The organism is Rothia sp. 27098_8_29, assembly GCF_041432785.1.
GTDB classification, from domain to species: Bacteria; Actinomycetota; Actinomycetes; order Actinomycetales; family Micrococcaceae; genus Rothia; species Rothia mucilaginosa.
In genome coordinates, this window is the sequence record NZ_JAPWAI010000001.1 from 634,387 (window position 1) to 692,057 (window position 57,671).

General features: G+C 59.2%; 41 protein-coding genes and 3 tRNA genes (2 of these 44 only partly in view). 33 read left to right on the top strand and 11 right to left on the bottom strand.

Annotated elements, in window-relative coordinates; genetic code table 11:
- Positions 1-937: the 3' portion of a pyruvate kinase gene (gene pyk / locus O3649_RS02520; protein WP_005508119.1), read on the top strand. The gene continues 527 nt to the left of window position 1, outside the view; the window shows 937 of its 1,464 coding nt (coding positions 528-1,464); its start codon lies beyond the left edge, outside the window; the stop codon is at positions 935-937.
- Between the two features lie 224 nt (positions 938-1,161).
- Here pyk and O3649_RS02525 read toward each other — a convergent pair.
- Positions 1,162-1,244: transfer RNA gene (locus O3649_RS02525), tRNA-Leu, on the bottom strand.
- 356 nt (positions 1,245-1,600) lie between these two features.
- Between O3649_RS02525 and ffh the strand changes: the two genes are divergently transcribed.
- The 8 genes from ffh to O3649_RS02565 all read left to right on the top strand — a co-directional run bounded on the left by ffh (position 1,601) and on the right by O3649_RS02565 (position 10,025).
- Positions 1,601-3,181, top strand: coding sequence for a signal recognition particle protein (ffh, locus tag O3649_RS02530; protein WP_049342095.1), 1,581 nt, complete (start codon positions 1,601-1,603; stop codon positions 3,179-3,181).
- A 113-nt stretch (positions 3,182-3,294) separates the two neighbouring features.
- On the top strand, positions 3,295-6,201 hold the full coding sequence (locus O3649_RS02535; protein WP_371572614.1) for a hypothetical protein: 2,907 nt from the start codon (positions 3,295-3,297) through the stop codon (positions 6,199-6,201).
- A gap of 12 nt (positions 6,202-6,213) precedes the next feature.
- Positions 6,214-6,699, top strand: a complete 486-nt coding sequence (locus tag O3649_RS02540; protein WP_012903358.1) for an NUDIX hydrolase — start codon at positions 6,214-6,216, stop codon at positions 6,697-6,699.
- A 288-nt stretch (positions 6,700-6,987) separates the two neighbouring features.
- Complete coding sequence (rpsP, locus tag O3649_RS02545) at positions 6,988-7,410, top strand: 30S ribosomal protein S16 (protein ID WP_005505689.1); 423 nt, start codon at positions 6,988-6,990, stop codon at positions 7,408-7,410.
- Between the two features lie 2 nt (positions 7,411-7,412).
- Positions 7,413-7,658: an RNA-binding protein gene (locus O3649_RS02550; protein WP_005505691.1), complete on the top strand. Its 246-nt coding sequence runs from the start codon at positions 7,413-7,415 to the stop codon at positions 7,656-7,658.
- A 262-nt stretch (positions 7,659-7,920) separates the two neighbouring features.
- Positions 7,921-8,583: a ribosome maturation factor RimM gene (gene rimM, locus O3649_RS02555; protein ID WP_005505693.1), complete on the top strand. Its 663-nt coding sequence runs from the start codon at positions 7,921-7,923 to the stop codon at positions 8,581-8,583.
- A 3-nt stretch (positions 8,584-8,586) separates the two neighbouring features.
- Complete coding sequence (gene trmD, locus O3649_RS02560; protein ID WP_371572616.1) at positions 8,587-9,528, top strand: tRNA (guanosine(37)-N1)-methyltransferase TrmD; 942 nt, start codon at positions 8,587-8,589, stop codon at positions 9,526-9,528.
- A gap of 209 nt (positions 9,529-9,737) precedes the next feature.
- Positions 9,738-10,025 carry an antibiotic biosynthesis monooxygenase gene (locus O3649_RS02565; RefSeq protein ID WP_005505695.1) on the top strand — a complete coding sequence of 96 codons (288 nt, stop codon included), beginning with the start codon at positions 9,738-9,740 and terminating at the stop codon, positions 10,023-10,025.
- 681 nt (positions 10,026-10,706) lie between these two features.
- Here O3649_RS02565 and O3649_RS02570 read toward each other — a convergent pair.
- A complete protein-coding gene (locus O3649_RS02570; RefSeq protein WP_371572618.1) occupies positions 10,707-11,123 on the bottom strand; it encodes an MmcQ/YjbR family DNA-binding protein in 417 nt (138 codons plus the stop codon).
- 92 nt (positions 11,124-11,215) lie between these two features.
- Here O3649_RS02570 and ettA point away from each other — a divergent pair, with 92 nt between their 5' ends.
- Positions 11,216-12,895 carry an energy-dependent translational throttle protein EttA gene (gene ettA, locus O3649_RS02575; protein ID WP_005508129.1) on the top strand — a complete coding sequence of 560 codons (1,680 nt, stop codon included), beginning with the start codon at positions 11,216-11,218 and terminating at the stop codon, positions 12,893-12,895.
- Between the two features lie 233 nt (positions 12,896-13,128).
- Positions 13,129-13,704 (top strand): HdeD family acid-resistance protein, encoded by a 576-nt coding sequence (locus tag O3649_RS02580; protein ID WP_070819529.1) that lies wholly within the window; start codon positions 13,129-13,131, stop codon positions 13,702-13,704.
- Between the two features lie 118 nt (positions 13,705-13,822).
- On the opposite strand, the gene O3649_RS02585 is transcribed toward O3649_RS02580, so the two are convergent.
- Positions 13,823-14,731: an acyl-CoA thioesterase II gene (locus tag O3649_RS02585; RefSeq protein ID WP_070819530.1), complete on the bottom strand. Its 909-nt coding sequence runs from the start codon at positions 14,729-14,731 to the stop codon at positions 13,823-13,825.
- A 205-nt stretch (positions 14,732-14,936) separates the two neighbouring features.
- Here O3649_RS02585 and O3649_RS02590 point away from each other — a divergent pair, with 205 nt between their 5' ends.
- Both O3649_RS02590 and O3649_RS02595 read left to right on the top strand, forming a co-directional pair.
- Positions 14,937-15,800: a hypothetical protein gene (locus O3649_RS02590; RefSeq protein WP_049345632.1), complete on the top strand. Its 864-nt coding sequence runs from the start codon at positions 14,937-14,939 to the stop codon at positions 15,798-15,800.
- Positions 15,801-16,076: 276 nt separating this feature from the next.
- On the top strand, positions 16,077-16,682 hold the full coding sequence (locus O3649_RS02595) for a hypothetical protein (RefSeq protein ID WP_005508133.1): 606 nt from the start codon (positions 16,077-16,079) through the stop codon (positions 16,680-16,682).
- Between the two features lie 143 nt (positions 16,683-16,825).
- Here the strand turns inward: O3649_RS02595 and O3649_RS02600 are convergent, their stop codons facing one another.
- Together O3649_RS02600 and pepN are read right to left on the bottom strand one after the other, a co-directional pair.
- On the bottom strand, positions 16,826-17,983 hold the full coding sequence (locus tag O3649_RS02600; RefSeq protein ID WP_005508134.1) for an SGNH/GDSL hydrolase family protein: 1,158 nt from the start codon (positions 17,981-17,983) through the stop codon (positions 16,826-16,828).
- Between the two features lie 300 nt (positions 17,984-18,283).
- Positions 18,284-20,833 (bottom strand): aminopeptidase N, encoded by a 2,550-nt coding sequence (pepN, locus tag O3649_RS02605; protein ID WP_371572621.1) that lies wholly within the window; start codon positions 20,831-20,833, stop codon positions 18,284-18,286.
- A gap of 379 nt (positions 20,834-21,212) precedes the next feature.
- On the opposite strand from pepN, the gene O3649_RS02610 reads away from it, so the two are divergent.
- A complete protein-coding gene (locus O3649_RS02610) occupies positions 21,213-21,704 on the top strand; it encodes a ribose-5-phosphate isomerase (protein ID WP_070605377.1) in 492 nt (163 codons plus the stop codon).
- A 103-nt stretch (positions 21,705-21,807) separates the two neighbouring features.
- Positions 21,808-22,692 (top strand): Fpg/Nei family DNA glycosylase, encoded by an 885-nt coding sequence (locus O3649_RS02615; RefSeq protein ID WP_070633974.1) that lies wholly within the window; start codon positions 21,808-21,810, stop codon positions 22,690-22,692.
- Positions 22,693-22,798: 106 nt separating this feature from the next.
- On the opposite strand, the gene O3649_RS02620 is transcribed toward O3649_RS02615, so the two are convergent.
- Complete coding sequence (locus O3649_RS02620; protein WP_304193814.1) at positions 22,799-23,044, bottom strand: hypothetical protein; 246 nt, start codon at positions 23,042-23,044, stop codon at positions 22,799-22,801.
- Between the two features lie 466 nt (positions 23,045-23,510).
- Positions 23,511-23,581, bottom strand: a tRNA-Gly gene (locus tag O3649_RS02625).
- A gap of 268 nt (positions 23,582-23,849) precedes the next feature.
- Between O3649_RS02625 and O3649_RS02630 the strand changes: the two genes are divergently transcribed.
- From O3649_RS02630 to O3649_RS02655, 6 genes are all read left to right on the top strand, one after another.
- Positions 23,850-23,924 (top strand) — tRNA-Pro (locus tag O3649_RS02630).
- A gap of 107 nt (positions 23,925-24,031) precedes the next feature.
- Positions 24,032-25,333 carry a trigger factor gene (gene tig, locus O3649_RS02635; protein ID WP_070688434.1) on the top strand — a complete coding sequence of 434 codons (1,302 nt, stop codon included), beginning with the start codon at positions 24,032-24,034 and terminating at the stop codon, positions 25,331-25,333.
- A gap of 354 nt (positions 25,334-25,687) precedes the next feature.
- On the top strand, positions 25,688-26,341 hold the full coding sequence (locus tag O3649_RS02640) for an ATP-dependent Clp protease proteolytic subunit (RefSeq protein WP_005505718.1): 654 nt from the start codon (positions 25,688-25,690) through the stop codon (positions 26,339-26,341).
- 5 nt (positions 26,342-26,346) lie between these two features.
- Positions 26,347-27,036, top strand: coding sequence for an ATP-dependent Clp protease proteolytic subunit (locus O3649_RS02645; RefSeq protein WP_012903382.1), 690 nt, complete (start codon positions 26,347-26,349; stop codon positions 27,034-27,036).
- Positions 27,037-27,542: 506 nt separating this feature from the next.
- On the top strand, positions 27,543-28,865 hold the full coding sequence (gene clpX, locus O3649_RS02650; protein WP_210401019.1) for an ATP-dependent Clp protease ATP-binding subunit ClpX: 1,323 nt from the start codon (positions 27,543-27,545) through the stop codon (positions 28,863-28,865).
- Between the two features lie 174 nt (positions 28,866-29,039).
- Positions 29,040-29,681 (top strand): DsbA family protein, encoded by a 642-nt coding sequence (locus O3649_RS02655; RefSeq protein WP_371572625.1) that lies wholly within the window; start codon positions 29,040-29,042, stop codon positions 29,679-29,681.
- A 139-nt stretch (positions 29,682-29,820) separates the two neighbouring features.
- On the opposite strand, the gene O3649_RS02660 is transcribed toward O3649_RS02655, so the two are convergent.
- From O3649_RS02660 to valS, 3 genes are all read right to left on the bottom strand, one after another.
- Positions 29,821-31,386, bottom strand: a complete 1,566-nt coding sequence (locus O3649_RS02660; RefSeq protein WP_371572627.1) for an LssY C-terminal domain-containing protein — start codon at positions 31,384-31,386, stop codon at positions 29,821-29,823.
- Between the two features lie 287 nt (positions 31,387-31,673).
- Positions 31,674-32,075 carry a hypothetical protein gene (locus O3649_RS02665; protein WP_141754952.1) on the bottom strand — a complete coding sequence of 134 codons (402 nt, stop codon included), beginning with the start codon at positions 32,073-32,075 and terminating at the stop codon, positions 31,674-31,676.
- Between the two features lie 529 nt (positions 32,076-32,604).
- The gene (valS, locus tag O3649_RS02670) at positions 32,605-35,337 is read right to left on the bottom strand and encodes a valine--tRNA ligase (RefSeq protein WP_102033710.1); all 2,733 of its coding nucleotides are present in this window, start codon (positions 35,335-35,337) and stop codon (positions 32,605-32,607) included.
- Between the two features lie 539 nt (positions 35,338-35,876).
- On the opposite strand from valS, the gene O3649_RS02675 reads away from it, so the two are divergent.
- The 10 genes from O3649_RS02675 to O3649_RS02720 all read left to right on the top strand — a co-directional run bounded on the left by O3649_RS02675 (position 35,877) and on the right by O3649_RS02720 (position 53,299).
- Positions 35,877-36,191 carry a hypothetical protein gene (locus O3649_RS02675; RefSeq protein ID WP_005508144.1) on the top strand — a complete coding sequence of 105 codons (315 nt, stop codon included), beginning with the start codon at positions 35,877-35,879 and terminating at the stop codon, positions 36,189-36,191.
- A gap of 135 nt (positions 36,192-36,326) precedes the next feature.
- Positions 36,327-37,127 carry an SDR family oxidoreductase gene (locus tag O3649_RS02680; protein ID WP_102033712.1) on the top strand — a complete coding sequence of 267 codons (801 nt, stop codon included), beginning with the start codon at positions 36,327-36,329 and terminating at the stop codon, positions 37,125-37,127.
- 536 nt (positions 37,128-37,663) lie between these two features.
- Positions 37,664-39,478: an LPXTG cell wall anchor domain-containing protein gene (locus tag O3649_RS02685; RefSeq protein WP_070687648.1), complete on the top strand. Its 1,815-nt coding sequence runs from the start codon at positions 37,664-37,666 to the stop codon at positions 39,476-39,478.
- A 242-nt stretch (positions 39,479-39,720) separates the two neighbouring features.
- Positions 39,721-40,728: an NADP-dependent oxidoreductase gene (locus O3649_RS02690; protein WP_371572630.1), complete on the top strand. Its 1,008-nt coding sequence runs from the start codon at positions 39,721-39,723 to the stop codon at positions 40,726-40,728.
- Positions 40,729-41,283: 555 nt separating this feature from the next.
- Positions 41,284-43,269, top strand: coding sequence for an adhesin (locus tag O3649_RS02695; protein WP_070687651.1), 1,986 nt, complete (start codon positions 41,284-41,286; stop codon positions 43,267-43,269).
- A gap of 297 nt (positions 43,270-43,566) precedes the next feature.
- Positions 43,567-45,381 carry a propanediol dehydratase gene (locus O3649_RS02700; RefSeq protein WP_371572632.1) on the top strand — a complete coding sequence of 605 codons (1,815 nt, stop codon included), beginning with the start codon at positions 43,567-43,569 and terminating at the stop codon, positions 45,379-45,381.
- Positions 45,382-45,956: 575 nt separating this feature from the next.
- Positions 45,957-47,660 (top strand): hypothetical protein, encoded by a 1,704-nt coding sequence (locus O3649_RS02705; protein ID WP_246828192.1) that lies wholly within the window; start codon positions 45,957-45,959, stop codon positions 47,658-47,660.
- A 458-nt stretch (positions 47,661-48,118) separates the two neighbouring features.
- Complete coding sequence (locus O3649_RS02710) at positions 48,119-49,609, top strand: enoyl-CoA hydratase (protein ID WP_246828191.1); 1,491 nt, start codon at positions 48,119-48,121, stop codon at positions 49,607-49,609.
- 196 nt (positions 49,610-49,805) lie between these two features.
- Entirely contained in the window at positions 49,806-52,475 is a 2,670-nt protein-coding gene (locus tag O3649_RS02715; protein ID WP_371572635.1) for an HtaA domain-containing protein, read from the top strand.
- A gap of 83 nt (positions 52,476-52,558) precedes the next feature.
- On the top strand, positions 52,559-53,299 hold the full coding sequence (locus tag O3649_RS02720; protein ID WP_246822811.1) for a sirohydrochlorin chelatase: 741 nt from the start codon (positions 52,559-52,561) through the stop codon (positions 53,297-53,299).
- Positions 53,300-53,428: 129 nt separating this feature from the next.
- On the opposite strand, the gene nirD is transcribed toward O3649_RS02720, so the two are convergent.
- The gene (nirD, locus tag O3649_RS02725; RefSeq protein WP_070615873.1) at positions 53,429-53,755 is read right to left on the bottom strand and encodes a nitrite reductase small subunit NirD; all 327 of its coding nucleotides are present in this window, start codon (positions 53,753-53,755) and stop codon (positions 53,429-53,431) included.
- A gap of 545 nt (positions 53,756-54,300) precedes the next feature.
- Between nirD and nirB the strand changes: the two genes are divergently transcribed.
- Entirely contained in the window at positions 54,301-56,970 is a 2,670-nt protein-coding gene (gene nirB, locus O3649_RS02730) for a nitrite reductase large subunit NirB (RefSeq protein ID WP_070629462.1), read from the top strand.
- 1 nt (position 56,971) lies between these two features.
- Positions 56,972-57,671, top strand: partial view of a uroporphyrinogen-III C-methyltransferase gene (cobA, locus tag O3649_RS02735; protein WP_070629463.1) — the 5' portion only. Its footprint extends 212 nt past the window's final position; 700 of the gene's 912 nt are visible here — the first part of the coding sequence; the start codon lies at positions 56,972-56,974; its stop codon lies off the right edge, out of view.

A 57,671-nucleotide genomic window follows, 5' to 3' on the forward strand; every position in this document is an offset into this window, starting at 1 on the left:
GCGCTTCGCACTGAAGATGGGTGCAGACATCATTGCACTCTCCTTCGTCCGTACCGGTGCAGACGTTGACCCCGTCCACAAGATCATGGAAGAAGAGGGTATCCGCGTACCCGTTATCGCCAAGATCGAGAAGCCCCAGGCAGTTGAGAACCTGCAGGACATCATCGACAAGTTCGACGGCATCATGGTCGCTCGTGGTGACCTCGGTGTTGAGCTGCCCTTCTCCGAGGTTCCCCTCGTCCAGAAGAAGGCTATCGACATGGCACGCCGCTGGGCAAAGCCCGTCATCGTGGCAACCCAGGTGCTCGAGTCCATGACCGACAACCCCGTCCCCACCCGTGCAGAGGTTTCTGACTGCGCTAACGCAATCCTCGACGGCGCAGACGCAGTGATGCTCTCCGGTGAGACCTCGGTCGGTAAGTACCCGATCCTGACCCTGCAGGCTATGGCTGCAATCGTTCAGGATACCGAAAAGGGCGGCCTGTACCGCGTGCCCGAGCTGGACCGCAAGCCCCGCACCCGCGGTGGCGCAATTACCCGCGCAGCAGTGAACATCGCTGACCAGCTGGATGCAAAGCTCATCGTTACTTTCACCCAGTCCGGTGACTCGGCACGTCGTCTGGCACGTCTGCGTCCCGAGACCCCGATTGTTGCGTTCACCACCAGCTCGAAGGTTCGCTCCTTCCTGTCCATGCTGTGGGGCGTTGACGCTGAGCAGGTTGAGATGATCACCGATCAGGAAGGTCTGTTCCAGTTCGTGGACGAGTACCTGCTGAAGAACGGTCTGGCAGAAGCTGGCGACCTGGTCGTCGTTGCTGCCGGTGCTCCCGCAGGCCGCGCAGGTACCACCAACATGGTTCAGGTACACCGCGTCCACGGTGCTGAGGGCGAGCGCGAGGCTCTGCGTCCTTACGAGGAGGACGAGGTCAAGCGCTAAACCGCTCACCAATCTTTTTCGATGCGTAGCTGAGGGTAATCCTCAGCCTGCACGCTAGGTATATAGAACCGCCTCCCGGTCGTGAACTCTCACGGCCGGGCGGCGGTTTCTTGTGCCTTTATTGTTGCCGCATCCGATGCGCGGGTGGGCCGGGTGGGCGTAAAAGTAGAAGTAGATACGCAAAAGCGGCGGGAAAGCTTCAAGCTTTCCCGCCGCTTTTGCGTTGGTGCCCGAGGTGGGACTCGAACCCACACTCCGAAGAACCTGATTTTGAGTCAGGCGCGTCTGCCAATTCCGCCACTCGGGCGTATCACGCATTTGTGCGTAACACCTTTAGAATTCTAACCCAGGCTGTCTAGAAAATCTAATCTATCTGACGTGTTGAGCAGGCTGAGGCGGGGTGCGGAACATCTGCTGAGGGTTTCTGTTGCGCCTCTACACGGGGGTGTCTGGTACCTGCCGCGCATTTGCCGAGGGATGTAGGAAGGGTGCGGGAGGGGACGTTGAGTGTAAATCCTGAGCTCAGGGTGAACCGGTGCCACTTATCCACAGGTGGAGGCGGGGGAGAAAGCGCGCATCCTGTATCCTTAAAGACTGACTAACCATCCCCGTTCGCCTTCGCGGCTGGGGGCCACCTCAACGTTAAGAAAGTGATCACGGCTCGTGTTCAATTCTCTCTCCGACCGCTTGACGGCAACTTTTAAGAACCTGCGCGGCAAGGGCCGCCTCTCCGAGGCAGACATTGATGCAACCGTCCGCGAAATCCGCCGCGCCCTGCTCGACGCTGACGTCGCCGTCCCCGTGGTCCGCGAATTTACCGCCCACGTGAAGGAACGCGCTCTCGGTGCGGAAGTTTCCGAGGCGCTGAACCCCTCCCAGCAGATCGTCAAGATTGTGAACGAGGAGCTGGTGAGCATCCTCGGCGGTTCGACCCGCCGCATCAACATGGCGAAGAGCGGCCCGACCATCATCATGCTGGCGGGTCTGCAGGGTGCCGGTAAGACCACCCTGGCGGGCAAGCTGGCTCACTGGCTGAAGGGCCAGGGTCACACCCCGATGCTGATTGCATCCGACCTGCAGCGCCCCAACGCGGTGACCCAGTTGAAGGTTGTCGGTGAGCGTGCGGGCGTGCCCGTGTACGCGCCGCACCCCGGTGTGACCAGCGAGTTTGACGTACCCACCGGCGATCCCGTGCAGGTGGCACGTGACGGTGTGGCTGAGGCTCGCGCTAAGCTGCACGACGTGGTGATTGTCGATACCGCGGGTCGTCTGGGTGTTGACGCCGAGCTCATGCAACAGGCACGTAACATTCGTGACGCTATTGAGCCGCACGAAGTTCTGTTCGTCATCGATGCGATGATCGGTCAGGACGCCGTGAACACCGCTAACGCCTTCAACGAGGGTGTGGACTTCACCGGTGTGGTCCTGTCTAAGCTTGATGGTGACGCCCGCGGTGGTGCGGCGCTGTCGGTGGCTTCGGTGACCGGCAAGCCGATTATGTTCGCGTCCACCGGTGAGAACGTCACTGACTTTGAGCAGTTCCACCCGGACCGTATGGCAAGCCGCATCCTGGATATGGGTGACATCCTGACTCTGATTGAGCAGGCTGAAGCTCAGTGGGATAAGGCTGAAGCCGACCGCATGGCGAAGAAGTTCATCGATCAGGAAGACTTCACTTTTGAGGACTTCCTGGCTCAGATGCAGCAGATTCGTAAGCTTGGTTCCATGAAGAAGCTGCTCATGATGATGCCCGGTGCGGCTCAGATGCGTCAGCAGCTTGAGGCTTTTGACGAGCGCGAGATTGACCGCGTGGAGGCGATTGTTCGCTCCATGACCCCGCATGAGCGTGTGGCTCCGCGCATCATTAACGGTTCTCGCCGTGCCCGTATCGCTAAGGGTGCGGGTGTGACTGTGTCTGAGGTGAACCAGCTGATGGAGCGTTTCGCTCAGGCTCAGAAGATGATGAAGAAGCTCGCTTCGGGCAAGATGCCCGGCATGCCCGGTGGTATGCAGATGCCCGGTATGGCGGCTGCGGCCGGTGGCGCTCGTAAGAACGCGAAGAACAACAACAAGAAGAAGAAGGCTCGCTCCGGCAACCCGCAGAAGCGTGCGGCGCAGGAGGCGGCAGCAGCTAAGGCGCAGCAGGCTCGCGCCGGTGCTGCATTCGGTCAGCAGGCTCAGAACCAGGAGATGGATCTGTCCAGCATGAACCTGCCGAAGGGCTTCGAGAAGTTCCTGCAGTAAGAGCAAATATGAGCCCGGTAAGGGGTGGTACGGGTGCGCACGTGGTGACGGGCGCACCCGTACCGGTATGGTGCCCGGTTTGGGTGCATGAATGGTGTGAAGGGAAGGTATCAATGGCTCAGAACGAGCAGAATTGGGATCGAGAGAACGCGGATAATCAGCTGAATGAGCAGGTCATGCCGTGGTCTCAGCGCGCCTTCGCTGATGATGCTGTAGAGGACCCTGCCGGCGCATCTGCCGCTGAGTCTGTAGAGGAGTCTGCAGGCGAGTCTGCAGTTGAGGAGGGCTCGCTGGGCTTCTCTGATGCTCTCGCAGAGGTTCTTGAAGAGGACCTTTCGGGCGATCTTGAAGACGGCATCGCAGGCGACTTTGCGGACGGCTTCGACGATGATTCGAGCATCCTTCCCGGGTACATCCCCGTCTGGGCGCGTATCGCCCTCGAGTACGGGGAGCACTCCGCCGAACTGGCGGGCGACCTCGTCTACTCCAGCGAGAGTGACGACCCCGCCGTTGACGACGTTGCCGCAACCATTCTGAACCTCATTCGTGAGGCCCGCAGCATGCATGATGAGGTGAAGGCGGAAGACCCCGATAAGCAGCGTGCCTGGAACGACCGTACGAAGGTTGACCGCCTCGCCGCCGCCCTGGAGAGCGAAGAGTGGACCGTCGATAAGCTCACCGGCATGTGGGAGGATGCCCCCGCACCTGCCGGAACCGGTGAGTCGGATAGCCCCGAGTACCTGCGCGCCCAGGATGAGGAGCGCACCGCTGAGAAGCAGCGCAATGAGCGCATCGAGCAGACCATGGAGCTGGAGGAGAAGATTCAGCGCCGCCGCATCATGGCTCGTTCCACTACCGATGAGGAGCTGATTGCCGCCCTCATTGAGGCGACCGCCGCCTCCCCGGAGCTGATTGCTTACGAGATGGGTGAGCACCAGGTGCAGCTCTACGTGCTGTGCGCGGTGGACGATGAGGGCTACATGAACGTGCTGGAGGTCGCTGACGGCCACCTGCACGTGGGTACTCCGGTTGAGGATTATGTGGCTCAGCTGGTGGATCAGCTGCCGGTTACCGGTGCCGCCCTCGAGGGTGAGGCGACCGTGTGGGAGGAGCTTCCCGGTGGTCAGGGTGAGCTGGAGTTCCTGGTGGACGGTGACGCCGCCATGCTCGTTGACCTGCCCATTGACATGATTACCGGGCTTCTTTTGGCGTACCTTCCTGCCGGTACCCGGCAGGTTGTTGCCGCGCCGGCGGGGGAGTGGACCCTCATTTCTGCCGACCCGGTGGATTTGATGGCTCTGCTGGGCCTGCTGAACTGCAACGCCCTGATTGCTGAGGGCAACGCGAACCAGCAGCACCTGGTGGTCTATGAGGAGCCCGCCCGTGAGCCCTACTCGGATGAGGAGTGGTACCTGGAGGCGTTCGGTGAACCCTACGAGAATATCGTGGAGGAGTTCACCTGGCAGCGTGTGCCTAAGCGCCTGAACCGTGCCCTCAGCCGCGAGGAAGTCGCACGTTTTGGCGGCGTGCTGGAGGACCTGCTCTCGGAGCTTCCCGGTAGCGCCCCGGAGCTGGCGGGTTCGAAGATTTTCGGTTCTGATGAGGATGAAATCGAGCAGGGTATCGCTAATGTCATGGCGATGTTTGGTGTGGAGGCTGACTCCATTGCCGGTCGCCGCCTGAATGCGTACCTGCGCGATACGAGCAATACCCTGGCATTGGAGTCGGTGCTGCAGCTACTGGATGTTCCCACGGAGCTGGCGCTGGTGCCGACCACCGGTTTTGATGTGGCGTCGATTAGTACGGCGCGCATCTTCGGCAATGAGGATGAGGGCTTCGCGCAGCCTGCGGCTGACTCTGCTGAGACTAACTCTGCCGACGCAGCTGATTCGGCTGATGAGGCGCAGACTTCTGAAGCCCTGGACGTTACCTTCCCGCTGGATGACTCCGTTGTCGAGGCTACCTTCTCCGAGAGCACCCCCGTAGAGGATGATTCCTTCGAGGATGACGAGGAGATTGAACCCTACCCGGGTAACTTCCCCTCGCCCATGGAGCGTAGCTACCGACTGGTTGCGACCGGTCGCCGCGTGACCCTCGCCGAGTGGATGGACGCCATCAGCGAAGGCCATATTCCCTTCGAGTACACGCACATGTCTTTCCCGAAAGACGCTCTTGATGAGGAAGAAGACTTCCTGGACTCTGAGCCGTTTGATGACTTCGAGGGTCCCTACGAGCAGGACCGTGATTTCGATAGGGACGACGCGCAGCCTACGGGTGGCAGGAAGTTCACCCCGGAGGAAGAAGAAGCCATTCTTGCGCATTTGCGGGCTGCCCTGGCACCGCACTCCGCCAAGTCCGCAACAGAACACTCTGCCGCAGAACAGTCAGCCGCATCGCAGTCCGAGGCGAACCCTGCTGAGGACGCGCCTTCTGATGCCGCGGGATCTGATGATGCACCGTCTGAGAACGCATCTGCTGAAGATGTTCCGTCTCAGGCAACGCAGGCATCCCCCTCCGCGTGGTCTGTCTCGAAGAAGCCTGCCTCGAAAAAGCGCCTGACTCCGGAGCAGATTCGTGCGAAGACCCGCCGCGTGGGTCTGGTCCTGGGTGCGGATGTGACCGCTCAGAGCGCTATCGCTCTGACCTTGGCGAATGTGGCGCGCCGCCGCCGTGCGCAGGGTAAGGCGAGCCGTAAGTTCTCGGTGGCTGCCGCACTCTTTGCGCTGAATGCCACGGTTGAGACGGCTCTGATTCCGACGATTCTGCATTCTTTCGACGAGATGCAGCGGAAGAAGCATGCCCGCCCGGTGGCGGATGCTGAGCTGGTGCATCCGGGTGACACCGCAGGGGAGCAACCCTCGACCAAGCGTACTCTGATTGATGACCTACGTGAGGGCCACTACCGCACGGTGGAGGATGCCGCCCCGTCCATGGAGCAGGCACCCTCTGGACTGCGTGAGCGTGCCCTGGGTATAGTGCGTAGCATCAGGCAGCGCGCTGCGAAGAAAACCGACCGCTAAAGGAAAGAAGCCATGAAGGATTCCTATCTGAGCGATGAAGAGCTGAAGGCTTTTATCGCCACCTTGCCCACGCGCCGTTTGGCGGCGGGCGCGCTGATTCGTAATGAGCGCGGCGAGATGCTGCTGGTGAAGCCGAACTATAAGGACGGCTGGATTCTTCCCGGCGGCACCGTGGAGGCGGGCGAGGCCCCCAAGCCTGGTTGTGAGCGTGAGATTGTGGAGGAGCTGGGCCTGGATGTGAAGCTGGGTCGCGTGCTGCTGATTTTCCACGGCTTGTCGCTGGGTGTGTGGGGTGATTCGACCTACTACATGTATGACGGCGGCGTGATTGCGGCGGATACGAAGATTACCCTGCAGGATGCTGAGCTGGTGACCTATGAGTGGGTTGCTCCGGAGAACCTGGAGGGCTACGTGCGTCCGTCGATGGTGGAGCGTCTGCGTGAGTGCTACCGCGCCCTGGAGACGGGGGAGACTCTGGAGATGAGCAACCTCGACTAGAGCTCGTCGATGAGGGGCTCGCCGAGTGTGTCCCATCAGAGCCTAGTAGCCGGGCGTATCATCGGGCACAGAACACTGTTTAAAAGTGATGTTCGGTGCCTGCGGCAATTATTTTTCCGTGTCGCTAGCTTAAAATCTTGGGCTCTGATACCCTAGCTGAGTACCCGGCGACGCGCGACCCCTCTCTTCGCGCGCCGTTGTGTCCATAGAGGCGCCGTGAATGGCCCGCCCCACGGGTGCTGAACCGTGTGCCTCGCACCAAATTATGAAACAGGAGTAACCACTAAAGTGGCTGTTAAGATTCGTCTCAAGCGTATGGGTAAGATCCGCGATCCTCGTTACCGCGTCGTGATCGCTGATTCGCGCGTCAAGCGCGACGGTAAGACCATCGAAGAGATCGGTATTTACCACCCGACCGAGCACCCCTCGCGTATCGAGATCAACTCTGAGCGTGCTCAGTACTGGCTCTCCGTCGGCGCACAGCCGACCGAGCAGGTTCTGGCTCTGCTGAAGCTCTCGGGCGACTGGGCTGCATTCAAGGGCGAGAAGGCAGAGTCCAAGGTTCTGCCCGTCGAGGCTAAGGCTGAGTTCGTTGTTCCCGAAAAGGGTTCCGTGATTCTGCCCGAGGCTATCACCCCCAAGGCTGAGAAGGCTGAAGAGGCTGCTGAGGAAGCAGCACCCGAGGCTGAGGCTGAGGAAGCAGCTGAGTAATTATGTTGGCTGACGCACTCGAACACCTGGTTCGAGGGATTGTCGATCGTCCGGAGGACGTGAAGGTGCGCCTGCGCACTCAGCGTCACCGTGAAACCCTTGAGGTTCGCGTGCATCCGGATGACCTGGGCCGAGTTATCGGCAGGTCTGGTCGTACCGCCAAGAGCATCCGTCTGGTGATGGACGCTATTTCTGATGGCGAGCCGATGCGTATCGACATTATCGACACCGACAAAAAGCGACGCTAGCTCGTAAACGCTTGAAGCCCCCGCTCCCGGAGTTTTTCCGGAAGGCGGGGGCTTTCGCGTACCCGCTTTCTCTTCTGAGTTGTCGGCGTGAGTTATCAGCATGAGTTATCTGTGCGAGCGCTCGCTCCGGCCGCCGTGGAGGCGGGGAAAGACAGCGGGGGAGAGGCGGCAGAATGCGCCTGTCCTAAGTGCCCGGTAGAATAGTGGGAGCCGTGCACGTGCACGGCGTAGGTTTTTAGCTTGTATCCAGCGGAGGAAAATTATGCAGGTTGTGGTGGCTCGTATCGGTAAGCCTCACGGTATTCGTGGTGAGGTGACGGTTCAGCTCTTTACTGATGCCCCGCAGGAGCGTTTTGCCCGCGGTGAGGTGCTCGGTATCGAGAATTTCAAGCCCGGCTCTGCTGCCGCTTCTGTGGCGCCTACCGGTGAGCTGACGGTTGCCGGTGCCCGCTGGAACAAGAAGATTCTGGTGGTCCGTTTTGATGAGGTGACTACCCGCAACCAGGCTGAGGAGCTGCGCGGCAGCCGCCTGGTTTACGAGGTTCCCGAGGATGAGGGCGATGAAGAGGGCTTCTACGAGCAGGAGCTGGTGAACCTGCCCGTGTACCTGCTGGCGGATGTTCCCGAGGGGGAGAGCCCCGTGGATAACCCGGCTGTGGGTAAGCCGCTGGGTAAGGTGACCGGTCTGCAGACCATGCCGGTTCAGGATTTGCTGCTGATTAAGCTGGCTCGTTCGCCGCGCCTTGCATCCGGTGCGGGTGAAGAGATCATGATTCCTTTTGTTGAGGAGATTGTGCCCGAGGTGGTTCCCTCGACCGAGGATGAGCCCGGCTTTGTGCTGTTGACTCCTCCGGCGGGTCTGATTGACCTGGTCGAAGATGCTGAGCAGGATTCTGCGCAGGCGACCGAGCAGGCGGGGGAGTAGTCCGTGCGCTACGACGTGGTCACGATTTTCCCCGAGTACCTGGAGCCGCTGAAGCTGTCCCTGCTGGGTAAGGCGCGTGAGAAGGGCCTGGTGGACCTGCACCTGCACGACCTGCGCGATTACACGTTTGACCGTCACCGCACGGTGGATGACACCCCGTACGGCGGTGGAGCGGGCATGGTGATGAAGGCGGAGCCGTGGGGCTTGGCGCTGGATGAGGTGCTTGCCGCCTCCCCTCTGAATGCTTCCGAAGACTCTACTGAAGGTGCTGAGCCCGCCGCTGATACCCGTCCGCTGCTGATTGTCCCGTCCCCTGCGGGTGCCGTTTTTGATCAGGCGATGGCGTACGAGCTGGCGGAGGAGAAGCATATTGTCTTCGCTCCGGCGCGCTACGAGGGCATTGACGAGCGCGTGCTGGACTGGGCGCAGGAGAGCTTCCGCGTGATGCCCGTGTCCCTGGGCGATTACGTGCTCTACGGCGGTGAGGTCGCGGTCATGGCAATGATTGAGGCTATCACCCGCCTGATTCCGGGCGCGATGGGTAACCCCGCCTCCCTGGAGGAGGAGTCGCATACGGGTGGCCTGCTGGAGTATCCGGTGTACACGAAGCCCGCCGTGTGGCGTGAGCGTGAGGTGCCGGAGGTGCTGCTGTCGGGTAATCACGGTGCGATTGCGCGTTGGCGTCGTGATCGTCAGATTGAGCGCACCCTGGAACGCCGCCCGGACCTGCTGGAGGCGTACCCGGTGGAGCAGTGGGATAAGAAGGACCGCCGTTTCTTGGCTGAGCGCGGGGTGCATTTTGCGAACCCGGCGAAGGCGGCTCAGAAGAAGGCGAAGAAGAACCCCGCAACGCAGGCTGATAGTGCGGCTCAGGCGGCACAGTCTGATACTGCACAGTCTAATACCGTGCAGCCTAATACCGTGCAGACCCAGCCGGATTCCTAAGCTTCGAACGGGTGCTTGTGGGTGCCTCGTGATTCTCTGAATGGGGGTTAGCGTCATATATCTGTTAGTTGGCGCTAACCTCTATTTTTTGTGCCCGTGAACCGTTATTCTGAGGTTAACCTCGCTAAGAACATAGCTCATCTATAGCTGATGCGAGGTTGTAGCACGCTTTCATCGTTGAAAGCACGTACTCAACAGAAGGAGGACACATGTCCGTTGTTAAGGTTCACCGTCTTGCTGTCGTTGGCGACAATCGTGCTGAGCTGGAGAAGCGCTTTGCCGCTGCCCGCCACATCGCTGACTCTTTCCCCGGCTTTGAGGGTTTTGAGCTGTGGCGCCCCCTGGATGAGGGTGGCGACTATTTTGTGGTGACCCGCTGGGTTGATGAGGCAAGCCATGATGCGTACGCGGCGGCTCGTCGTGAGCGTGACCCGAATACCGTTGTTTCTCACGCTGATGGCACCATGAGCTTCGAGAAGGTGGAGTTCAGCGAGTAACCGGTCACTCTGGGGAATTAATAGATAAACCCCGCCGGTAATCGCTCTGAGTAGGGGTTTATCTCATTTTTATCTCAAATAGTGAGGGGCCGCACTAACTTTTCTGAATATTGCTTTAAGTGGGTATTAGCCCATGTGGAGGCGATATAAGGAGGGTTTAGAGCGGTCCCTCCTTGATTTTTCGGGGCTTAAAATCCGCAGGTATTTCGCTGTGATGGGATATGTGGGTTCGGCGCTATAAAACACCTGAAATACGCTCAATAGGAACCGGTGGAATACATCAACCCGAAAGTGACACCGTGATGCAAAAAGGCTATTATTATTCCCGAGAGCACACATTCGTCCGTGCCGGTAGTTCGGGCGAAGACAGCGATCCCCTCTCAGCTACATCGCATGACGTAGCTGAGTCACTCAAGGGAAATATTCAGTGCACCCATGTGAGCGCCTCCTCTGCATAGGAAGGTCTGGCAAGGGCGCCGACTCAACTATCACGTATTCACACAAGTGGTGCATGGTACGGAACCCCGCAATATATGGGATGGAGCTTGGTGGTTCGAGCGTTCATCGTGGTTGATGACCCTCCCAATCGCGGATAGGAATGTGCTTTGCAAAGCGGGTGAGCAAGCCGGTGGTCCGGACCGGTGCTCGCCCGCTCCGCTGTTTAAAAGATTCCTTCAGGCCCTAATGCTTTTCGGGCACTGGGCGCTCGCGGAACTCGATGGGTCGCTTCGCCTTGGGTAGCGAGTACATGACGCGCAGGTACGCATCCTCCACCAGCTCCTCCAGAACCCGCTCGGTTATGCCTTCGCCGGCGCCTACGGAAATCCAGTGTCGCTTATTCATGTGCCATGCCGGAATGATACTCGGGTAGATGCGCCGCAGCACCTCGGATTCTTCCGGGTCGGTTTTGAGGTTCACGATGGGGTGGCCGATGCCCTCCGTGTACATGGCGAAGATTTTGCCGCCCACCCGGTACACCGTGTGTTCGGGGCCGAACGGCTGATCACGCGTCGCCAGCGGCATGGCGAGCGCGAGGCGGTCAACGGCATGCTCGAGGTCTTCGGGTGCCAGAAGTTTGGGGGAGGAGTTTGTGCTCATAGCTTCGAGTCTAGTACCCGCGTGGTACTTCGCATAGCATGCAACCTAAAACTCTCGTACCCTCAGCCGAATCCACGCTAAAATAGGTAACTATGGCTGAATTTATTTATCAGATGATCAAGGCCCGCAAGACTGTGGGCGACAAGGTCATCCTTAACGACGTGACGATGTCGTTCTTCCCCGGCGCCAAGATCGGTATGGTTGGCCCGAACGGTGCGGGTAAGTCGACCATCCTGAAGATCATGGCTGGCCTCGACCAGCCCTCCAACGGTGAGGCACGCCTGACCGCAGGCTACACCGTGGGTATCCTCATGCAGGAGCCGCCGCTGAACGAAGAAAAGACCGTTCTGGGCAATGTTGAAGAAGGCGTGGGCGAAATCAAGTCCAAGCTGGACCGCTTCAACGAAATCTCCGCCCTCATGGCTGAGCCCGATGCTGACTTCGACGCCCTCATGGAAGAAATGGGTCAGCTGCAGGAGGCTATCGACGCCGCTAACGCATGGGACCTGGACTCCCAGCTGGAGCAGGCAATGGAGGCGCTGCGCTGCCCGCCCGCTGACATGCCCGTCACCCACCTCTCCGGTGGTGAGCGCCGCCGCGTGGCACTGTGCAAGCTGTTGCTGCAGAAGCCCGACCTGCTGTTGCTCGACGAGCCCACCAACCACCTGGACGCAGAGTCCGTGCTCTGGCTGGAGCAGCACCTGCAGTCCTACGAGGGTGCCGTCATCGCGATTACCCACGACCGTTACTTCCTCGACCACGTGGCAGAATGGATCGCCGAGGTTGACCGCGGTAACCTGTACCCCTACGAGGGTAACTACTCCACCTACCTGGAGAAGAAGCGTTCCCGCCTCGAAGTTCAGGGCAAGAAGGACGCTAAGCTCGCTAAGCGCCTGAGCGAGGAACTGGACTGGGTCCGCTCCAACGCTAAGGGTCGCCAGGCTAAGTCGAAGGCTCGTCTGGCACGCTACGAGGAGATGGCTGCGGAGGCTGAGAAGACCCGCAAGCTTGACTTCGAAGAGATTCAGATTCCTCCGGGACCCCGCCTGGGTAACGTCGTTATTGAGGCTGAGAACCTGCAGAAGGGCTTCGACGGCCGTTCCCTGATTAACGGTCTGTCCTTCTCCCTGCCCCGTAACGGCATTGTGGGTGTGATTGGTCCTAACGGTGTGGGTAAGTCCACCCTGTTCAAGACCATCGTTGGCCTGGAGCCCCTGGACGGCGGTGAGCTGAAGGTCGGCGAGACCGTGAAGATCTCGTACGTCGACCAGAACCGCGCGAACATCGACCCGGAGAAGAGCCTCTGGGAGGTCGTCTCTGACGGTCTGGACTACATCCAGGTCGGCAACGTTGAAATGCCTTCGCGTGCGTACGTTTCCGCGTTCGGCTTCAAGGGCCCGGATCAGCAGAAGAAGGCGGGTGTGCTCTCCGGTGGTGAGCGTAACCGTCTGAACCTGGCGCTGACCCTCAAGCAGGGCGGTAACCTGCTGCTGCTCGATGAGCCCACTAACGACCTGGACGTTGAGACCCTCGCATCCCTGGAAAATGCGCTGCTGGAATTCCCCGGCTGTGCAGTAGTCGTCTCTCACGACCGTTGGTTCCTGGACCGCGTGGCAACCCACATCTTGGCGTGGGAGGGCACCGATGAGAACCCGGATCAGTGGTACTGGTTCGAGGGTAACTTCGAGTCCTACGAGAAGAACAAGATTGAGCGCCTCGGCCCTGAGGCTGCTAAGCCGCACCGCGTGGTGCACCGCAAGCTGACCCGATAGGGTTTGGTGGTGAGCCCCGCCTCCTGATGCTGTTACGGCGCAGGAGGCGGGGCTTTGCTGTGCCCGCTGGACGCCGTATGTGCTGTATTCCGTATGCGCTGGCGAGGGGAGGTGCGCGTGTTCACCGGTAGAAATAGTTCGCCCAGTAGTGACCGGTACGTCGTAGCAGAGTACATATTCGCGGTTTAATGGACGTGTATAACTAACGCATTTGATACGAAGGGTAGAGTGTCATGCTTTCAAAATATAACTGGATGTCCTTAGCCACCGGTCTGCTGCTGGTCGCAACGGCAATCTACATGTTCGCCAACCCCGCCACCCCGCTGGCTGTTCTGGGTTTCGTGTTCTCCATCGCGGTGCTGCTCGGTGGCGTGTTTGAGCTGGTCCGCTACTTTGGCGCGTTGAAGCCGGCACGTACCGGCTGGGACCTGGTTAACGGCATCCTGACCGTGGTGGTTGGTCTGATTCTGCTGAGCGCTTCGGCTGGTGCGCAGGCGACGTACATTCCGACTATTGTGGGCGTGTGGCTGATTGCGTGGGCACTGATTCGTCTGATGACTGCTCAGGGCCTGAAATACCTGAGCTTCGCCGCCGGACGCCACCTGCAGTTCTCTGCTATCGGTACCCTGATCCTGGGTTTGCTCGTGCTGCTGTTCCCGATGTTCTTCGGTGCGGTGGCAGTGTGGCTGATTGCCCTGGTGCTCCTGCTGGCTGGTCTGGTGTTTGTGGGTGACTTCTTCGTTTCCCGCCGCACCAAGCGCACCGTGCACATTTCCCCGGACGGTGTGATTGACGTCGAAGCCAAATAAGAGCTTCCAAACGGCTTCTAGACCGTACACTAGAACATAAGAAAGACCGTGTGAGACAACCACCTCACACGGTCTTTCTGCATGCTCTAACGTTTTGAGCTGTCGCTGCGCCGAAACTCTATCGGTACTCGGGCAGGCGGAACATCATTTCCTGCGCCACGGTCGCCACCAGCTCACCGGAACGATTGAAAATTGAACCCTGCGCGAGCATCCTGCCACCCTGCGCGCTCGGGGAATCCAGCACGTACAGCAACCACTCGTCGGCGCGCGCCGAACGGTGGAACCATATCGCGTGATCCAGCGAGGCGCTCTTCAGACCCGGCTCCAGCCAGAACTTGCCGTGACGGCGCAGGGCAGGCTCCAGCGGCAGGTAGTCCGAAGCGTAGGCGATTGCGGCGCGGTGCTCCGCATCCGAAGCCTCGGAACCATCAGCGTGCACCAGGCGGTCAAAGGTCTTGAACCACACGCAGGCACGCGGCTCCGTCGAGGAGGAATCCGGCTGAGTGTACAGGGGCGCATCCACGTGGCGCATATCAATCGGGCGCTCCCACGCCACCGCCTGCGCAATCGGATGCGGCAACTCGCCCAGGTAGTCGCTGACCTTCGGCAGGGACTCGGGGTCCGGGACATCAGGCATGGTCACCGCGGTGTGCTCGGGGCCGCGGCTATCGGACTGGAAAGACATAATCGCCGAGAACATGGGCGCCTCATCCTGGAACACCTGCACGCGGCGGGTCGAGAAGGAACGGCTATCGTTCAGACGCTGAGTGGCGAAGAACAGTTCACGCTCAATATCGCCGGGACGCAGAAAGTAGGCGTGAATCGAGTGGATGTCCTTGCCCTCCACCGTGCGGTCGGCGGCAATAATCGACTGGGCAAGAACCTGACCACCGAAAGTACGCGGCTGTTCGCGGGTGAGCGTCACACCGGTGGACACTTCATCACTACCGAAGGAGGCGGGCGCCGCCTCCACAGGGGAGAGGTCCAGCATCCGCATGAGGTTTTGGGTCACAGTGGGCTTGGTCATGGTTTTATTCTCGCACGTTTTCAATGAACCGGTTTCTGGCGTAGAGTGGGAGAGCATACTCTGAGACAACCACGACAGGTTGATTCGGAACATTGACTAGGAACAATGACCCGGATAGTCGATCCGGAACGTCTGCCTAACACACCATCGCAGATATCACCCACCAACTTGCCACCGAGCAGGCCTACGCCGAAAAGGAGCAGAAATGACTACGCCGTCTGAAACCACCCCTGACAATACCCCCGTGCAGGAGAACGCTCCCGATCAGAACAGCGCACCGAACGCGGCGGCACCCATTGAACTCAAGTACAACCCCCACGAAGGCGTGGAGGAGCCCTACCTGATTCTGCCCGGCGGAGCGCAGGGTGCCGCAGCGGTCAAGGACCTTGCCACCTACATTTCTCGCGCCCTGGCGGTGAACCCGGACGCCGCTATCCGCCTGACTGCGCGCGGCCGCGTGGTGGCGGTGTTCGCCTGCTCCCTGGAGCCGGAGGACGCCTCCTCGGACACCCCGGTCATTATGGGTCTGCGTGCCCTGCACCTGCTGGCTGACTCCACCCTGGACATGACCGTACAGGCGCAGGCGCTGCTGGACCGTCTGGCGCGTCTGCAGAAGCAGGCAGAAGAACAGGGTAACGAAGAGAACCCGCAGCTGGTGCTGTTCATGCCGCCGGTGACCGTCAACGCCAGCTGGGCTGGCAAGTCAGCCCCGCTCAGCGGCTGGTACGAGGTTGGTACCGTCCCGGTTGAAGAGTTCCACCGCGCCACCGCAGAAGGCCTGGAGGCGGTAGAACGCGCCCTGCCCGAGAACCCCGGCGCTGCTGTGCTTTCTACGGTGCGCTCGCGTATTTGGTCCTCCGATATGGTGCTGGAGTACCTACCTGAGTTCGATACCGTGCTTGTGCCGACCGGCGCGGCATTCGCCCTGCGCGTGTTTGGTTTCATCCCGGAAGGCTTCACGGGCGATCTGCCGCTGTTCGCTGCGCATGTTGGTTCGGAGGAGTGGCTGCGCATTGTGGCGCCCGCCGGTATGGTGCTGGTGCGCCGCGGTTCCGGTTCGCTACTCTAACTTTCCTCGAGATATTTCTAGACTTTTTACGCTGGTGGTGTGGGCTCTTTGCCTGCGCCACCAGCGGTTTTTCTATGCCGTATGACATCAACGGGGTAGTTGTAATAATGACATTCGATAGGGCATTACTTTACGAAAATAGGGTATTCTAGAGAGACTACGCCCTTTCACCGGGGCGTCTTTGACACACCGATTACCAGCCACACCGCACGGGAACTCTTCCGCCGCGCCCTCACCAGGCGCATTCTTCCCGTACGGATCGAAAGTGAGACCTATATGGATCTGATTGCAGTCGACATTGACGGTACCCTTGCCAGCAACCGAGATCAGATGGACAAGTACCTGACCGGTTTCTTCGCAAGCAACCGCCGATTCTTCAAGGCCATCCGCAACGCCACGGTCAATGTTGAAATTGCCGACCGTGTTCGCGAAATCGCGGCAGACACCGGCGCAGAGGTCGTAGTAATTACCGGCCGCGATGGCACCTACATGAAGGAATTGAACCAGTTCATCGCCCGCGCAGGTCTGGAACCCAAGCACGTGTTCGCTAAGCCCGGCAACGACGGCTCCAACAGCCCCGCATGGAAGGACTCCGTCATTGAGTCCCTGATTGCTGACGGCAACCGCATTATCCACGCTTTTGAAGACACCGACCACGAGGTGTACCTGCGCCGCGGCATTCCCGTCACCTGGGTCGCCCCGATTCGCGACTACATTGGCGAATGGCACTACGAGTCGATCGACATTGACCCGGTCGCCTGGGCTGCCGAGCAGCGTGAGAAGGAAGCCGCTCGTGAGCGTCAGAAGCGTCGCCTTGCGGAGGGCGTGCTCGCACACCAGAAGGCCGAGGCGAAGGAACGCCAGGCAAACGTCGCGGCATAAAACCCGCACACCAACTTGAGAGCTGCGGTGGGTAACCCACTCAAACGAATGAGGCGCCGGAAGGATTCAATCCTCCCGGCGCCTCATTCTAATGCTATATGCGTTGATCGAAGCTGATGTACTCGGCTGATTACACAGTTAGTTTACGCGGTGCCGAGCAGTTCACGCAGACGAGTCGCAAAGGGGCCCGCCAGCTTATGGTGCGCCTTCTCCTTCAGATGCACGCCATCAGCCATGTCACCCTCAGCCAGGTAGAGGCTCTGCCAGCCCGAGGTGTCCATGAACAGCACGCCGGTCTCGCGGGCACCCTGCCTTGCCACCTCGTTTGCCACGTGACGCTTATGCGCCACCTGCTTATCCGGTGCAGACGCCTCATCCATAGACACCACACCACCGAACACAATCTTCGACGACGGGTACATACGTCGCAGCTGCTCAATGACCTGAGTCTGGTGAGCGTTCACGTGCTCGCGCGCCTTCGTCTCATCCTCGTGAATGTAAATGTCATTGCCGGAGGCGTCCAGGTAAATCACGCCGGGGTTACCGCTCGGCAGAGCCCAACGGCCACCCATCACACCCTGATAGTAGGAGGGGCACACACCCTCGCGGGCAGTCACAAAACCGATGCCGCCGCAACGGAACAGGTACGGGACGAAACCAGCCTGCTTCAGACCCAAACCAACCCAGGAGGTTGCGGTCACCTGCGAGTCACCAATCACCAGGGCATCCTTAGCGCCAAGAACATTGGTGTTACGCGGCAGACCGTTCGCCTTATCCCAGTAGAGTTCAGCCTTCTCAAACTTGGTGTACAGAACGCCCTTCTTGGATCGCCAGCTCACCGGCAGACCCTCCCAACCGGCAAAGTCGCTGTACCCACGCTGCTTCCACCAGTGCTCGTAGACGCCGGATTCCACCGCAACCGGACCGTACTTGGGGGTGTACATGACCACGCCACCCTTGAACTGCTGAACCAGCATGTCGGCGGCATCAGCGGAGGTGGGGAACGGCGCCTGAATCTCACCGGTTGCCTGCGCACCCTCCTTGCCGAAGGCGTTCTGCGCGGTGCGTTCCATCTTCTGCGCCGGGGTGGTCGGTTCCGGAGTCGGCTCGGGGGAGGGGGACTCGCTGGGGCTTTCCTGCGCCGACTGGGTAGGCTCGGCGCCCGCAGCAGCGGTAGCGGCGGTGCCACCGGGCGCGATGAAGCCTCCTGCGGAGTACACGCCAAAGGAACCGGCGGCAACCACAGCAAGGATTGTGCCGGTCAGAGAAACTTTCGCGATAGGAGACTTGATAGAAGGCATGCACAACAGTATACGATAGGCGCAACCCCAAGTAGAGAGCTTTTGAGGGATATTCAAATGAAAATAACAAAAAATATGCACCGCAGTGACAAGAATTAGACTCGGTGCGCAAACCTGTATGCAAACCGGTGTGCAACTTGGGGCACAACTCAAAATAGAACCGGCATAAACCCCATATAGAAACGTCCCCTCCCACCCCGAATCGGGGTAGAAGGGGACGAATAAAAACCCATGAGTAAAAACCTATGAGCAAAAACCCATGAGAGCAGGTGGCGAACCCGCCTCAGCTCACAAGCATTGTTAAATGTCAGCCGCCTGAACCTTCAGCGCACGAGCCACGCCGTCGCGTGCCTCCGCAATCTGACGGTACAGAGCCGCAGCATCCTCAGGCAGAGAAGCCAGGTACGCCTCGGTACGCTCCAGCAGCTCAGCGGTCGGCACGCTCGGGTACATGCCACCAATAATCTGCATGGAAATCTCGTGCGAACGCGAACGCCAAATACCCTCAATCTGCTCGAAGTACGGCTCATCGTACTGGGCAATCAGCTCGGGCTTGCCGGACTTGAAACCGGAAATAGCGTAACGCTGAATCATGTTCGACAGCTCGCCGGTCACCATGATCTTGTTCCAGTACTCAGCCTTAGCCTCCGCGGTCGGAATCGACGCGTATGCCTGAGCGGCGTACTGCTGACCGTTCGCGGTGTTGTCGTTCTCCAGCTCCGCAGCAATCTGCTCGGCGGAGAAACGGCCACCGGTAGCCAGGCGGCACACCAGGTTCCAACGCAGGTCAGCGTCAATATCCAGGCCCTCAAGGGTCAGCTCACCCTCGAAGAGACGCTGCACGTTGTCGTACTGCTCCTCGGTGCGGGTCTGGTTGATGAACGCCTGCAGCAGCTGCAGCTGAGCATCCGAATCGGGCTCTGCAACGCATGCCAGCTCCCACAGACGGTCAGCGGCACGGTGGCGGGTCTCCTCGCGAGCCTCAGGAGCCACGAAGGAGTGCAGAGTAGCGGACAGGTTGTTGATCTGGGTGCGCAGAGCGGTGGAGTTGGTCTCCTTACCGATGTTGTTCAGCACCAGGTCAACGTACTTACGTGCCGGCATCTGAGCGTCACGCACGGTATCCCAGAGCGAACCCCAGACCACGCCGCGAGCCACGGACGAATCAATGTCGCCCAGGTGCTTGATAGCGGTCTCGATGGAACGCTCGTCCAGGCGAATCTTTGCGTACGCCAGATCCTCATCGTTCAGCAGCAGCAGGTCGGGGCGCTTCTTACCGAGAGCCTCCTCAACCACGGTCAGCTCGCCGTCAATGTCCAGCTCGATGCGGTCGGTGCGGGTCAGCTTGCCGTCCACCAGGTTGTAGAAACCAATCACGGCACGGTGCGGGCGCAGGGTCTCGAAGCCCTCAGCGTAGGACTGACGGATACCCAGGTTCGAAATGTTGCCAGCCTCGTCATTCTCAATCTCAACGGCGAGAGTGTTCACACCAGCGGTCTCAAGCCACTTAGCGCTCCACGCACGCACGTCACGGCCGGAGGTGCGCTCCAGCTCAACCAGCAGGTCGTCAAGAACGGTGTTGCCCCAGCTGTGCTTATCGAAGTACACCTTCAGAGCAGCCATGAAGTTCTCCTGGCCAACCCACGCCACCATCTGACGCAGCACCGAAGCGCCCTTCGCGTACGTAATGCCGTCGAAGTTCACCTGAACATCGGCAAGGTCACGGATCTCAGCCACAATCGGGTGAGTCGAAGACAGCTGATCCTGACGGTACGCCCAGGTCTTCTCCGACGCGGCGAAGGTAGCCCACGCCTCCTTCGCGTAGCGGGTGTTCTCCGCAGCAGCCAGGGTCGACATGAACTCAGCGAAAGACTCGTTCAGCCACAGGTCGTTCCACCACTTCATGGTGACCAGGTCACCGAACCACATGTGAGCCAGCTCGTGCAGAACAGTGATAGCGCGGCGCTCACGCAGAGCCTCCGCAACCTTGGAGCGGAAGACGTAAGTCTCCAGGTAGGTCACGCAGCCAGCGTTCTCCATCGCACCGGCGTTGAACTCGGGCACGAACAGCTGATCGTACTTCTCGAACGGGTACGGGGTCTTGAACTGCTCCTCGTAGAACTCGAAGCCCTGACGGGTCAGCTCAAACATGTCCTCAGCATCCACGAACGGCATGAGGGACTTACGAGCGTACACGCCCAGCGGAATCACGCGACCCTCAGAGTTAGTCAGCTCGCTGGTGACCTTCTCGTAGGGGCCAGCCACAATCGCGGTAATGTACGAAGACATGCGCGGGGTCGGCTTGAAGAACCAAGTCTTCGCACGGCCGCAACCGCACTCCTTCTCCTCAACCTTCACCTCGGGCTGGTTAGACACAACCACCCAGTGCGAGGGAACGCGCACAATAAACTCGAATTCAGCCTTCAGGTCGGGCTGCTCAAAGACGGGGAACACACGGCGGGAATCCGGCACCTCAAACTGGGAGTACAGGTACACTTCGCCGTCGGCGGGGTCCACGAAACGGTGCAGACCCTCACCGGTGTTGGTGTAGAACATCTCTGCGTCAATGACCAGGGTGTTCTCAGCAGCAAGGTTCGGCAGCTGGATGCGCTCGCCATCCGCCAGGTCGGTGCTCAGCTCTTCGCCGTTGAGGTTAATGGACTTGACCGAGGAGGTGATGGCGTCAATGAAGGTGGAGGCACCTTCCTGAGCGTCGAAGCGAATTTCAACCTTCGAGGAGAAGACGTCTTTGTCCTTCGGAAGGTCGAGTTCAATACGGTACGAGTGCACGCGCTTAATAATGGATGCGCGTTCGATTGCCTCATTGCGGGTTAGGTTCAGGCCGGGCATACAGCTCCCTCTCCTTAGATGTGAATAGCGTGCCGTGTTGACACGCCCTGTCATGGTGCGCTGGTTCCCGAGGTGCGCGGCTCCTGCGACGCTGCATACGTAGCGCTGGAGGCCTTCAAGCTTGGGCGCGGCGAATCGGGACACCAAAAAGTGCCATATCCCACAGTCTACCGTATAGGTGGGGGTATAGAAGGCTCCGCATTACCCGAACCCGCGCGAATTCGATACAGTTAAGACAGAAAAAACCCAAACGGGGAAGCGTATCCCACCTGATGGATGCGCGGCGCACTCTAGCAACGGCGCTCAGAACTGAGAACCGGCGCCTCCCACGAACGCACAAACGCACGTCACACCAAGACAAAATCACCAGGAGAGTACCATGCGCGTACACATCGCAACCGACCACGCTGGCCTCGAACTGAGCCACTACCTAATCGAGTCCCTCACCGCTGCGGGCTACGAAATGATTGACCACGGCCCCGCCGACTACGACCCGCTGGACGACTACCCCTCGTTCTGCATTAACGCAGCCCTTGGCGTGAAGCGTGACCGCGAGGCTGGCCTGGACTCCCTGGGTATTGTGCTGGGCGGTAGCGGCAACGGCGAGCAGATGGCTGCGAACAAGGTTGAGGGTATCCGCGCGGCTCTGGCGTGGAACCACGACACCGCGGCACTGGCTCGCGAGCACAACAATGCACAGGTCGTTGCTGTGGGCGGCCGCCAGCACAGCAAGGAAGAAGCACTGGAAATCATCAAGGTCTTCCTGGCTACCCCCTGGACCAACGAGGAGCGTCACGCACGCCGTATCGGTCAGCTGGCTGAGTACGAGCAGACCGGCGACATTGCCGGCAAGCAGATTGACGCTGCCTAAGCTCTAAAATCTGAGGCGCATAGTGCAGGCTATGCGCCTCAGTCGTCTTTGCACCCCATATAATCCGCACTATTTCTAGCCGACAAGTTTTCGAGGAGAACCCGTGCCCGAAGGCCACTCCATCCACCGTATTGCCCGCCAAATCAGTGACGTCTTCACCGGCGAGCGCGTGCAGGTTTCCTCCCCGCAGGGCCGCTACGCCGAGGGTGCCGCCCTGCTGGATGGGCACACCATCACCGGGGCGTACGCGCACGGTAAGCACCTGTTCGTGACCTTCGAGAACGACCTGACCCTGAACGTGCACCTGGGTATTTACGGTAACTGGAGCTTCGGTGGGGATGAGACGTTCACGGGTGCTTCGAGCATTGGCGCGCCCCGCAAGATCGGCGAAAAAGAATACGCGGCGGGGGAGGGGGAACCCTACGCCGGTCCTCCCGAACGGAAGAGTACGGTGCGTTGCCGTATTGTTTCGGAGCACGGCTGGGCGGACCTGGTGGGCCCGACTATCTGCCGCACCCTCACTCCGGAGGAGGTGCGCACCGTCCGCTCCAAGCTCGGCCCCGACCCGCTCAACCCGGATGCCGACCCCGAACAGTTCTACCGCGCCGCACGTAAGAGCTCCCGCCCGATTGGCGTGATTCTGATGGACCAGGCGGCAATCTCCGGCGTGGGCAATATCTTCCGCGCCGAATCGCTGTACCGCCAGGAAATTGACCCGCTACGCCCCGGCAAGAGCCTCAGCGACGAGGAACTGGAGCGACTCTGGGAGGACAATAAGCACCTGCTGGTCATCGGCGTGCGCGTGGGGCGCATCATCACCACCGAGCCCGAAGACCGCCCCGGCGTGCCCGAAACCGAAGCGTGGCCCGACCACGCGAACTACGTGTACATGCACCACGGCGAGCCCTGCCGCCGCTGCGGAACGACCATCCGCATGGAGGAAATCGCCGGCCGCAAACTCTACTGGTGCCCCGGCTGCCAGAAGTAGTGGTATCCGGCTCTAACTCACGGCTGTGGATACGAGAAAAGCGAGGAGTCCTCGATAATAAATTGGGGCTCCTCGCTTAGCTCTACTGCTCTGATTTTGTGAGGGCTTATGAAGTGAAGATGAATTTCTCGCCCTTAGAGAGGCGCTGAGCCCACTCCTTCAGCTGTGCACTATCAACATTTCCACCCTGTTGCTTCACAAACTTCTGCAGTTCCGGCAGGATCAACTCCACCGGTTTGCCCTTCATAGTTGAGGCGATGCGGTCAAACTCATGCTGATACTTCTGAGTCGTTGCAGCAATCTGTTGCTGTACGAGCTTTTCCAAAGCTTTTTCATTAATCTTCAAGGTCACTGGATTTTCCTATCTGAAATAGAATACCTTCGAATAAGTGTACCATATTTTACGGTATATAATCCGCATTGATGCAAATATTCGTATTTGTCTCCGATTATTCTGCTGGAGTGAAGTTTTTTGGGGCGAGGTAAGTGTGTGGGGGCTCTATATTGTTGGGGATGACGGGCTGGAGTCTAAAAGTTTCGAAAGCTTTCGGAACTTTTAGACGTAAGCGATTCCCGGCAACCTTGAGCGGGATTTGTGGAGGGGATGACGAGCTGGAGCGTGCGGATTCCGAGCGCGCGAGGAAACAAATCCGCATGTGGAAGCGGTTCCCACGATTCGTTCAGGATAGTTCTCGAGGGGATGACGGGCTGGAGGGCGAAAATCCCGAGCGCGCGAGGGAATACATTTTCGCCCGGAAGCGATTCCCGGCATCCCCGAGCACAAAAAATCCCCCCGACAACGTCGAGGGGATTGTGCGAGGGGATGACGGGAATCGAACCCGCGTAATCAGTTTGGAAGACTGAGGCTTTACCATTAAGCTACATCCCCGGAATGGAACTTGACCATAGTAGCGAGGTTCCGTCTGTGCTGTCAAACTCTTTGGCGTTTTGGTGTGGTTTTGCGTGGTGGCCGTTGCCTGTTCTTGCGGGCGCTCGCCTCCTCTTTTTGTGCCGGTCTGTGCATCCTTATTAGGGGAGTACGCGCACAGTGGAAATAAACCGCGCACGAGCCGCTGTGTTGGGCATTTAGAGGGAAAACAGGTAAACTAGGGCACTGACTGTGTTAAACACGCAAGTGCGCAACACGGTCGGTTTCACGGGGCGTGGCGTAGCTTGGCTAACGCGCCTGCTTTGGGAGCAGGAGATCGCAGGTTCGAATCCTGTCGCCCCGACGTGAAACGGTTGCCACGACGCTACAAGGTCGTGGCGCTCTTTCCACTAAGCAACCGCGGCACACACGATTCGTGCCGCACCGAAACTATATGAGGAGATCACGGACGTGAAGACCGCCGTCGAGAAGCTCAACCCGACCCTCGCAAAGATTGAGGTCGAGGTTCCCTTCGCAGAATTCAAGCCCTACCTGGACCGCACCTACAAGAACCTCTCGGGTCAGATCAGCGTTCCCGGCTTCCGCAAGGGTAAGCTGCCCAAGCAGCTCATCGAGCAGCGTGCGGGCTTCGACTACATCGTCGAGGCATCCCTGAACGACGCTCTGAACGACTACTACGCACAGGCACTGGGCGAGAACGAACTCTCCCCCCTGGCACAGCCCGAGCTGGACGTTCAGTCCCAGCCCTCCACCGAGAACCGTGAGGCAGACGTCAAGCTGACCATCACCGTCACCGTCCGCCCCGAAATCGAGCTGCCCAACTACGAGGGCCTCGAGGTTGAGGTTGACGAGGTAGAGGTCACCGCTGAGGACGAGGTTCAGGCACTGGACGCTCTGCGTGAGCGCTTCGGCACCCTGAAGACCGTTGAGCGCCCCGCAGCTGACAAGGACTTCGTGACCATCGACATCGCAGCTGAGATCGACGGCGAGCAGGTTGACGCAGCAAACGACCTGTCCTACCAGATTGGTTCCGGCACCATGCTCGACGGCATCGACGAGGCTCTGACCGGCCTGTCCGCTGGCGAGGACGCGACCTTCGAGACCAAGCTCTCCGGCGGCGAGCACGCAGGCGAGCAGGCAACCATCAAGGTCAAGCTCTCCGCAGTCAAGGAGCGCGAGCTGCCCGAAGCTGACGACGAGTTCGCACAGCTGGCTTCCGAGTTCGACACCATCGACGAGCTGAAGGAAGACATCAAGAAGCAGGTTGCAGAAGCTAAGGTTGCCGAGCAGGGCACCCAGGCACGCGACAAGGTCCTCGCAAAGCTCGTTGAGCTCGTTGAGATCCCCGTCCCCGAGAAGGTTATCGAGGATCAGCTCGAGCAGCACTTCAACAACCCCAACGCTGAAGCAGGCCACGACACCGAGGAGCACCGCGCCGAGGTTCGCGAGAACACCGAGACCGCATTCAAGAACGAGATGGTTCTCGACGCTGTTGCGGACAAGGAAGAAGTGACCGTTGACCAGGCTGAGATGATTAACTACATCATCACCATGAGCTCCCAGTACGGCATGGACCCCAACCAGTTCGCACAGATGCTGGACGGCTCCGGCCAGGCTGGCGCACTGGTCGGCGAGGTTCGCCGCTCCAAGGCTCTGGCAGCAGTGCTGAAGACCGCAGTGGTCAAGGACACCAAGGGCAACGTTGTTGACCTGTCCAAGTACCTGGGCGAGGGCGAAGAGGCAGCTGCCTAAATCCCTGCCACGGTCTGCAAGAAGCCACCCCGCTAGAGGGCGTGCGCTGATTGCTTGAAACGTGTAGCCTCAGCGGGCATCCACCGAATTACCGGTTGGGTGCCCGCTGAGGCTCTTTTCACCCCCAGAATCACCCCCGATTTGCTCCCGAACGCGTATGCAGGCTCGTCAGTACCGCATATGCTGAGCGCTGTGCTTCACGCTGTGCTTCACCCCCTGGCGAACGAACAACCCGAAGGGAAGCGGGGGAGGGCAACTATCGGTAAGGTAGTAGCAACGAAACTTTTCGCGTGCGCTCCGGCGCGTAAATCGCGCAAAGATGCAGCGAAGACCCATTAGAGAAGAAGAGGAAGAATGTCCAGCTACATGCCTCTGCCCATCGGCGCCTCCCAGGCAGCCGGCGTGGCGCCCGCGCCGTCTATGGCAACCCCCATCGTTGGTGCCCAGGAAGATTACGTCTACAACAGCCTCCTGAAGGAGCGCATTATCTGGCTCGGCTCCGAGGTGCGCGACTCCAACGCCAACCTCATCTGCTCCCAGATGCTGTTGCTCTCGGCTGAAGACCCCGAGGCAGACATCTACCTGTACATCAACTCGCCCGGCGGCTCCGTGACCGCTGGTATGGCAATCTACGACACCATGCAGCTCATCCCGAACGACGTGGTGACCGTGGTGACCGGTATGGCAGCATCCATGGGTCAGTTCCTGCTCACCGCAGGCACCATCGGCAAGCGCTACGCAACCCCGAACGCCCGCATCCTCATGCACCAGCCCCTCGGTGGTATTGGCGGTACCGCATCTGATATCCGCACCCAGGCTGAGCTGATTCTGGACATGAAGAAGCGCCTGGCAGAGATTACCGCTGAGCGCACCGGCAAGAGCCTGGAAACCATCCTGAAGGATAACGACCGCGACAACTGGTTCAACGCGGAAGAGGGCCTGGAGTACGGCTTCTTCGACCACATTGCGACCACCGCCGGTAAGCTGCCCGAATCGAAGAACGCATAAGGGAGATGCACATGAACTACCTGCCGAACGATATCACCACCTCGGCGCCGGCTATGCCGAGCAACCGCTACGTGCTCCCCAGCTTCGAGGAGCGCACCCCCTACGGTTACAAGCGTCAGGACCCGTACGCAAAGCTGTTCGAGGACCGCATCATCTTCCTGGGCACCCAGGTGGACGATGCATCCGCTGACGACATCATGGCTCAGCTGCTGGTGCTGGAGGCACAGGACCCCGAGCGTGACATTACCCTGTACATTAACTCGCCCGGCGGCTCCTTCACCGCAATGACCGCCATCTACGACACCATGCAGTTCATCCGCCCCGAGATTCAGACCGTGTGCCTGGGTCAGGCGGCATCCGCTGCGGCGGTTCTTCTGGCTGCCGGTACCCCCGGCAAGCGTCTGGCACTGCCGAACGCTCGCGTGCTGATTCACCAGCCCGCTCTGAGCGGCCAGCAGGGCGGTCAGGCATCTGACATTGAGATTCACGCGAACGAGGTTATGCGTATGCGTGAGTGGACTGCACAGACCCTGGCGCTGCACTCGGGCAAGACCTACGAGGAAGTTGACCGCTCCATTGAGCGTGACAACATTCTGACTGCGGCTGCTGCTCTGGAGTACGGCCTGGTCGATAAGGTGCTGGAGTCTCGTAAGTTGCGTAAGCCTGCGACCAACACCGCTATTTCCCACACCTAAACTTTAGTTTTGAGGAATATCCCCGAGTATTTTTCGGGGGAGGGGCGGCATTGCCCCGTGTGCGAGCCTTCGGGCTGGTGCGCGGTGCGGTGCCGCTTCTTTTTGTGCACCGTGGGTGTATTTGGTGGGTCTCCGTGTGGTGCTTCAGTAGGTGACTCTGACCTGCACTTTACCCTTGTGAATCACCGTCATATCGGGGTGTGGAAGTTCCCGCCGCCGTCATAAAAGACGCGCTTTGTCATATGCCCGGTAAGTCCGTTCATTTGCGGTGCGTAATTCTTGGTTCCGGGGTGAACTCCGGTAGCCTTAGAGAGGGAGAAAATTCGAGTATTTCATACCGGTTTCTCACTCAAACCACGGCACCCACCACCCACCGGTGCCCCTCCTGAGAAATCACCGCAGACATCAGGTCACTGACTCTTCTGCACCGATTTCACCACGCCGATCGAAAGGGAATCTTCGTGGCCACAGACATCATTGTGCCTCCCGAACAGCCCAACGCCAGCATGCGATGCTCCTTCTGCAAGAAGACTCGTGCGCAGGTTTTCAAGATTGTGCTCGGCCCGAATGTTTCCATCTGCGACGAATGCGTGGAGCTGTGCGAGGAGATCCTCGCTGAAGAGCGTCTGAAGGTGAAATCCTCCGCGGCGGCGCCTGCATCTCAGCTGGCTACTCCGCGCGAAATTTACAGCTACCTCAACGACTACGTCATCGGTCAGGACGCGGCGAAGCGCACCCTGGCGGTGGCGGTGTACAACCACTACAAGCGCATCCACGATATTGATAACCCGGTGCTGACCTCCCGCATTCTTTCGGCGACCGCGGGGGAGCAGGTGGAGCTGGGCAAGTCGAATATTCTGATGCTCGGACCGACCGGCTGCGGTAAAACCTACCTGGCGGCAACCCTGGCGAAGAAGCTGGATGTGCCCTTCGCCCTGGTCGACGCAACCACCCTCACCGAGGCGGGCTACGTGGGTGATGACGTGGAGAACATTCTGCTGCGCCTCATCAACGCCGCTGACGGTGATATTGCTAAGGCTCAGCGCGGCATCATCTACATTGACGAGATCGACAAGATTGCCCGCAAGGGCGGCGAGAACCTCTCCATCACCCGTGATGTGTCCGGTGAGGGCGTGCAGCAGGCGCTGCTGAAGATTATTGAGGGCACCGTGGCGACCGTACCGCCGGAGGGCGGACGCAAGCACCCGGCACACGCGAATATTGAGATTGATACCTCGAACATTCTCTTCATCGTGGCTGGCGCCTTCGACAATATTGACGACCGCATCGCAGCCCGCGTGGGTGCCGGCGGCATCGGTTTCGGCGCTGAACTGGGTGGTTCCGTGAAGAACCCGCTGGACCAAATCATGCCCGAGGACCTGGCGCACTACGGCATTATCCCCGAGCTGATTGGCCGCCTGCCGGTCATCTCGACCCTGAGTGAGCTCAACGAAGAAGAGCTGGCTCGCGTGCTGACCGAACCGAAGAACGCACTGCTCAAGCAGTACCGCCACCTCTTCGCCCTGGACGGCGTGGACCTGGTCCTCGACGACGCAGCGATCGCGGCTATTGCCCGCCTCGCCGCCGAACGCGGCACCGGCGCCCGCGGCCTGCGCTCCATGATGGAGCAGATTCTGCAGCCGATTATGTTCGACATCCCGGACCGCACCGATGTGGTGTCCATCGTCATCGGTGAGGACACCGTGCTCAACGGCACGGAACCCCGCTACGTGCTGCAGGCGCCCGACCCCGAAACCGAGACCACCCGCACCGTGAAGGGGGAGGCGAAGGCTGCCTCCCTGAAGGAAGCGGACCGTCAGGCGGCATAACCGAATACTTCCAGCCGACAGGCTAGGGAATAAAGAAGCCGTCGCCCCGGTTATACGGGGTGACGGCTCACTAGCAGGTAATGCTCTCGCTGGCATGTCCTGAAGAGCGTGTACCGAAGAATAAGCGCCGGCTCATAGAAGCGGCTGGCGCAACCGTATGAGAGAGGAACACTCATGACTGAGAACGCACCCGCGCAGATTGATTTCTGGTTCGACCCGATCTGCCCCTGGTGCTGGATTACCTCCCGCTGGATTGGCGAGGTACAGAAGGTCCGTAATGTTGAGGTGACCTGGCGTCCCTTCTCCCTGTCCATGCACAACCAGGGCCGCGACCTGCCCACCGACTACCAGGCAATGATGGACCGGTCCTGGGCGCCGACCCGCCTCATTACCGCTGTGCGTGAGCTGCACGGCAATGAGGTCATCAAGCCCCTCTATGACGCTCTGGGCGAGCAGATTCACCACAACAAGAACAAGGCTGATTCCTACCGCGACGCAATCGTCAAGGCGCTGGAGGAGGTCAACCTGCCCGCAGAGCTGGTGGACGTCGCCTTCACCGACCAGTACGATGAGCAGATGCGCGCCTCCCTGGACCTGGCACTGGAGACCGTGGGTGGCACCGATGTGGGTGTTCCGCTGATTTCCATTAACGGCACCGCTTTCTTCGGCCCTGTCATCTCCCCGAGCCCCGCCGGTGAAGAGGCTGGTAAGCTCTTCGACGGCGCCCTGGCGCTGGCTTCCTACCCCGGCTTCTTTGAGCTCAAGCGCCCCCGTAACGTGGGCCCGATTTTCCACGGCGAAAACGGCGAAGCCTAAGAACCCTGCAATGTGCTGAGAATCCTGCAATGCACGCAGGCTCGGTAGAGTCTGCGGTCGTAGAGCAGAAAAGTACCGCCCGGTCAGTACTGACCGGGCGGTACTTTTCTATTCACTATGTTGCGCTGAAACGTACGATCTACGCGCGGTGAGCGCTACTTGCAGAGGTAGCCTTGTGCGCCTTCTGTGCTTTCAGCGCTTTCTGAGCCTTGCGCTGAGCCCTGTGCTCCAGAACCTTCGGGTGCGTTGCCCGCTGCACAATCTTCGTATCGCGCATATGGAAGGTGCGGGTTGCCGTGTACTGGACCGCCGCGTCCGAGGTGAACGCCAACATCGCAAACACCGCAACGCCCAGCTGGAAGAAAATCGTGGACAGCGGCAGGGACTGATGGCCCCACAGCACACCACCGGTAATCGCTACGAAGTTCAACGCTGTCAACAGCAGAGCCAGGCGACGAGCCTTCGACGAGCCGCGCAACGTACTCCACAGCAGGAACAGGTGCACCGCCGAATAAATTGCTACAAAACCCACCAGCACGGTGCCGGTAATGGTGAGTAGCACATTGCTATCCACCTGATCGAAGAGGTCCAGCAGCTCAATGTCGTTGCCGGAACCTTCCTCCAACAGCTTGGCGCGAAGTGCCGGGCGGCTGAGCGCCAAAATGACGCTGTTGACAATGTCGGCGAGGGTCACGGCGATGAGCATACCCGAACCAACCAGCAGGCTCAGCGGCATGCGGTACGCCAGGTCGTGCGCGCTGGAGAGGTGAATTTCTTCCTGTTCCTGCGGCTCCAGTCCCTCATTGTTTAGCACGATGACCGGGAGCGCGCCGTCCGTGCGGATCGCGTCACCGCCGCCGTTACGGGCGTGGTAGCCGGAGGAAAAATCGTGCAGAATCTCAACGTGAGTTTCCGGGTGAGCGTACTGAATGGACTCCACAATGTAGTCGCGTTCAAAGTCGGTTTCAGCGTCAATGCGGTGCGTGACCTGCAGAGTGAAGAAACTGAAACCCACACCAGAGTCGTACGTACCCGCCGCCAACCAATCCACCTGGTGACCGCCCGGCAGAAGCCAGCCGTCCGGGGTTTTCCAGAAGCGCACGTGGTGGCGTTTCTCGGGGTTGCCGTCCACTTCCTTCTGGTAGGCGAAAGCCTGCGTCTTACCAAAAATTTTCAGCGGGGAGACGGGCGCCTCCGCGTAGGAGCGGCGGGTGATGGTGGAGAGAATAATCTTCCAGGAAGAGACGAGGGTGACGTTGTCAGCGCGGGTCCAGCCTGCGTCCTGCATGACCTGGTGAATCTGCTCCTCGGTACCAATCAGACCGATATTGACCGGGTCGCCGAGCAGGCCGTCCGGGGTGCGGGTGCGCCCAATAAAGTAGTCGGGCACGTAGATGCGGGTCATGATGGCGTGAAAACGCGGTAGCGTCAGGTACGCGGTGACCGCCCAGAAAATGAAGGCAATGGGGAAACCCCAGAAAGAATGGCCGACCGTATTCGCCAGAATCATGAAGGTCAGCACGAGGGCCGCGATGCCGGCGAAGATGAAGAAGAGAGTGTCCCAGAAATCGACCCACAAGCTACGCGGGACGAGGTTTTGCGCCGTGCCGCGCGCGTCAATATCACCACGGTAAACCGGTGGGGAGGTAACTGGGGGAGCAACATCGCTACGTATAGGCCGCAGGACGCGTTTTTGGTGGGACATTCCCGCCCTTTCTGCAACATATTAGGGTCTTTGAATATCCATAACTATAGCAAGGGGGCAGGTTGTGTGAAGTACGCATTCCGGGCAGGGCTTAATCGCTTGGTTCGATCGCCCCGCCACGGAAATGCGACGGAATCGCGGGGTGCTTCAACGTACAGAGCGTGCGCTGAAAGTGCGTTGAATAAAGGGAGAAATGAACAATAGAAGAAACAGGGGGAGTGCTAGCCCTATTTGTACCTTCCCAAAGCAGGCATGTGCTGCGTGGGGAATTCCCGCAGTGAGAATTCCTACTCGGGGAGGGGCTTAGTCTCAACCGCGGCGCGTGCCGCAGCAATAGTGCTTTCGTGATGCAGCATGTCGCGGCTTTCACGCATGAGGCGCACCCACTTGCGGGTCAGCTCCTCAAGCTGCTGAGCGGTCAACGAGCCGGAGGCGATGCTCGCTTCATCGGTGGCGGCGCTGGTGGAAATATGCTGATGCCAGAGCTCGTACACCTCGTTGGTGTAGCTGGCACGCAACGCCTGGGCGTGCTCACGTGCCTGGCTGATGTATTCGTTCAGGCTCGTGTGATAGTGCTGAAGCTGGTCGGGGGAAATGTTTGCTTGCGCTCCTGGCGGTGAGCTCGGGGTTGAGCTCTGCCTCGCCTGAGGCTCTTGCGGTAATCCGGAAGATGAAGAACGTGAATTCATAGTAATTATGGGTGCGCCTACTTTGGCGCGGGTCAGAGTCAGGACGCATCGCTGCGCCTGACGGGTGGTTTACTGTCGTGCGGTTGGTCGGGGTATGTCGTTACTCGTACCGGTAATTTGTCTGTTGCTGAAGTTGAATAGAGGGTTGTTCCTGATGGTAAAACCCTCGCATCAACAATCATACATAAAGTGACAGTCAATCTCATAAGGTTGATTATGCTCTTTGCACATTGATGAATATAAAAAGGGGTTGGAAATCCCACAGAATCCCCACAGATTAGCAGGCTAAACCCACATCGTTGGGGAAGGAAGCTAAGGAAAGCTCTTCGAATCAGACGCAGGTACTTGCGGGCCCCACAGAAATAAAACCCAAAGTCAGCACCGTATAGGTCCGCAGTCGGAATCTCACACCCGGCGAGCTGCAACAAACAGCAGGCACAGAAAACGGGGCGGTACTGAAAACCAGTACCGCCCCGTTACCAACACCAAAGCGGCGTCATAAAATCAAGCGATAAACGCTAAGACGTGATTACTCAGCTGCTTCTTCAACAACGAGCACAACGTCGCGAACCTCCAGCTCGCCCTCAGCCGCCACCAGGGACAGCTCACGAGCGTTACCGGCAGCCTTCAAATCAGCCATGCCAGCAGCAATGCGATCCAGCTGAGCCTGGGGAGCCGCAATAGTTGCGGACTCAACCTCGGTGCGCTGCTTAACCTTCGCGTCGCTCTTAGCCTTACGCAGACCACCCAGAGCCTCAGCAACATCCGGCAGAATCTGCTTCAGCGACTCAATCTGAGCCGGGTCAGCGTCCGCCAGGACCCACTGAGCAGAAATGCCAGCAGTCGGGTTCTGTGCAGAGTACTCAGCCAGCAGGGTACCCTCCAGAATGGGCAGTGCCTGCGGCCACTCGGCGCGGTGCACGCTACCTGCACGCCACCAGGACCAAATCTCTTCGGTCACGAACGGCAGGAAGGGTGCGAACAGGCGCAACAGAGCATCCAGGGTGGTTGCCAGCGCGGCCAGAACAGAAGCCTGCTCCTGCTCGCCGCGAGCACCGTACGCACGGTCCTTGATCAGCTCAACGAAGTCGTCGGTGAAGGACCAGAAGAAGCTCTCGCAAATCTGCAGGGCACGAGCGTACTCGTACTTCTCGAACGTTGCGGTTGCTTCCTCAATCAGGTACGCCAGGCGAGCCAGCAGGGAACGGTCCAGGGCGTTGATGAGCACGCGGCCCTGAGCCTGAGAAGTAATCACGGACTTCTCGGTAGCGCCCAGGTTCAGCACGAACTTGGACGCGTTCAGCAGCTTGATGGCAAGGCGGCGGCCAATCTTCATCTGGCCTTCGTCGTAGGCGGTGTCAGCACCCAGGCGAGCCGAAGCAGCCCAGTAGCGCACAGCGTCCGAACCGTACTTCTCCAGAACCTCGTTGGGGACCACAACGTTGCCCTTAGACTTGGACATCTTCTTGCGGTCCGGGTCGAGAATCCAGCCGGAGAGCGCGGTGTTGTACCACGGCACGGAGGAAGCCAGGGTCTCCGCGCGAACAGCGGTGGAGAACAGCCAGGTACGGATAATGTCGTGACCCTGCGGGCGCAGATCCATGGGGAAGGTCTTTGCGTGCAGGTCCGGGTCCACGCCCCAGCCGGTCGCAATCTGCGGGGTCAGGGAGGAGGTAGCCCAGGTGTCCAGAACGTCCGGGTCAGCGATGAAGCCGCCCGCTACGCCGCGCTGATCCTCGGTGTAACCGGGAGCAGCCTGAGAGGCGGGGTCAACCGGCAGCATGTCCTCAGAAGGCAGAATCGGGTTCTCGTAGTCCGGCTCGCCCTCAGCGTCCAGCGGGTACCAGACGGGGAAGGGAACACCGAAGAAACGCTGGCGAGAAATCAGCCAGTCGCCGTTCAGACCCTCAACCCAGTTCTCGTAGCGGCTACGCATGAAGGAGGGGTACCAGTTCATCTCACGGCCACGCTCGATGAGCTTCTCGCGGCGCGCAGCGTCACGGCCACCGTTGCGGATGTACCACTGGCGGGAAGCAACGATTTCGAGGGGCTTGTCGCCCTTCTCGTAGAACTTCACGGGGTGGGTAATCGGCTTGGGGTCGCCGTCCATTTCGCCAGCCTCAACCAGCATTTCCACGACGGTCTTCTGTGCGGTGAAGACGGTGGTGCCTGCCATACGCTCGTAGCGCTCGCGACCCTCGGCGGAAGTGATCCACTCGGGGGTTTCGCGGGAGAAGCGGCCGTCGCGGCCGATGAGGGCACGGGTGTCCAGCTGCAGTTCACGCCACCAGGTGACGTCGGTGGTGTCACCGAAGGTACAGATCATGGCGATACCGGCACCCTTGTCAGGCTGTGCCAGCGGGTGCGCCTTGATTTCGACCTCAACGCCGAACAGCGGGGAGGTGACGGTGGTGCCGAACAGCGGCTTGTAACGCTCGTCGTCCGGGTGCGCCACGAGAGCCACGCAGGAGGGCAGCAGCTCGGGGCGGGTGGTCTCAATCCAGACCTTCTCGCCGTTGGGGCGGTGGAAGCTGATGCGGTGGTACGCGCCGGGGCGTTCCTTGTCTTCCAGCTCAGCCTGTGCCACTGCGGTGCGGAAGGTGACGTCCCACATGGTCGGTGCTTCAGCCATGTAGGCGTTGCCTGCTTCCAGGTCCTTCAGGAAGGCGAGCTGGGAGACCTTGCGGGAGTGTGCATCGATGGTGCGGTAGGTGCGCGACCAGTCAACGGACAGACCCAGGGTGGTGAAGAGGTTTTCGAAGACCTTCTCGTCTTCAACCGCGAGCTCTTCACAGAGTTCGATGAAGTTGTTGCGGGAAATGCGCGGCCACTTTGCCTGGCTGCGGTCGGGCTTGGGGGTGCCGTCTGCCTTCCAAGTGATCAGGTCGCGGAAGGAGTCGTTGTCTGCCACGGAGGGGTCGCAGAGAACGCCGTAGTAGTTCTGAACGCGGCGTTCGGTGGGCAGGCCGTTGTCATCCCAGCCGAGGGGGTAGAACACGTTCTTGCCGGTCATGCGCTGGTAGCGTGCGATGACGTCGGTCTGGGTGTAGGAGAACATGTGACCCACGTGCAGGGAGCCGGATGCGGTCGGCGGCGGGGTGTCAATGGAGTAGACCTGTTCGCGAGTGGTGTTCTCGTCGAATGCGTAGGTCTTCTCGTCGGCCCAGCGCTGCGAGAGCTTCTCTTCGAGGCCTTCGAGGGCGGGGCGGTCGGGAACGTTAATCTGTACGGGCGAGTCTGAGCCCAAAATGTTTTCAGCCATAACGGCTATTTTCTCATATTCACGGCATTCTCTCAGCTCCAGGGGAATTCTGCGCTACGCTGTGCTGTTCGTACCGCTCGATGGCGGCTTCTATACGCGCCAGGAGGTGCCGGTACCGGCGCACAAATTGTGCCCTGCGTACTGCGGCGCGTACCCCTCTGGAGGCGGTGATTTCCTGCCAGCTGGCGGGGTCGAGGTAGCTCTGCCCGAGCAGCAGATGCACCTCAGAACTGTAGGGGGTTCCGGTGGCGGCACGGATAGTGCGCGCCCGCTGCTGGAGTGCTTGGCGCTGCTCTTTAAGAGAGGTGATGCGCTGGTGCGGTATTGCTGTCATGTGGAGGTTCCCAATATGAGGAGTAATCGGCGATTCAGTGGTGAGCTCAGTGAAAAACGGAAATGGGGAGAGAGCCCCCTAATATGCCGCTCTCGGTTACCTGCAGTGTAGGCGCGAAAATCCGCAGTATCAACAGTCGGCGAATCCTTCTCAGGGGCGCGGGCACGGCGTAGACTGAAAGTACACGACCTTTGAGGAGTTGCCAATGAGTTCTCTGAGTATTTTTGGTTTGGGCACGTCTGAAACTGTTCTGCTGATACTGCACCTGGTGCTGGTTGCGTTGTGCGTCTGGCATTTGACGGTGCGTAGCGGCTATGGTGAGGCGCGTATGCGTTTCGTGCTACCGCTGATTATGTTCATGCCCGGCGCTGCGGTTCTTTATCTGCTGTCTGCGCGTGAAGGTACGGTCCCTCCGGACACGATTAAGACCGGCAGTAGCTCGCCCGTGTACTTTGAGCATCGCCTCGGATTCCGTGACGGCGGCAGGAGCCGCTGGGGTCTGCCGCGCCGCCGCAAGTAGCACGCGTGATGGTGTCTGTATCGTTTGTTCTGAACGGCGGCGGGTACCTATCTCACTATCGAAAATTTCAAAATATATGCCCGCGAGTCTGCTCGAACTGAGCACCCGCGGGCATCACTCTACTAGGATTAAAGTATGACTGAGAACACCCACATTCCTGCATCTCCTTTCCTGCCCCATACCGGTGACGGCAAAGTGGCCGTGGTGACCGGCGCATCCAGCGGTATTGGCCGAGCCACCGTACAGCAGCTAGTAGCAAGTGGCTGGACCGTCTATGCTCTGGCTCGTCGTACCGACCGTCTTTACACCCTTTATGCGGAGACCGGCGCTCATCCGGTGACCTGCGATGTGACCGATGAGCAGTCCGTTCAGTTCGTAGCCGAGCAGATCCTGGAAGAGCAGGGCACCATTGATGCCCTGGTCAATATTGCTGGCGGTGCTATCGGTGTGGACAAGGTTGCAGAGGGTAAGCCTGATGACTATCTGAAGATGTATCAGATGAATGTTCTCGGTATTCTGCACATGGTGCGTGCCTTCGCGGAGGCGTTGCGCCAGAATGGTTACGGTACGATTCTGAACCTGACCTCCACCGCTGCCGAGCACGGCTATGAGGGAGGCGCCGGGTACAACGCGGCGAAGTTCGGCGCTCGCGGCCTGACCGAGGCGCTTCGCCTGGAGGAAGCGGAGAATAATATTCGCGTGATTGAGATTTGCCCGGGCATGGTGCACACCGAAGAGTTCTCTCTAAACCGCCTGGGGTCCAAGGAAGCAGCCGAGCGCGTCTACGCGGGCGTTGAGAAGCCGCTGACCGCAGAGGACGTGGCGCAGACCGTGACCTTTGCGTTGAACGTTCCGCACCATGTGAACCTTGACCGTATTACGATTCGCCCGGTGGCCCAGCCGAGTCAGTTCAAGGTGATTCGCAAGGAGGGCTAAGCTCGCGGCGTGCCGTGACGCTTGAGCCTCAGCGAGGCTTTGATAGCCCCGCCTGCATCCTCGTGTGTTGGATGTGGGCGGGGCTTTCTCTGTGTTCTCGGGGCCCTATATAGAAGGTATACAGGGGGTACCTAAGGGGTTCTGGAGGGCAGGGGCGAGGTATGAAGGAGAACTTGAGGGAACTATAAAGTGGTACGTGAGACTTTAAGGTTCACTTAGATGAAAATGGTGAGTCGAAATCACCTATGGAACACCCTATATTTTCTTCAAACGCAATCAAAAGATAGGGTTATATGCCCTCGTGTGTCACTAGATGGGCGCAAAATCCCTGAATTGGTCTGCATTAAACTTCAACTTAAGGGGTGGTTTTATAACGATTTCATTACAGTTGCGCAAAGGCGGTGGTAAGCGGGCTAAACCTCCAGGGGCAAATGCTAGCCTTTTAGCAGTCACACCCATGTATGGGCCTACTGCACCTTCAAAGACGGAGGCGTACTACGGTAGGCTCAACACCGATAATCAGAGATCGAGGAAAAATGTCGAAGACTACCCGTCGCGTTTACAAGATCGCAGCAGCGGCAGCCTTTACGGCTGGTTCCGTGGCAGCAATCCCGGCAACCTTCGCGGCAGAAGCACCCGCTGATCAGCAGCAGCAGGTTGTCGATCAGAAGGCAACTGCGCAGACTTCTTCCCTGCCTGGTGGCAATGTAGCCGAGGCCCCTAAGGCTGAGGCAACCCAGGCTCCTAAGGCTGAAGCTCCTAAGACCGAGGCCCCTAAGGCTGAGGCTACCGAGGCTCCTAAGGCTGAAACCCCCAAGGCTGAGGCTCCTAAGGCTGAAGCAACCGAGGCTCCCAAGGCAGAGACTCCTGCCCCCACTGCTCCGGCTACCGAGGCACCTAAGGCAGAGACCCCCAAGGCAGAGACTCCTAAGGCTGAAGCAACCGAAGCTCCCAAGGCTGAAACCCCCAAGGCAGAGACTCCTGCCCCCACTGCTCCGGCAACCGAGGCTCCCAAGGCTGAGACTCCTGCCCCCACTGCTCCGGCAGCCCCCGAGCCCACCACCCCTGCAACCCCGGCCCCCGAGGCAAAGCAGGCTGACCCCTCCGTCGTTATTGAGAACGCTCATTTCCCCGGTGACGCACAGTTCAACACCGTGAGCGTTGTTGCAACCGGCTTCTATGGCGAGAAGGTTGGCCCCGGCGTTCAGGTCAGCATCTACGCACTGGATGCAAACAACCAGGTCACCGGCGATGCTATCGCAACCGTTTCCGTGTCTGCAGACCAGATTCAGGACGGCTCCTTCAAGACCGCCTTCACTGTTGAGGCAAGCAAGCTGCCCGCCGGCGCATCCTACGCTCTGGTTGCTGTCAGCAACCCGCAGGGTCAGCCCGAGCAGAAGCTTGTGGCTCTCTCCTCCTTCAAGGTCACTGAGTCCACCTCTCCCAAGACTGAGACCCCCAAGGCTGACGAGACTCCCGCTCCCGTAACCCCGACGCCCGAGACCCCGAAGGCTGACGAGACCCCGGCACCCGAGGCTCCCAAGACCGAGGCCCCCAAGGAAGAAACTCCTGCTCCGGAGGCACCCAAGGCTGAGACCCCCAAGGCTGACGAGACCCCCGCTCCTGAGGCTCCCGCAGCACCCGAGAACGCAACCCTCACCACCGAGGATGCATCCCTGAATCCGAACGACCAGTACAACGTTCTGACTATCAATGGTTCCGGCTTCACCCACGAGTCTGTTGCTCAGGGCGTTCAGATTAACATCTACCGCCTGGATGCTGACGGCAACATCACCGGCGAGGCTCTGGCAACCTACGATGTGCCTGCTTCCGAAATCATGGAGGGTACCTTCCGTGCGAAGGTCAGCATCCTGTCCGAGCGCCTGCAGCCCGGTTACGCCTACGCAATGGTGGCAACCAGCGACCCCAACGGTCTGGTACACCAGGTAGCAGTAACCACTGCTGTTGTGAGCGATGCAGACCACCCGGCGCCCACCCTACCGGCAGCTACCGAGGGTGACAACACCACCGTTCGTGATAACGGCGACGGCACCACCAGCGTCTTCACCGCTGAGATGCGCGAAGATGGTTCGGTTGTCGTAACCGAGACCCGCATGCCTTCTTCTCAGGCACCCAAGGCTAAGGTTGGCAACGCATCTGCTGCTACCTCGTCGAAGGGTCACGGCCTGAGTACCTCCGGTTACCAGGGTTCGTCTTCGACCTCTTCTTCCTCTTCGAAGCAGCAGCTGGCTCACACTGGTGCTGAGGGTGTTGCAGGTATCGCTGGCGTTGGTGCCGCAGCTCTGATTGCTGGTGCCGCACTGATGCTCCTGCGCCGCCGCAGCCTCTAAGGTTTATCCTTTCACATAGAGTCTTATGAAACGCTCTCGTGGTTTCCTTGGGATTAAAATATTCCTGGAGACCGCGAGGGCGTTTCTGTGTGTTCAGAACAGTGGGAACAACGTGCAAAGCGGTATTTTGCGAAACATAACAATCGCGATAGTTGGACAAGCCGGTGCAGATTTGTTTGTTGCGGGTTTCCTGAGCCTGTGAGTTTTGGAGTCCCGAATCGGGAAGAAAGGAACGAGAAACGATGAGCGTGCAGGCGGTGCAGTATGACTGCTTTGGGCCCGTGGAGAATCTGAAGCTCGCGAACGTACCGGGGGAGAACCCCGAAGAGGGGCAGGTAAAGATTGCGGTGCGTGCGGTCGGCCTGAATCCTGTGGACTATAAGATCTTTGAGGGCTCTCCGCAGCTCAGGATGCTCTCGCGCGCCATGAAAATCAGGAACCCCCGCCGTTGGTTTGAATCAAAGAAATCGCAGTTCCCTCGTGGAGTAGGGCGTGATTTCTCCGGTACGGTGCTCGAAGTGGGGCCCGGCGTATCGGGTTACCATGTGGGTGACGAGGTCTTCGGAACCATTGTTAGCGCCCCCGGTCTGGGTACTAAGCGGGGATCTCTGGCTACGGAAATTTGCGTGAATACCGGTGATATTGCGCTTAAGCCCGCCTCCATTGATTTTGACCATGCCGCTGCAATGGGTGTCGCGGCCTTGACCGTGGGAGGAGCCTTCCGCCATATTGGCGTGGGTGCGGGCGATACTGTGGTCATTTCTGCAGCCTCGGGCGGAATTGGGTCCACCGCTGTGCAGTATGCGGTGGCTCGTGGCGCACGGGTCGTCGGAATCGCGGGGGCTGTGAATGCCGAATTTGTTAGGTCACTGGGTGCTGTTCCGGTTGCCTACGGTGAGGGCGTTAGGGAGCGTGTGCTCAAGGCTGCTGAGGGCCGCGTGACGAAGTTCCTGGACTGCTATGGTGGCGACTACGTCAGCTTGGCATTCTCGCTGGGTCTGAAGGGTAAAGACATTGGAACTCTCGTTCCCTCGCCCAAGGTCATGATCAGGGGAGCGCAGTTTACGGGCCCCCGCCACTCGGAACACGGGGATTTTGAAGCCCTAGCCGAGCTGGTTACCGAGGGAAAGGTGTCAATTCGGCTGGATCGCGTGTACGGGTTCACGATTGAGGGCGTCCGTGCAGCATACCGCGATTTGAAGGCTGGCCATACGCGCGGCAAGAGAGTCGTTCGTATTACCGATTCATAGGGAGTTTATTACTGAGGGTGCTGGGGTGGGGTGGTGTAGCGGAATGATTTTGTCAACTTATTTTGTGCGTGGTTATTGGTACGCACGCTTTTAATCAATGTGCGGGAAAAGGCGCTGTGACCTGCATTTTTTCACTTAAAAGAAATAAATTAAATGCATGAATGTGCAGAATTATTTTTATCTCAAATCCATTAAAACTGCATATGCATGCAATAAAACCTTGAACCTCAAGGGAGAGTTGAAAAATTTCGCCTAGTCCATGCAATTTGAATGCTCTTGATACTGTTCCGGAGAGTAAAAAATATTCCATGTGGGTTATTGCACAAGAAAATAGTCAGGACGTAAAGCGTATTTACAGCAATAACCTAAAAAGTATTGTTAGTGTGGAATTACCGATAAATAGAGCGATTCCCTTCGCGGCAACTTCCACCATTACATGAATGTTATGACTAGTCCGTGCGTTATAGCGTTCATTCCCGAAGAGGTACCCAACCATCTTCAATCCGTGGCACCCTCCGGAGGGTATCGTTCACACTCACAGAAAAGGTGTGTTCCATGCCCGAACCCGCTCACTCAAAAACCCGAGCAACAGCCGCTATTGCTGCATCCGTCCTGTCCGTTACCGGTGTTGGTACTGCGCACGCAGATGTGCAGGTGCAAAATACCGGCGGAATTGCTTCATCGACTGCGGTAGAACCCGACAATCCCCCCTCCGCAACAAACGCAACCCCCATCGAAAACGTTGCCACCCAAACCTCCCCGCAGGTGTACGTCGAGCAGGGCGTCGTCATTAACCCGGCACGTTCCCAGAGCATCACCGTCACCGGTGAAGGCTTTACCGGCGGTGCCGTTGAACGTTACGGTGTGGCAGTGTACGTGAGCGAATACCGCCAGTACCCCCTCTACGCACTGGGCCGCGGCTCTGCAGTGACGATGACCCTCGTGCCCGAACTCGATGTGGACGGTGGCCGTTTCAGCACCCAGTTGACCCTGCCTGCAGGTACCCTCGACCCCAACCAGCAGTACGTCGTCGCAACTGCCGTGGTTGACCCTGCCAAGGGCTACGCGACGGAGGATCCCTCCTACAACTCCTCTGCACCGCTGGAGCTGCTGCCCGCAAATACTCAGGATGAGCCGCTGAATGCTCAGATTCTCTCGGGCCAGATGGAAATTCCACAGGAGAAGAACCTGGTGGTTTACAAGGTCACCGGCCTGGGTGAAGCGCAGGCATTTGAAGTGATGACCTACGTCTACGCCTTGGATAGCCAGGGTAACCGCATGCTGCTGGCTGTTTCTCCCGCGCGCGCCGACGTTGTGAACGGTACCCTCCTGGATGGCATTGAGGTGCCCGGATCCATGCTGGAAGAAGTTCAGAACGTCCACGAGAATCTGCGTTACGTGCTGAGCGTTGAGGTGGCTCCCTCTGCAGCTAATGGTTACACCGCCCAGGAAGTTGAGGTTCCCTTCATGAATGGTTGGAATGTACAGAATGGCTCCGCTCCGGTTGCCACCGCTGAGCGTGCAATGGCGGAGCAGGCACAGTTCAAGAAGAAGCAGTCTGCAGAGGAAGCGCAGCCCGAGCAGGCTACCCAGCCGACTCAGGGTGTTCAGTCCGAGCAGGTGGCCTCCTCGAATACTGCCGAGCAGTTCGACCACGTGCTGCCCGAGGATGATCCGCGCCGCCACTACGACCTGCCGCGTAACACCCTCTTTGACCGCGTCCATGACACCACCAAAGAAGACACTACCGAAGAACAGACCAACGACACCGCTAGCCCCGTGATGACCGCCCGCCTGCACGTAGAAGAAACCGTAGTTCCCGAAAACGATTCCGCAAAGACCCTGACCCTGCGTGGAGAGGGCTTCACCGGCGTCAGCTCGGTGCACCTGATGGTTAGCGCTATCGATGAATACGGAGTGGCTACCGGCGGCGTGATTGCGTCGGCTGACGTCTCTGAGATTGACGACTCCGGTGCTTTCACCGCACAGGTGCAGATTCCCGGCTCGGAGCTCAAGTCCGGTGCCACCTATCGTGTGAGTGCTGTGGCGGAGGATGAGCAGGGTACTGTGCGCATGGTCAATGGCGGCTTTACCGTCGAGCGCGATAGCGTGGATAGCCTGCCCACTACCCCTGAGCAGGATGCGCCCGCTGTCGAGACTCCCGCGGTCGATGCTTCGGTGCCTACTGAGCCTGCGGCTGATCAGGCTTCTGTTACCGAGCAGAAGGCGGGGGAGAGCGGTGCTGAGCAGAAGAAGGACGCTCCGGCTGGTGTTCAGGGTGCTCCCGCGCAGAATGTTTCTGCACAGAATACCTCTGTGCAGAAGACTGAAGCGCAGAAGGGCAACGCGCAGAAGGTCGAAGCACAGGCATCTGGCTCCCAGAAGGTTGCCTCCGGTGCCCAGCAGAAGCGTGAGCAGTTGGCGGCTACTGGCGCCTCCAATATGTTGGTCATTAGTGCCGCTGGATCGCTGTCACTGCTTGCCGGTATGCGTTTGAGCCGCCGTCGCCGTAGTGAGATGCAGCTCAGTTCTCGCCGCTAAAACGGGTCAATTATTGCCCCACTAGGCAAAATACGCATATAGATGTAGGGACGTCCGAAATGCAAGATTCGGGCGTCCCTACATCTTTAACTTTTTCTAAGGTTATACCTATAATTTAGAGTGCTGTCATAGACGGTACTATCACTCTTTACCACCTCGTTCACCCGAGGTGAGGAGTCGCTGTGAAGCGCCTCCGGTCACCGATATCAGAGAACCGTTATTCTGTGCCTACTTCCGACCTTTGGGTACAGGTGTCACATGACGATTCATTACACTCACTCACGAAAATAGGTGACCATGTTTTCCACGCAGCGAACTGCTCGCGGCGCGGCGCTAGTAGCGTCTGCCGCCCTCGGTTTGGGTGGCTCCGTCGCGCCTGCAACTCTGGCCCCCGCCACCTTTGCCTCTGCCGCTCACGCGCAGACTCAGCAGACCCCGAAGCCTGAACTTCCCATCGCCGTTGCCGCCGATGTGGTTAGCCACGACATTACCTTGGACCTGGTTGCTCAGAGCAATGACTACACCCTGCTGTCGTTGACCGGTGTAACCTCTTTGGAGAATCTGAGGGTTCGCCTGTCCGCCATCTCCGTTGAAGATGGCGTTGTGGCGACCATGACCGTACCCGCAGCCCAGATGACTGCCTCAAAGAATGAAGAAGGCAATATTGAGCTGAGCATCCACCAGCGCCTCAACGTTGAGCAGCCGTACATGGTGGAAATTGAGAATCTGAGCAACGGCGAGACTGTCTCCGTTGAGTTTATGCCCGAGTACGGTGTAACAGTCGACGAGATTATGGCTAGCAGCCAGAACATTTTCTTCCCGGACACCCCCGGTGTTCCCCGTGCTAACCGCGTGGAGGCGAATCCTGCCCCCGAGGTGTCCCTGAGCCCCAGCGCATCCCCGAGCGGCGCGAAGGATAGCCCGCGCCCGACGGTCGCCCCGGCACCTTCTGAAGCGCCGTCTGCATCGCAGAAAGTTTCGGCTCGTCCTTCTGCGAGTGCATCTGCTAGCGCCTCGGCGAGCGCGTCCGCGAGTGCGTCCGCTTCGGCGAGTTCTTCTACCGATGATGCGGCACCCGCTGAGGTGACCGAGGATCGTCTGCTGGTGCACTCCCGCTCCGATCGGGCTCCCGCGGAGACCCGTGAGGCGACCCTGGAAATTTCTACCGCAGAGCTGCGCGGATCGGATGAGCTGCAACCGATTAGCGTGCGCGCTAGGAACGTGGCGGAGAGTGGCCTGGGCTATGACGTGATGGTCTTTGAAATGCCTGCTGACGGCGGTGCCGTGGGTTCGCCGCTGGCGACCACGCATGTGAGCCCTCAGCAGGTGACTGATGCTTCTTTCTCTGCTGATTTGAAGGTTCCCGGTACCTCTTTGAATGCGGGTAAGCGCTACCGTGTGGTTGTGGTGGGTGGTAACTCCACTGAGGAGCTGCGGCTCATGGCGACCAGTGCTTTTGGTGTGAGCGTGATTCAGCGTGCGGTTCCTGTTGATCCGGCTCCGAAGCCTACGAATACTGTTGTTCACCCGCAGATTCCGATGATTTCTGATGCGAATCAGCGTGTGAGCCCATCGGCCCCTTCGGGTCGCGTGAGCACTGTGGATTCTTCAGATGCCTCTGCGGATGCTCAAGATTTGGTGACTGATTCTGTTGCTAAGATCCCGTCGGTGGATAGCGCTCTGGGCTATATTGTGCAGACGCAGCAGTCGGCGCGTGCGATTACCGCGCAGGCTCGTAGTTCTGTGGCTGAGACTGCGGTGGTTCCTTCGACGATGGTGATGTCTGGTTATGCGGTGATGTTGCCGGGGCGTACCGTGGTGAACCTGTTGGGTTACCAGTCTGCTGAGGGGGAGACGGTGACTGTTGCTTCGCCTCAGGAGAATGTGGGTGCTGCAGGTTCGGGTAGTTTCTATACGCGTAGCTCGAAGTCGCGCGGTGATTCTGCCGGTTCGAAGCTGGAGGCGAGCGCTCAGGATAATGGCCCGCTGCCGGAGGGTACCTTGCCGCTGAGTATTGCTCTGCTGGGTTCGGTTGCCTTTGTGGGTACTGCTGTTGCGGTTAATGTGTATCGTCGCCGCCTTGAGGGTGCTGAGGAGCTGGGTGCTGAGTAGTTCAGCTATTTGTTGCCTAGCGCTGTGAGGCGTGGCTCTCTGTAGGGGAGCTGTTGAGTGGGAGGCGCTCTGTCGGGTGCGTGCCGTGTGGGTGCGTGTTCGGTGGGGCGCCTTCTGCGTGCCCGGATGTTTGACTCTATTGCGCGGTGGTCTGGTGCGCCTTGGGGCGGTGTAAAAATCTTTTTTTGGTGCACTTTAGAGAATATATTTTGACATTCGAATTTTGCGTTATTTATATCTCAGTAAAGTAATTAATTCCCTTTTATTTCGGTAATTATTGCGACATAAAGTTTTAGCACGTGAATGCAATGCAACATTAAGTGCAATATCCGTGTTAGGCTAGGGTGTAACCGACGTACTGGTGCGCAAATACTTGGATAGAAACACCGGGCTTGTGGTGAGCCTTCCCTAGTCCAGGCTTTGCGCCTACATCGATCGAAATGGCGCACATGACTATCACTCGACTTCCGAAACGCATTCATGCTCTTTCGCTTGCAGCCGCTTTAGGTGCAAGCGCTTTTGTACTTCCTGGCGCCTCTGCAACTGAGGCTGAAGCAATTAACGTAAATGACTGCTTGGCATCTTTGATTAGTAGCGAATTTGCCTCGAACTGCCCCTATGAAGACCTCGAAATTGAGGTCGACACTATTGAGATTCAGATTCAGTCCATCAAGGACGGTCAGGCAACCATTAAGCTCGCGCCCCTCTATGAGGGTGGCTACGTGGGCGATGCCTCTAGGGTGTACCTGGTAATGCAGTACTACGACGCCACTGGCACGTTGCTTGGGTCTGACACTTACGAGCCCTCCGCAATGCAGGTTGAGCGTGCGGACGACGGCTCGATGCTCGTCACCTTTGAGATGCCGCAGATGCCCCAGGAGGGCTACTACTCCATGAGCGTCATGGACCTGACGACCTCCGACGCGGGCTATGGCGAATTCATGATTTCTGAGGGTTCCCTCGTTACGCACGCTATCCCGATTGAGGATGACTCTGACGAGGTGATGGTGGACAAGAAGGAAAACGCCCACCAGGTGCCGACCATTGACGAGCTAAAGACGATGGAAAAGCTCCGTGAAGAGGAGCAGAAGAACCAGCAGGCTGCAGATCAGAAGGGTAGCAAGGATAAGGTTAAGACTGAGGTGCCTTCCGAGTCTGCTGAAAACCCGAACCTCGAAACCCACACGCAGAAGCTGGAGCAGGTCCCCGGCGGATCGACCTCTTCTCGCGATACTCAGACCCTGAGTGTTGCGGAACTGAAGGTCGCCTATGCTGAGGTTCGCTCTGATAAGGAAACCAAGCCGGTGACTATCAGTGCAGCGCGTCTGCCCGCGAATGCGGCTGGCTACGACCTAATCGTGGTTGAAACCGATATGAGTGGCAACCATAAGGGTGATGCGCTGTCCATTACACACATCAGCTCTGATCGCATTGTGAATGGCGCGTTCAAGGAAGAGGTCGGCATGCCCGGCTCTCTGCTGAAGACCGGCTCGGTGTACACCGCCTACCTGGTGCATGCGGACGATACTGAGTACGCGGAAGAAGTTGTCTCGGTGCGATTCAAGGTCAGTGGTGAGGCGACCGGCAACTCAACCTCCTTGACGAAGGATGAGCTGTCCCGCCAGGATGCAAGCGCATCGCTCGCGCCCAGCGCCAATGCGGCCGAGGCGACCGGTAGCACTCAGGGTAGCCCCTCGGCTGCTACTAGCGCCGTCTCGACTCGTTCTGATGACACCCAGTCGGGCTCGGGTCAGTCTGCCGCGAGCGCACCCCGCTCCACTCTGGATGCGGTGAGCGCCATGTCCAAGGCAAAGGAAGCGAAGGCTGAGCGTCAGCGTCAGGCTCTGCAGGCTTTGGCTCAGGCACGTACGATGGCTCCGCGTTCGGCTTTTGAGCCGACTCGCACCAATCAGATTTCGGCGTACAGTTCGGGTTCTGATCCGGCATCTATCGCTGCTACCGCGAAGCTGGATGCTTTGACGGATGAAGAAAAGGCAGCGTCGGCAGCTTCTGGTAATGGCAATAAGAGTTTCCCTTCCGTGGTTCATTCGGAGTCTAATAATCGTTCAGCTACGGTGAACTCGAATACCACTCAGGTGCACTCCACAGCGAATGCTGAGCGTCAGGATGGCGTGAAGGCTGCAGCTTCGGCGGAGTCTCCCGCTAGTGAAGAGGTCGCGCAGCACGGTGTAGCTTTCTGGGCTCTTGGAGGCACCGGTTTGGCGCTGGTGGTTGGTGCCGCGTGGCTGGCTCACCGCAGGGGAGTCCTCGGCGGCTAACGCCCCTAATCCGTGCTTTTTGACGGCATCGCATAGTATATTCGTTGTTTCATGAGGAACACTCACCCCCGCTATCTGTTGGTGCAGATTCCAGGGGGCGAGTCGTGCATTCAGGGTGTTCAAAAAAAACTCTACCCTCGCGTGAATGAACCTTAAGGTTCGTGATAGGGTTGAAATAACCGATAAATAAATGCGAGCTGTTGTCAGGTCTTCTTCACCTGAAATATGAAGCGGAGTGTGGTACGACGAATCCGGGTGCATGGCGCACTCGGGGGTCCGCGCGGCACATGAGGAACGGGCAGTAGCACGCACATTTCCACCATGAAAAGACGCATTGCATGAGTATTTATTCAGCGAAGCACCGTATTGTCACCGCAACTATTTTGGTTGCGGGGCTTCAGTGCGGGCTTGTTGTACCCTCTGTCGCAACGGAAGCGCCCGTCACGACGCACTCTGCCGTGCAAAAAACTACGGCCCTGGACGCGACCCCGCATCAAACTGAACAGAACCCGGAGGTTCAGGGTGCCGCCTCCACAATCACCATGAAGGCGCAGCTCAAGGATGATGGTTACCTGCTACGCTGGACAGGCTTCCCCGAAGATTTGGAGGCCTCCAGCGTTCTAGTTGACGTGAACTTCTACACCCCTTCCGGTGAGTACGGTGGCTCCATTCTGGAGAACCCGGCCCTCTCTGAAGGAACCAAGGAAGGGGAGCTGAACCTCCTGATGAGCCCGGCAACGGGCTCGAACGTCGTGTACGTGATCGTTCTGGCGGATACGGTCCACGGCGCCTCCTACGAATTTTTTGTGACCGAGCAGGGGAACCGCCTGGTCCAGGCTGCTGACCCGCGCAACGGTAAGGTAAAGCCCACCCAGCCGCCGGTCGACATTGAGCGTGAAGAGGGAGGAGCCCCCGAAGAGACTGCCACCCCCAGCCCCGGGGCAGTGAGCCTGCCTTCGCCTACCGCTACTGACACGGTCCGCCGTACCGTAGACAACCCGCAGAACAAGGATTCTGGCCAGTACGTTATCTCCGAAGACAATAGCGTGTATGACCCGATGAATCAGCGCAAGGGCAAGGCGTACCTGTCCATTCAGGACTCGCAGGGTGACTCTCGGGATGATACGAAGCCTGTTACGGTCCGTGCCACGAACTTCCCCCAGAATGACAAGGGTTACGACCTGATCGTCATGGAAATCGACTCCAACGGCAACACCGTGGGTGACGCGCTCGCCATTGTGCACGTTAGTCCGGAATCGATTTCTGCGGGCGCTTTCGAAGCGGTGATTGGTGTGCCCGGTGCGTCCTTACAGATTGGTAAGACGTACCTGGTGGCGGCTTTTGATGCTGCCGGTGACGGTAACCTTCAGCTCAATACGGTGCGTTTTACGGTGACTCAGGCATCCTCTGAGGGTGGCGGATCATCGTCCGGTCCTTCGTCTAAGAGTGAGGGGAAGCCGGTTGCGGCTTCTTCCGCCTCTCCTTCGACTGCCTCTGAGACTGCGAACGCATCCGGCGCGAAGGCACCCGCTGCGGGTTCTAAGTCTAAGACCCGCGGTATTCAGGCTGATACCGCCATGGCTCCGGGTACTAATGACGCCACGATTTCTATTCCGCGCCCCTCGGGTGGTTCCGCTACCGAGTCTTCCTCGGCTCTGGGGTACCGCACTGAGGAGGCGCAGCCTGTTCGGGTCGCGACCCCCGATTCTAACCTACCTTCGGGTACCGATTCGGCGGCTCAGTCTCGCCGTGCCGCGATTCTGAACGGTTCTTCCTCTCAGGTTCGTACTGATTCTGGATCGCCGAATGGTGTGAAGGCAACGGAGGCGCAGATTACCCGCACCATGGATAAGAGCTCGCCGCTTCTGCCGATTTTGGTGACCCTGGGTGGCGGTCTGATTCTGGGTGCTTTGGGTATGTCACGTATGCACGCTTCGAAGAAGGATTAGTCGCGTAGGGGTTGGGGTAGTGGCGGCCTCTGTTGACTGCTGAGGTGTGCTGGCGTGGGGTGGGTGTATTGCCCTGTCAGTGTGCTGTGAGGCGCTTTGTCATAAAACGGTTCACTTGGTATGTATCTTGAGAAATTCTCACACTATAGATATAGTAAGCCTGTCCTAACAGTGTCGATAGTATGGATACACACCAATGAAGATTTTCACATCTGGCACCCGCCTCTCCAAGGGAGCCTGCGCCCTCGCCGTCGCTGGCGCTGTCGCCCTGCCCTTGGCACCCGTTCTCGCCGAGAACATTAATATCGCTGCCCAGAACGTTGCCGCACAGAACGTCGCAGCAGGCGACCAGGCAACTGCAGGCGCGTCCTTCGGCTGGGGCGTGCGCGCCTCCTTCCTGTCCTACAACGGTATGCCCCGCGAAATGACCGACGGCGCAGCCTGGGACGCAGCTGCAAAGCAGTTCACCTTCACCCCGACCTCCACCACCGTCTCTGAAGACGGTAAGCAGGTCACCCTGCAGGCTGCCGGCCGCCTCTGGTTCACCGGCCACTGCGCCGAAGGCCAGGACCCCGAAACCGGTTGCGCCCTGAACCTCACCTTCTCCAACCCCCGCGTGGAACTGAACCTTGCTGACGGCACCGGCTCCCTCTACATGACCGTGCGCACCAAGAACTACGCCTCCGGCAAGTTCGAGGGCCCCATGGAAGTCAAGATGGCGACCCTGAGCACCGGCACCGCCAAGCAGAGCGAGAAGGACGGCGTGGTCAGCATCAGCGGCGTCTCCGCGAATCTGACCGCCGACGGTAACCACGCCTTCTCCGACTTCTACAACGAAGGCGCCAGCCTCGACCCGCTGAGCATCTCCTACACCGGCAGCGCAGCTAGCACCCCCAAGAGCGCCTACAGCGTCGCTGAGTCTTACAACACCGGTGCGGGCGTGAACCTGCCCCAGAACACCGCACGTCTGGGCCAGAACCACATCGTGCACGTGGCACCCCCGAGCTTCGGCGGCGACACCACCTACACCGTGCTGACCAGCTCCAACCTGAAGATGACCGACACCGGCGTACTGAAGGCCAACAAGGGCGTTTTCGCGGTGGATGCTGACGGCAACCGCATGCTCGTCATCAACAGCGAGACCAACAAGCCCGAGCTGTACACCGTAACCGCTGAAGGTAAGCTCGTCTCCTCCGGCACCTACTCCAACGCAGACCTCGGCACCACCACCGTCAAGGCAATCGGCTACAACCCCGCCAACAACACCTGGGGTATCGTCAGCATTGACGGCCAGGGCGGCGGCAAGCTCACCATCATTGACGCATCCGGCAAGGCAACCTCGCAGGCTCTGCCGAAGCCCGACTCTATCGACCCGCAGGTTGTGAACGCCTACTCGCTCGACGAGTACTACGGCGACTCGTTCTCCAACAACACCGTGACCCTCGCACCGCTGCCCGACGGCAGCTTCGTGTACGCGCCGTCGACTTCCATCTACGATGCGGCCGGCGAAAAGGTGGTTCAGAAGGGTCACCTGCTGCACATGAGCAGCAACGGCGTGTCCCTGGTGCCGAACTCTTCACCCGCAGGCTACGACACCGCCCTGCCCTCGACCCTGGTCAGCCCCAAGGGCTACATTTACCGTTGGAACAACTGGTACGGCGGTAAGGTGCAGATCCTCAAGTACGAGAACGGCACTTTCAGCGTGGTCCGCGAGTCCGCAACTCTTGAGGGCTTCGAGAAGACCGAGGTTGCCACCATGTTCCTGACCCGCGCGGGTAACGTGGTTGTGGTGGACGCATCCGGCTCCCGCCTGGTGTTCATGGATGAGACCCTGAACAAGGTGAACGAGGTGGTGCTCTCCTCGATGCGCAAGACCGACAAGAGCGGCGGCTACAACGCTCTCGAACTGCCCAACGGCGATATTATCTACCCGACCAGCTTCGAGAACCCGAACACCTACGAGGATCAGCTGTGGCTGAACCGCCTGGCAGCGAACTCGGCACCGACCCCGGCTCCCGAGCCCACTAAGTCTGCTGAGCCGACTGTCGCGCCCACCGAGGCACCCTCTGCTGAGCCTACCGTCGCGCCGACTGTTGCTCCCACCGCTGAGCCGACTGTTGCACCGACCGTCGCGCCTTCTGCTGAGCCCACTGCGACCGCAGAGCCCTCGGCAACTGCAGAACCCACTGTGGAGCCTTCGGTAACGGCTGAGCCCACCAAGACTGCAGAACCGACTGCTGAGCCCACCAAGACTGCAGAACCCACCGCAGTGCCTTCGGAGGAGCCCACCTCGCCGTCTCTGCCGACCGCATCCGTGGCACCTTCTGTAGCCCCGAGTGCTTCTGCAACCCCGAGCGCATCGGTGAGCGCTTCCCCGACCGCAGTTCCGAGCGTTCCCGCCGTGACCCCCTCGGTGAGCGCGTCTGCATCGGCGTCCGCTAGCGCGTCTGCTTCTTCGAGCGCGTCTGTGAGCGCGTCGAGCTCCGCAAGCAGCTCCAGCAGCGCATCGGTGACTGCATCGGCTAGTGCGTCTGCTTCTTCGAGTATGTCCGCAAGCGAGTCTGCATCCGCGAGCGCTTCCGCTTCTGAGAGCAGCACTGCAGACCAGAACGCAGCCGGCCACAAGGGTGGCTCCAACGGCGGTTCTGATGCTGGTTCCGGTGCCTCCGACAACTTGGGTGTGAGCGGCTCCAATGGCGGTTCCTCTAACGGTGGTTCTTCCGCAGGTGGTTCCTCGACCTCCGGTAGCTCCTCCTCCAAGCTGGCACAGACCGGCGCATCCGGCGCTATGTTCGCCGCAGCAGCTGGTGCTATCACCCTGGCTGCGGGTACCGCACTGGTCGTGGCTCGCCGCCGCAAGAGCTAAAATTTAGCCTTCGTGCAACACCCCGCTTCGCCACTCGTGTTCATGAGTGGGGGAGCGGGGTGTTCCTTTCATACAATGGAAATATGACTATTCTGAATGTAATCGCAACTTCGCACGGCACTGACTCGGTCGCCGGTCGTGAAGCTATCACGCTGATTCGTGAGCAGATCAAGTTCCTGCTTGCCCAGCGTAATGACGGTGTGGAGTACCGTGTCCACGCCGCATATGTGGATGTGGAATCTCCCAGCGTTGATGATGCCGCAGCCTCTCTGCCCAATGATGAGCCCTGCGTGATCGTGCCGATTCTGCTGTCGACCGGCTTCCACACTCAGGTGGATTTGCGTCGTGCCGCACGCAATAGCGGTATTGAGCGTATTAGTATTGGCGAGTCTCTGGGACCGGATGCACGTCTTGCCGCTCTGACCCGCGCCCGCCTGGAAGAGGCTGGTTGGACTCCCGGCGACGGCCCTGTGGTGCAGGGTGCCGCTGGTTCTTCCCGCGCCGATGGTCGTGCCGATATGGAGCGTGCCGCTGAGCTGCTGGCTGACGAGCTGAACGCTCCGGTACATCACGGCTTTATTGCCGCTATCGATCCAAAGTTCCACGAGGTCGTTGCCGAACATCAGCCTAAGTTTGCCGCGACTTACCTGCTGGCGGATGGTTTCTTCTCCGGTAAGATGCGCCGTGATGCTGAGTCGACCGGTGTGCCGGTGAAGGTTGCCGCGCCGCTGGTGAACGCGCAGGGTGGTGCTTCTGCTGCCGTGGTGGCGGAGTGCTTTATTGACCGCATGGATGCCGCTATTGCCCAGCTGGATGCCGCCTAGATGACTTAAAATCAGGCTAGTGCGCTCGCTGTTCACTCACCTGATGAGGGGCTTCTGAAAATCCATACAAAAAACCTCGGGAGGTGATTCTCCCGAGGTTTTTTGTATGTAGCTGAAGTAGCTGAGTGCTTAGGCAGTCTTGAGGTAGACGTCGCCGTCGCGGACCTCTACGGGGTAGACCTTGATGGAGTAGGAGGGGTCGGAGACGCACTCACCGGTGGTCAGGTCGTAGACCTCCTTGTAGAGGGGGGAGGTGATGGTGGGGTTGCCGTTCTTCTCACCGACGATGCCGCGTGCGAGGACCAGTGCCTGGCTGTGCGGGTCGAGGTGGTCGCTAGCGTAGATGCCGTGCTTGGTCTTGTAGATGGCGTACTGGTAGCCGTCGACCAGGGCGACTTCGCCCCAGTTTTCTTCGAGGTCAGATTCGGCGCAGATGCGTACCCAGTTCTCAGCCATGGGGGTTTCCTTTCGAAGTGGTGGTCTGCGCCGCGCGGGGTGCAGGACACAATAGCGGTTCGTGTGTTCTTTGTTTGGAGTTTACCTTATGAAACCCACATTTGGAAATGGGGCGCGCGGAGGGTGCTAAAGGTTATTTTTACCCTAAAAGATGCTCTCAAATTTCATAGATTAGCCTTACCTAAATTAGGTTTAGATAAGGTAAGAATACCCTATTCCAGCCCGGTATTCCGCGGATTTTTTGGAAAATTTTCCCAAAAAATACGGATTTTCGATGCTGCGACCCCGCGCTAGAGTGTACGATAAAAGTCGTAGTTTAAAACGCCTTTTGACTGCCTGAAGAAAACAACATAATCCCACACAAAAATGTTTCGTAATTTTCAGATGCATTCTAAAGAAGCGGGCGCTCCAACTACTCGGTACGCATCAGGTACGAGCCCAACGGTACGGAAACTAGGAGTTCCAATACCGGGCACGATCCAGCCGCACACTGAGGGTAGATAAGTGCCATGAACTACCTGCATTACAACTAGGAAGGAAAATCCATGTCGCACACCCCCCGCAACATTCTCGTTGTCGGCGCAGGCCCCGCTGCGTGGCGTTTTGTACGCGCGTACCACGAAGGCGCTGAAGCTGCCGGTCGCGCAGCGGACACCATCACCGTCCTCAACGATGAGCCCTACATCCCCTACGACCGCGTTGCTATCGAGAAGATTTTCAAGGACACCGAGAAGGACCTGACCCTCGGTGACCCCGAACTGTGGAATGCAGAGAACATCAACCTGGTCAACAACTGCCACGCAGAGAAGCTTGACCGCACCCGCCGCGTCGTCACCGACACCGAGGGCAACGAGTACCCCTACGACGTGCTGGTCTTCGCGACCGGTTCTCGCGCGGTTCGTATCCCCATTCTTAACTCGGATGCCGCACACGTCTTCCGCACCATTGACGACGTGAAGAACATGGTCTCCGAGGTCAACCGTCTGCAGTCCACCCTGGGCCGCGCACCCCGCGGTATCGTCGTCGGTGGCGGTCTGCTCGGCCTCGAAGCAGCTGAGGGTCTGAAGGACCTGGGCGCAGAGCCCACCATTCTGGACGTGGCACCCTGGCTGCTCTCCGTTGAGGTTGACCAGGGTGGCGGTTACGCCGTGAACGCCCAGATTAAGGCAACCGGCATTGAGATTGAGACCGGCGTGTACATCTCCGGCATCAACAAGGATGCTGACGGCAACGTCGTCTCCGTCTCCATCGCAGATTCTCCCTCTGAGGATGCAGAAATCCGCACCCTGCCCGCCGACATGGTGGTCTTCGGTGCCGGTATTCGCCCCAACGACGAGCTGGCACGCGACGCCGACCTGGCACTGGGCGAGCGCGGCGGTATTCTCGTCAACGACGCATGCCACTCCTCCGACGAGCACATTTGGGCTATCGGTGAGGTCGCCTGCGTGCTGGGCCGCACCTGGGGTCTGGTCGCACCGGCTAACGCTATGGCTGACGCTGTTGCAGCTAACCTGCTCAACGACAACGAAGAAGCTCAGGTTGAAGAGTTCGACATCGCAACCAAGCTGAAGTTCTCTGGCGTTCAGGTCGCTGGCTTCGGTGACCGCCGCGGCACCACCGAGGGTTGCCTCGAGGTTCTGTTCGCAGACCCCGCACGCGGCATGTACCAGAAGATCGTGACCAGCGGCGACGCAAAGACCCTGCTCGGTGGCGTGTTCGTCGGTGACACCGCTCCCTTCGACTCCCTCAAGCCCCTGCTTGGCCGCGAGCTGCCCGCTGAGCCGAACGTTTACCTGACCGCAGCTGGCGGCGGCGACGGCATCCCCGACACCGAACTGCCCGACGACGCAATCCTGTGTTCCTGCAACAACATCAGCTTCGGTGCTGTCCGCGAGGCAATCGTTGACGGCAACCACGATGTTGCGTCCCTGAAGTCCTGCACCACCGCGGGTACCCAGTGTGGTTCCTGTGTTCCGATGCTGCAGAAGACTTTGGAACAGCAGATGAAGAAGATGGGTCTGACCGTCTCCAAGGCACTGTGTGAGCACTTCGACTTCTCCCGTGCTGAGCTGGCTGAGGCTGTGCGCCTGACCAGCCTGGACGACTTCGACTCCGTGCTGGCACGCTTCGGTCGCGGTGGCGACGGCTGTGCTATCTGTAAGCCGACCGTTGCGTCGATTCTCTCCTCCTTCCGCAACTCCTACGTCCTGGACGCAGGCCGCGGTGGTATTCAGGAGACCAACGACCGTGCGCTGGCGAACATGCAGAAGAACGGTACCTACTCCGTCGTTCCGCGTATTCCCGCAGGTGAGATTCCCGCTAAGAAGCTGGGTGTCATCGCAGAGGTCGCTGAAGAGTTCGGTCTGTACGTGAAGATCACCGGTGCACAGCGTATCGGTATGTTCGGTGCTCGCCTGGAGCAGCTGCCCTACATTTGGGAGCGTCTGGTGGATGCTGGCTTCGAATCCGGTCAGGCATACGGTAAGTCCCTGCGTAACGTGAAGTCCTGCATGGGTTCGACCTGGTGCCGCTTCGGTGTTCAGGACTCGACCGGTATGGCAGTCAAGCTCGAGAACCGTTACCGCGGTCTGCGTTCCCCGCACAAGTTCAAGTTCGGTGTTTCCGGTTGTAACCGTGAATGTGCTGAGGCACAGGGCAAGGACGTTGGTCTGATTGCAACCACCAACGGCTGGAACCTGTACTTGGGTGGTAACGGTGGTGCGAACCCCGCTCACGGTCGCCTCTTCGTCAAGGACGCCTCCAGCGAGGACATCATCCGCTACATTGACCGCTACCTGATGTACTACATCCGTACCGCAGACAAGCTGCAGCGTACCGCTCGCTGGCTCGAGGATCTGGATGAGGAGCACGGCGACGGTCTGGCACACCTGCAGTCCGTCCTCATTGAGGACTCCCTGGGCGTGTGCGAGGACCTGGAGCGCGACATGCAGCGTCACGTTGACTCCTACGAGGACGAGTGGGCGGCAACCCTGCGCGACGAGCGCCGCCTGCGCCGCTTCCGTGCCTTCATCAACGAGCCCAACGGCAGCGACGAGGGTTCGCACCTGTACGTGCTGGAGCGCGAGCAGATTCGCCCCGCAACCCCCGAGGAAATTGCGGCGGCAGAAGCTGGCGAGTCCAACACCGTCCTGCTGACCGGTGCCAAGATTCCCGTGGGCAAGCCCAGTGACCTCAACCCGGTCCCGGCAGCGTAGTATGTGCCCGAAGATTCCTCCGTTCCCGCCCCGCGAGTTCGCCACTATTGACGAAATCCTCGCGGGCGGGGCGCCCGGGCACACCCTGGACGATAGCGTGACGGAACGCGGCATCCTTCTGCCCGGCGAGCCTGCTGAGAACCCCGGCAAGGTCTACATTGTGGGTGGCGGCCCCGGTGCCGCTGACCTGCTGACCCTGCGTGCGGCACGTGCCCTGAGTGAGGCGGACGTGGTTCTTCTGGATCACCTCGCCCCGCAGGAGTACGGTGAGTACGCGCCGAACGCCCTCATTGTTGATGTGGGCAAGGTTCCCGGTAAGCACGCTGTTCCGCAGTCCCGCATTCAGCAGCTCATGATTGATTACGCGCTTTCGGGTAAGACCGTGGTGCGTTTGAAGGGTGGCGACCCGTACGTGTACGGTCGCGGTGCTGAAGAGCTGGATGCGTGCATCGCCGCAGGCCTGGAGGCTGAGGTTATCCCCGGCATTACCAGCGCCATCGCGGTCCCTGCGCGTGCGGCGATTCCGGTGACCCTGCGTAAGGTATCCTCGATTTTCACCGTCATTTCTGGTCACTCCGGCCTGTCGGAGACCGAAGTGTCGGCGGTTGAGGCGACCCTGCGCGCCCAGGGCACCGTGGTGCTGCTGATGGGCGTTCGTACCCTGCCCGATACGGTGGCGTCTCTGCTCTCTCGTGGGATTG

Bases quoted from the DNA above. Each gene is read 5' to 3' on its own strand.
- O3649_RS02685 (WP_070687648.1), top strand. From the start codon at position 37,664: ATGTCGAAGACTACCCGTCGCGTTTACAAGATCGCAGCAGCGGCAGCC.
- O3649_RS02640 (WP_005505718.1), top strand. From the start codon at position 25,688: ATGTCCAGCTACATGCCTCTGCCCATCGGCGCCTCCCAGGCAGCCGGC.
- O3649_RS02610 (WP_070605377.1), top strand. From the start codon at position 21,213: ATGCGCGTACACATCGCAACCGACCACGCTGGCCTCGAACTGAGCCAC.
- O3649_RS02565 (WP_005505695.1), top strand. From the start codon at position 9,738: ATGTCCGTTGTTAAGGTTCACCGTCTTGCTGTCGTTGGCGACAATCGT.
- O3649_RS02690 (WP_371572630.1), top strand. From the start codon at position 39,721: ATGAGCGTGCAGGCGGTGCAGTATGACTGCTTTGGGCCCGTGGAGAAT.
- O3649_RS02645 (WP_012903382.1), top strand. From the start codon at position 26,347: ATGCACATGAACTACCTGCCGAACGATATCACCACCTCGGCGCCGGCT.
- O3649_RS02570 (WP_371572618.1), bottom strand. From the start codon at position 11,123: ATGAGCACAAACTCCTCCCCCAAACTTCTGGCACCCGAAGACCTCGAG.
- ettA (WP_005508129.1), top strand. From the start codon at position 11,216: ATGGCTGAATTTATTTATCAGATGATCAAGGCCCGCAAGACTGTGGGC.
- valS (WP_102033710.1), bottom strand. From the start codon at position 35,337: ATGGCTGAAAACATTTTGGGCTCAGACTCGCCCGTACAGATTAACGTT.
- nirB (WP_070629462.1), top strand. From the start codon at position 54,301: ATGTCGCACACCCCCCGCAACATTCTCGTTGTCGGCGCAGGCCCCGCT.
- O3649_RS02535 (WP_371572614.1), top strand. From the start codon at position 3,295: ATGGCTCAGAACGAGCAGAATTGGGATCGAGAGAACGCGGATAATCAG.
- O3649_RS02665 (WP_141754952.1), bottom strand. From the start codon at position 32,075: ATGAATTCACGTTCTTCATCTTCCGGATTACCGCAAGAGCCTCAGGCG.
- pepN (WP_371572621.1), bottom strand. From the start codon at position 20,833: ATGCCCGGCCTGAACCTAACCCGCAATGAGGCAATCGAACGCGCATCC.
- O3649_RS02715 (WP_371572635.1), top strand. From the start codon at position 49,806: ATGAAGATTTTCACATCTGGCACCCGCCTCTCCAAGGGAGCCTGCGCC.
- O3649_RS02540 (WP_012903358.1), top strand. From the start codon at position 6,214: ATGAAGGATTCCTATCTGAGCGATGAAGAGCTGAAGGCTTTTATCGCC.
- rimM (WP_005505693.1), top strand. From the start codon at position 7,921: ATGCAGGTTGTGGTGGCTCGTATCGGTAAGCCTCACGGTATTCGTGGT.
- O3649_RS02595 (WP_005508133.1), top strand. From the start codon at position 16,077: ATGGATCTGATTGCAGTCGACATTGACGGTACCCTTGCCAGCAACCGA.
- O3649_RS02600 (WP_005508134.1), bottom strand. From the start codon at position 17,983: ATGCCTTCTATCAAGTCTCCTATCGCGAAAGTTTCTCTGACCGGCACA.
- O3649_RS02660 (WP_371572627.1), bottom strand. From the start codon at position 31,386: ATGTCCCACCAAAAACGCGTCCTGCGGCCTATACGTAGCGATGTTGCT.
- O3649_RS02590 (WP_049345632.1), top strand. From the start codon at position 14,937: ATGACTACGCCGTCTGAAACCACCCCTGACAATACCCCCGTGCAGGAG.
- O3649_RS02680 (WP_102033712.1), top strand. From the start codon at position 36,327: ATGACTGAGAACACCCACATTCCTGCATCTCCTTTCCTGCCCCATACC.
- nirD (WP_070615873.1), bottom strand. From the start codon at position 53,755: ATGGCTGAGAACTGGGTACGCATCTGCGCCGAATCTGACCTCGAAGAA.
- O3649_RS02655 (WP_371572625.1), top strand. From the start codon at position 29,040: ATGACTGAGAACGCACCCGCGCAGATTGATTTCTGGTTCGACCCGATC.
- O3649_RS02550 (WP_005505691.1), top strand. From the start codon at position 7,413: ATGTTGGCTGACGCACTCGAACACCTGGTTCGAGGGATTGTCGATCGT.
- clpX (WP_210401019.1), top strand. From the start codon at position 27,543: ATGCGATGCTCCTTCTGCAAGAAGACTCGTGCGCAGGTTTTCAAGATT.
- O3649_RS02720 (WP_246822811.1), top strand. From the start codon at position 52,559: ATGACTATTCTGAATGTAATCGCAACTTCGCACGGCACTGACTCGGTC.
- O3649_RS02675 (WP_005508144.1), top strand. From the start codon at position 35,877: ATGAGTTCTCTGAGTATTTTTGGTTTGGGCACGTCTGAAACTGTTCTG.
- O3649_RS02580 (WP_070819529.1), top strand. From the start codon at position 13,129: ATGCTTTCAAAATATAACTGGATGTCCTTAGCCACCGGTCTGCTGCTG.
- O3649_RS02585 (WP_070819530.1), bottom strand. From the start codon at position 14,731: ATGACCAAGCCCACTGTGACCCAAAACCTCATGCGGATGCTGGACCTC.
- O3649_RS02695 (WP_070687651.1), top strand. From the start codon at position 41,284: ATGCCCGAACCCGCTCACTCAAAAACCCGAGCAACAGCCGCTATTGCT.
- O3649_RS02700 (WP_371572632.1), top strand. From the start codon at position 43,567: ATGTTTTCCACGCAGCGAACTGCTCGCGGCGCGGCGCTAGTAGCGTCT.